This window comes from Anaeromyxobacter terrae (genome assembly GCF_022690685.1).
GTDB lineage: Bacteria > Myxococcota > Myxococcia > Myxococcales > Anaeromyxobacteraceae > Anaeromyxobacter > Anaeromyxobacter terrae.
This window is the reverse complement of the sequence record NZ_JALCYY010000033.1, coordinates 1-55,236: the sequence shown is the minus strand read 5'-3', so window position 1 is coordinate 55,236 and position 55,236 is coordinate 1. Positions and strand designations below refer to the sequence as shown.

General features: G+C 72.9%; 55 protein-coding genes (1 of these 55 only partly in view). 34 read left to right on the top strand and 21 right to left on the bottom strand.

Annotated elements, in window-relative coordinates; translation table 11 throughout:
- On the bottom strand, window positions 1-412 hold the start of the coding sequence (locus MNY62_RS15580; RefSeq protein WP_242345105.1) for a hypothetical protein. It extends 905 nt beyond the left edge of the window; only the first 412 of its 1,317 coding nucleotides appear in the window; it begins with the start codon at window positions 410-412; its stop codon lies beyond the left edge, outside the window.
- A 442-nt stretch (window positions 413-854) separates the two neighbouring features.
- Here MNY62_RS15580 and MNY62_RS15575 point away from each other — a divergent pair, with 442 nt between their 5' ends.
- The 10 genes from MNY62_RS15575 (at window position 855) to MNY62_RS15530 (ending at window position 11,756) form a co-directional block, all read left to right on the top strand.
- Entirely contained in the window at window positions 855-2,465 is a 1,611-nt protein-coding gene (locus MNY62_RS15575) for a methyl-accepting chemotaxis protein (protein ID WP_242345104.1), read from the top strand.
- Window positions 2,466-2,480: 15 nt separating this feature from the next.
- The gene (locus tag MNY62_RS15570; RefSeq protein ID WP_242345103.1) at window positions 2,481-3,356 is read left to right on the top strand and encodes a phosphate/phosphite/phosphonate ABC transporter substrate-binding protein; all 876 of its coding nucleotides are present in this window, start codon (window positions 2,481-2,483) and stop codon (window positions 3,354-3,356) included.
- A 55-nt stretch (window positions 3,357-3,411) separates the two neighbouring features.
- Complete coding sequence (locus MNY62_RS15565; protein ID WP_242345102.1) at window positions 3,412-3,942, top strand: chemotaxis protein CheW; 531 nt, start codon at window positions 3,412-3,414, stop codon at window positions 3,940-3,942.
- A gap of 52 nt (window positions 3,943-3,994) precedes the next feature.
- The gene (locus MNY62_RS15560; protein WP_242345101.1) at window positions 3,995-5,188 is read left to right on the top strand and encodes a methyl-accepting chemotaxis protein; all 1,194 of its coding nucleotides are present in this window, start codon (window positions 3,995-3,997) and stop codon (window positions 5,186-5,188) included.
- The gene (locus MNY62_RS15555) at window positions 5,185-5,553 is read left to right on the top strand and encodes a response regulator (protein WP_242345100.1); all 369 of its coding nucleotides are present in this window, start codon (window positions 5,185-5,187) and stop codon (window positions 5,551-5,553) included. Before MNY62_RS15560 ends, MNY62_RS15555 begins: the two co-directional genes overlap by 4 nt.
- Window positions 5,554-5,564: 11 nt before the next feature.
- A complete protein-coding gene (locus MNY62_RS15550) occupies window positions 5,565-6,065 on the top strand; it encodes a chemotaxis protein CheW (RefSeq protein ID WP_242345099.1) in 501 nt (166 codons plus the stop codon).
- 2 nt (window positions 6,066-6,067) lie between these two features.
- Complete coding sequence (locus MNY62_RS15545) at window positions 6,068-8,521, top strand: hybrid sensor histidine kinase/response regulator (protein WP_242345098.1); 2,454 nt, start codon at window positions 6,068-6,070, stop codon at window positions 8,519-8,521.
- On the top strand, window positions 8,518-9,609 hold the full coding sequence (gene cheB, locus MNY62_RS15540; protein WP_242345097.1) for a chemotaxis-specific protein-glutamate methyltransferase CheB: 1,092 nt from the start codon (window positions 8,518-8,520) through the stop codon (window positions 9,607-9,609). Before MNY62_RS15545 ends, cheB begins: the two co-directional genes overlap by 4 nt.
- A 126-nt stretch (window positions 9,610-9,735) precedes the next feature.
- Complete coding sequence (locus MNY62_RS15535; RefSeq protein WP_242345096.1) at window positions 9,736-10,080, top strand: hypothetical protein; 345 nt, start codon at window positions 9,736-9,738, stop codon at window positions 10,078-10,080.
- Between the two features lie 17 nt (window positions 10,081-10,097).
- Complete coding sequence (locus tag MNY62_RS15530; protein WP_242345095.1) at window positions 10,098-11,756, top strand: hypothetical protein; 1,659 nt, start codon at window positions 10,098-10,100, stop codon at window positions 11,754-11,756.
- Between the two features lie 21 nt (window positions 11,757-11,777).
- Here MNY62_RS15530 and MNY62_RS15525 read toward each other — a convergent pair whose 3' ends face one another.
- The 6 genes from MNY62_RS15525 to MNY62_RS15500 all read right to left on the bottom strand — a co-directional run bounded on the left by MNY62_RS15525 (window position 11,778) and on the right by MNY62_RS15500 (window position 17,242).
- Window positions 11,778-12,365 carry a hypothetical protein gene (locus MNY62_RS15525; RefSeq protein ID WP_242345094.1) on the bottom strand — a complete coding sequence of 196 codons (588 nt, stop codon included), beginning with the start codon at window positions 12,363-12,365 and terminating at the stop codon, window positions 11,778-11,780.
- 117 nt (window positions 12,366-12,482) lie between these two features.
- Entirely contained in the window at window positions 12,483-13,175 is a 693-nt protein-coding gene (locus MNY62_RS15520; RefSeq protein ID WP_242345093.1) for a hypothetical protein, read from the bottom strand.
- 18 nt (window positions 13,176-13,193) lie between these two features.
- Window positions 13,194-14,933 (bottom strand): hypothetical protein, encoded by a 1,740-nt coding sequence (locus MNY62_RS15515; protein WP_242345092.1) that lies wholly within the window; start codon window positions 14,931-14,933, stop codon window positions 13,194-13,196.
- 171 nt (window positions 14,934-15,104) lie between these two features.
- Window positions 15,105-15,539, bottom strand: a complete 435-nt coding sequence (locus MNY62_RS15510; protein WP_242345091.1) for a bactofilin family protein — start codon at window positions 15,537-15,539, stop codon at window positions 15,105-15,107.
- 164 nt (window positions 15,540-15,703) lie between these two features.
- Complete coding sequence (locus tag MNY62_RS15505) at window positions 15,704-16,462, bottom strand: hypothetical protein (RefSeq protein ID WP_242345090.1); 759 nt, start codon at window positions 16,460-16,462, stop codon at window positions 15,704-15,706.
- 159 nt (window positions 16,463-16,621) lie between these two features.
- Window positions 16,622-17,242, bottom strand: a complete 621-nt coding sequence (locus tag MNY62_RS15500; protein ID WP_242345089.1) for a lysophospholipid acyltransferase family protein — start codon at window positions 17,240-17,242, stop codon at window positions 16,622-16,624.
- Window positions 17,243-17,368: 126 nt separating this feature from the next.
- Between MNY62_RS15500 and MNY62_RS15495 the strand changes: the two genes are divergently transcribed.
- The 9 genes from MNY62_RS15495 to MNY62_RS15455 all read left to right on the top strand — a co-directional run bounded on the left by MNY62_RS15495 (window position 17,369) and on the right by MNY62_RS15455 (window position 27,350).
- On the top strand, window positions 17,369-18,331 hold the full coding sequence (locus MNY62_RS15495) for an OmpA family protein (protein ID WP_242345088.1): 963 nt from the start codon (window positions 17,369-17,371) through the stop codon (window positions 18,329-18,331).
- Between the two features lie 188 nt (window positions 18,332-18,519).
- On the top strand, window positions 18,520-18,789 hold the full coding sequence (locus MNY62_RS15490) for a MoaD/ThiS family protein (protein ID WP_242345087.1): 270 nt from the start codon (window positions 18,520-18,522) through the stop codon (window positions 18,787-18,789).
- 7 nt (window positions 18,790-18,796) lie between these two features.
- Entirely contained in the window at window positions 18,797-19,882 is a 1,086-nt protein-coding gene (locus MNY62_RS15485) for a WD40/YVTN/BNR-like repeat-containing protein (protein ID WP_242345086.1), read from the top strand.
- Window positions 19,883-20,256: 374 nt separating this feature from the next.
- Window positions 20,257-21,462 carry an NrfD/PsrC family molybdoenzyme membrane anchor subunit gene (gene nrfD, locus MNY62_RS15480; protein ID WP_242345085.1) on the top strand — a complete coding sequence of 402 codons (1,206 nt, stop codon included), beginning with the start codon at window positions 20,257-20,259 and terminating at the stop codon, window positions 21,460-21,462.
- A gap of 255 nt (window positions 21,463-21,717) precedes the next feature.
- Entirely contained in the window at window positions 21,718-22,827 is a 1,110-nt protein-coding gene (locus MNY62_RS15475) for a hydrogenase small subunit (RefSeq protein WP_242345084.1), read from the top strand.
- Between the two features lie 3 nt (window positions 22,828-22,830).
- Window positions 22,831-23,712, top strand: coding sequence for a hydrogenase 2 operon protein HybA (gene hybA / locus MNY62_RS15470; RefSeq protein ID WP_242345083.1), 882 nt, complete (start codon window positions 22,831-22,833; stop codon window positions 23,710-23,712).
- Window positions 23,709-24,926, top strand: a complete 1,218-nt coding sequence (gene nrfD, locus MNY62_RS15465) for an NrfD/PsrC family molybdoenzyme membrane anchor subunit (protein WP_242345082.1) — start codon at window positions 23,709-23,711, stop codon at window positions 24,924-24,926. The genes hybA and nrfD (MNY62_RS15465) overlap by 4 nt, the downstream gene beginning before the upstream one ends.
- Window positions 24,923-26,626 carry a nickel-dependent hydrogenase large subunit gene (locus MNY62_RS15460; protein ID WP_242345081.1) on the top strand — a complete coding sequence of 568 codons (1,704 nt, stop codon included), beginning with the start codon at window positions 24,923-24,925 and terminating at the stop codon, window positions 26,624-26,626. Before nrfD (MNY62_RS15465) ends, MNY62_RS15460 begins: the two co-directional genes overlap by 4 nt.
- A gap of 121 nt (window positions 26,627-26,747) precedes the next feature.
- The gene (locus MNY62_RS15455) at window positions 26,748-27,350 is read left to right on the top strand and encodes a hemerythrin domain-containing protein (protein ID WP_242345080.1); all 603 of its coding nucleotides are present in this window, start codon (window positions 26,748-26,750) and stop codon (window positions 27,348-27,350) included.
- Here the strand turns inward: MNY62_RS15455 and MNY62_RS15450 are convergent.
- The gene (locus MNY62_RS15450; RefSeq protein WP_242345079.1) at window positions 27,296-27,793 is read right to left on the bottom strand and encodes a nuclear transport factor 2 family protein; all 498 of its coding nucleotides are present in this window, start codon (window positions 27,791-27,793) and stop codon (window positions 27,296-27,298) included. The genes MNY62_RS15455 and MNY62_RS15450 overlap by 55 nt on opposite strands.
- A 336-nt stretch (window positions 27,794-28,129) precedes the next feature.
- Between MNY62_RS15450 and MNY62_RS15445 the strand changes: the two genes are divergently transcribed.
- Entirely contained in the window at window positions 28,130-28,729 is a 600-nt protein-coding gene (locus MNY62_RS15445; protein WP_242345078.1) for an alpha/beta fold hydrolase, read from the top strand.
- 54 nt (window positions 28,730-28,783) lie between these two features.
- Here MNY62_RS15445 and MNY62_RS15440 read toward each other — a convergent pair whose 3' ends face one another.
- Together MNY62_RS15440 and MNY62_RS15435 are read right to left on the bottom strand one after the other, a co-directional pair.
- Entirely contained in the window at window positions 28,784-29,083 is a 300-nt protein-coding gene (locus tag MNY62_RS15440) for a hypothetical protein (RefSeq protein WP_242345077.1), read from the bottom strand.
- Window positions 29,084-29,241: 158 nt separating this feature from the next.
- Complete coding sequence (locus tag MNY62_RS15435; RefSeq protein ID WP_242345076.1) at window positions 29,242-29,469, bottom strand: hypothetical protein; 228 nt, start codon at window positions 29,467-29,469, stop codon at window positions 29,242-29,244.
- Between the two features lie 524 nt (window positions 29,470-29,993).
- On the opposite strand from MNY62_RS15435, the gene MNY62_RS15430 reads away from it, so the two are divergent.
- Together MNY62_RS15430 and MNY62_RS15425 are read left to right on the top strand one after the other, a co-directional pair.
- On the top strand, window positions 29,994-30,689 hold the full coding sequence (locus MNY62_RS15430) for a hypothetical protein (protein ID WP_242345075.1): 696 nt from the start codon (window positions 29,994-29,996) through the stop codon (window positions 30,687-30,689).
- A gap of 27 nt (window positions 30,690-30,716) precedes the next feature.
- On the top strand, window positions 30,717-32,957 hold the full coding sequence (locus MNY62_RS15425; protein WP_242345074.1) for an NACHT domain-containing protein: 2,241 nt from the start codon (window positions 30,717-30,719) through the stop codon (window positions 32,955-32,957).
- 46 nt (window positions 32,958-33,003) lie between these two features.
- On the opposite strand, the gene MNY62_RS15420 is transcribed toward MNY62_RS15425, so the two are convergent.
- A complete protein-coding gene (locus tag MNY62_RS15420; protein ID WP_242345073.1) occupies window positions 33,004-36,189 on the bottom strand; it encodes a DEAD/DEAH box helicase in 3,186 nt (1,061 codons plus the stop codon).
- Between the two features lie 218 nt (window positions 36,190-36,407).
- On the opposite strand from MNY62_RS15420, the gene MNY62_RS15415 reads away from it, so the two are divergent.
- Both MNY62_RS15415 and MNY62_RS15410 read left to right on the top strand, forming a co-directional pair.
- Window positions 36,408-36,773: a hypothetical protein gene (locus MNY62_RS15415; RefSeq protein WP_242345072.1), complete on the top strand. Its 366-nt coding sequence runs from the start codon at window positions 36,408-36,410 to the stop codon at window positions 36,771-36,773.
- Window positions 36,774-36,973: 200 nt separating this feature from the next.
- Window positions 36,974-37,588 carry a CDP-alcohol phosphatidyltransferase family protein gene (locus MNY62_RS15410; protein ID WP_242345071.1) on the top strand — a complete coding sequence of 205 codons (615 nt, stop codon included), beginning with the start codon at window positions 36,974-36,976 and terminating at the stop codon, window positions 37,586-37,588.
- 43 nt (window positions 37,589-37,631) lie between these two features.
- Here the strand turns inward: MNY62_RS15410 and MNY62_RS15405 are convergent, their stop codons facing one another.
- Together MNY62_RS15405 and MNY62_RS15400 are read right to left on the bottom strand one after the other, a co-directional pair.
- Window positions 37,632-38,072, bottom strand: coding sequence for a hypothetical protein (locus tag MNY62_RS15405; RefSeq protein ID WP_242345070.1), 441 nt, complete (start codon window positions 38,070-38,072; stop codon window positions 37,632-37,634).
- Window positions 38,073-38,106: 34 nt separating this feature from the next.
- Window positions 38,107-38,613, bottom strand: coding sequence for an LbetaH domain-containing protein (locus MNY62_RS15400; RefSeq protein WP_242345069.1), 507 nt, complete (start codon window positions 38,611-38,613; stop codon window positions 38,107-38,109).
- 454 nt (window positions 38,614-39,067) lie between these two features.
- On the opposite strand from MNY62_RS15400, the gene MNY62_RS15395 reads away from it, so the two are divergent.
- Complete coding sequence (locus tag MNY62_RS15395) at window positions 39,068-40,741, top strand: HNH endonuclease (RefSeq protein WP_242345068.1); 1,674 nt, start codon at window positions 39,068-39,070, stop codon at window positions 40,739-40,741.
- Between the two features lie 60 nt (window positions 40,742-40,801).
- Here the strand turns inward: MNY62_RS15395 and MNY62_RS15390 are convergent, their stop codons facing one another.
- The 5 genes from MNY62_RS15390 to MNY62_RS15370 form a co-directional block, all read right to left on the bottom strand.
- On the bottom strand, window positions 40,802-41,902 hold the full coding sequence (locus MNY62_RS15390; RefSeq protein WP_242345067.1) for a winged helix DNA-binding domain-containing protein: 1,101 nt from the start codon (window positions 41,900-41,902) through the stop codon (window positions 40,802-40,804).
- A 57-nt stretch (window positions 41,903-41,959) separates the two neighbouring features.
- On the bottom strand, window positions 41,960-42,226 hold the full coding sequence (locus MNY62_RS15385; protein ID WP_242345066.1) for a hypothetical protein: 267 nt from the start codon (window positions 42,224-42,226) through the stop codon (window positions 41,960-41,962).
- A gap of 111 nt (window positions 42,227-42,337) precedes the next feature.
- Window positions 42,338-43,243, bottom strand: a complete 906-nt coding sequence (locus tag MNY62_RS15380) for a glutathione S-transferase (RefSeq protein ID WP_242345065.1) — start codon at window positions 43,241-43,243, stop codon at window positions 42,338-42,340.
- 49 nt (window positions 43,244-43,292) lie between these two features.
- The gene (locus MNY62_RS15375; RefSeq protein ID WP_242345064.1) at window positions 43,293-43,787 is read right to left on the bottom strand and encodes an asparaginase domain-containing protein; all 495 of its coding nucleotides are present in this window, start codon (window positions 43,785-43,787) and stop codon (window positions 43,293-43,295) included.
- Window positions 43,788-43,882: 95 nt separating this feature from the next.
- The gene (locus MNY62_RS15370; protein WP_242345063.1) at window positions 43,883-44,332 is read right to left on the bottom strand and encodes a hypothetical protein; all 450 of its coding nucleotides are present in this window, start codon (window positions 44,330-44,332) and stop codon (window positions 43,883-43,885) included.
- A gap of 162 nt (window positions 44,333-44,494) precedes the next feature.
- Here MNY62_RS15370 and MNY62_RS15365 point away from each other — a divergent pair, with 162 nt between their 5' ends.
- Window positions 44,495-44,953 carry a hypothetical protein gene (locus MNY62_RS15365; protein ID WP_242345062.1) on the top strand — a complete coding sequence of 153 codons (459 nt, stop codon included), beginning with the start codon at window positions 44,495-44,497 and terminating at the stop codon, window positions 44,951-44,953.
- Between the two features lie 23 nt (window positions 44,954-44,976).
- On the opposite strand, the gene MNY62_RS15360 is transcribed toward MNY62_RS15365, so the two are convergent.
- Window positions 44,977-45,159, bottom strand: coding sequence for a hypothetical protein (locus tag MNY62_RS15360; protein ID WP_242345061.1), 183 nt, complete (start codon window positions 45,157-45,159; stop codon window positions 44,977-44,979).
- A 189-nt stretch (window positions 45,160-45,348) separates the two neighbouring features.
- On the bottom strand, window positions 45,349-46,140 hold the full coding sequence (locus MNY62_RS15355; RefSeq protein WP_242345060.1) for a hemerythrin domain-containing protein: 792 nt from the start codon (window positions 46,138-46,140) through the stop codon (window positions 45,349-45,351).
- 133 nt (window positions 46,141-46,273) lie between these two features.
- Between MNY62_RS15355 and MNY62_RS15350 the strand changes: the two genes are divergently transcribed.
- Window positions 46,274-47,182: a hypothetical protein gene (locus tag MNY62_RS15350; RefSeq protein ID WP_242345059.1), complete on the top strand. Its 909-nt coding sequence runs from the start codon at window positions 46,274-46,276 to the stop codon at window positions 47,180-47,182.
- 257 nt (window positions 47,183-47,439) lie between these two features.
- A complete protein-coding gene (locus MNY62_RS15345; RefSeq protein ID WP_242345058.1) occupies window positions 47,440-48,162 on the top strand; it encodes a DUF4253 domain-containing protein in 723 nt (240 codons plus the stop codon).
- 49 nt (window positions 48,163-48,211) lie between these two features.
- Here the strand turns inward: MNY62_RS15345 and MNY62_RS15340 are convergent, their stop codons facing one another.
- Window positions 48,212-49,705 (bottom strand): AMP-binding protein, encoded by a 1,494-nt coding sequence (locus MNY62_RS15340; RefSeq protein WP_242345057.1) that lies wholly within the window; start codon window positions 49,703-49,705, stop codon window positions 48,212-48,214.
- A gap of 145 nt (window positions 49,706-49,850) precedes the next feature.
- Here MNY62_RS15340 and MNY62_RS15335 point away from each other — a divergent pair, with 145 nt between their 5' ends.
- The 6 genes from MNY62_RS15335 to MNY62_RS15310 all read left to right on the top strand — a co-directional run.
- The gene (locus MNY62_RS15335) at window positions 49,851-51,116 is read left to right on the top strand and encodes an amino acid ABC transporter substrate-binding protein (protein WP_242345056.1); all 1,266 of its coding nucleotides are present in this window, start codon (window positions 49,851-49,853) and stop codon (window positions 51,114-51,116) included.
- A 4-nt stretch (window positions 51,117-51,120) separates the two neighbouring features.
- Window positions 51,121-51,996 (top strand): branched-chain amino acid ABC transporter permease, encoded by an 876-nt coding sequence (locus tag MNY62_RS15330; RefSeq protein WP_242345055.1) that lies wholly within the window; start codon window positions 51,121-51,123, stop codon window positions 51,994-51,996.
- Window positions 51,993-52,976 carry a branched-chain amino acid ABC transporter permease gene (locus MNY62_RS15325; protein ID WP_242345054.1) on the top strand — a complete coding sequence of 328 codons (984 nt, stop codon included), beginning with the start codon at window positions 51,993-51,995 and terminating at the stop codon, window positions 52,974-52,976. Before MNY62_RS15330 ends, MNY62_RS15325 begins: the two co-directional genes overlap by 4 nt.
- Window positions 52,977-52,984: 8 nt before the next feature.
- The gene (locus MNY62_RS15320; RefSeq protein ID WP_242345053.1) at window positions 52,985-53,722 is read left to right on the top strand and encodes an ABC transporter ATP-binding protein; all 738 of its coding nucleotides are present in this window, start codon (window positions 52,985-52,987) and stop codon (window positions 53,720-53,722) included.
- Window positions 53,719-54,435 carry an ABC transporter ATP-binding protein gene (locus MNY62_RS15315; RefSeq protein WP_242345052.1) on the top strand — a complete coding sequence of 239 codons (717 nt, stop codon included), beginning with the start codon at window positions 53,719-53,721 and terminating at the stop codon, window positions 54,433-54,435. Before MNY62_RS15320 ends, MNY62_RS15315 begins: the two co-directional genes overlap by 4 nt.
- Window positions 54,436-54,450: 15 nt before the next feature.
- The coding region (locus MNY62_RS15310; RefSeq protein WP_242345051.1) for a GntR family transcriptional regulator at window positions 54,451-55,236 on the top strand (786 nt) is incomplete at its 3' end.

The window sequence follows — 55,236 nt, the reverse complement described above, 5'->3', positions numbered from 1 at the left end:
ACTTGCCGAAGAGGAAGCCCAGGTACTCGTCGAAGCCGGGGCCGAACGGCACGCCCGAGTTGAAGAGGAAGCCCCAGGTCTTGTTGAGCTCGCTGCCCGAGTTGTACGCGGCGTCGAACCCGCCGCCGATCGCGCCCGCTCCGACGGCGGCGACGATGTCGCCCTTGAACTGCGAGGGGACGGCGGGGATGCCGGGCAGCTTCACGAAGTTGACCCGGCCGGCCGGGCCGAGCGTGAGGTCCGTGATGCTCGCAAGCTTCACGCCGTAGTCGTCGGCCGGCGGCCCCATCGCGGCGGCGGTGCTGAAGCTGCGGAAGTAGATGTCCGTCGCGAGCGCGGGCGTCGCCGCGAGCGCGAGGACGCCGGCGAGGAGCGCGGTGCCCGCCGAGCGCAGAGGGTTGCGAGTCTTCATGAGATCCCCTTCGGTTCGTATGGTGAGGCGTTCGGTGATGATTCACACCGAGAGATGATTTGCGGAGCGTACTGCGAAGTGTGGACTCAGTCGATTGGGGGATTCGTGGGACAAATTGCTTTTTGCGCAAACGGCGGGTGTTTGGGCGCGGGTGTCGGAAAGCGACCGACAGTGAGACGGCGGCGCGCACACGGAGCGTCTGGGGTGGAGCCGGAAAGGGGCGCGGGGGATTTGACGCAGGGGCTGTCACGCGATTAGGGTTCGTTCACTCGCTGGAAAATGCTCCGCACCGGCGAGACGGACCGGGGGGCTCCGTGAGCACGAGCGGCGTTCATCAGAGGTGGCGCACATGCAGACAGCGGCGAGCACGTCCGGGCGCGATGCGTCCCCCCGAGTGCTCGAGGCGGCCCGGAGGTCTCGGTTCGGCCTGAGCCTCAAGATCGTGGCGATCGCCGGGGCGTCCACTGCGATCGTGGCGATCATCCTGGCGATCTCCTTCGGGCGCGAGGTGGAGAAGCTGCTCGAGCGGGAGCTCACGAGCCGCGGCCGCCTTGCGGCCCTCACGGTGGCGAACACCTCGGCGACGCTGCTCTTCGCGCAGGACACGGCCGGGCTCGAGGCGCTCACGGCGGCGACGCTGGGCGACGTGCCCGGCGCGGCCTACGTGATCGTGCGCGACGAGCGCGGCCGGTCGCTGGCCGAGGCAGTGAAGGACGACTTCGGCGTCGCCCGCCCGGAGGCGACGAAGCTCGCCGACCTGGATCTCGGGAGCCGGCTCCTCGAGCGCGAGGTGACCGTGGGCGGCCGGCAGGTGCTGCACGTGGTCGCGCTCGTGACCTTCAAGGCCAAGTCCGACGCGCAGTACCTCGATCCCCTCGGGCTCGAGGAGGCGCTCGGCGCCGGGGCAGCCGGAGACGCCGGCGTGAAGGTGCTCGGCTCGGTGGAGATCGGCTTCCCCTACGCAGACCTGAGGAGCCAGATCGCCGACGCGAGCCGCCGCGCGCTGACGCTCGCGTCCGTCGTCTTCATCGCCTGTCTCCTCGCGATGTTCCCCATCGCGCGCTTCACCACGAAGCCCCTCATGGAGCTCTCGCAGGCGGCCCTCGGGATCGCCCAGGGGAATCTGCGCCAGGACGTGCGGCGCTCCGGGAGCGACGAGGTCGCGGATCTCGGGCGCAGCTTCGCGCACATGGTCGCGGAGCTGCAGTCGATGCTCGGCGAGCTCAAGGAGGCCGCGGCGACGCTCGCGCAGGAGTCCGACACCATGCTGGGCGCGGCGACGCGGCAGGCCGCCATGGCCGCGCAGCAGTCCGCCGCGGTCGCCGAGATGAACGCCTCGACCCAGGAGATCGCGCAGACCTCGAGCGCGGCCATCGAGCAGGCGGATCGCGTGATCACCGTGACGCAGACGGCCGAGGAGTCGTCGCGCGCCGGCGAGGGCATCGTGGAGGAGGCGGTCGGCAGCACGACCCACGTCGAGCAGCAGGTCTCCGCCATCGCCACGCGCCTCGGCGCGCTCTCGACGCGCGTGGGCGAGATCGGCGACATCATCGGGAAGGTCAAGGACCTCGCCCTCCGCTCGAACGTGCTCGCCCTCAACGCGGCGATCCAGGCGGCGCGCTCGGCGGAGAGCGGCGCGAGCTTCTCGGTGATCGCGCGCGAGATGCGCGCGCTGGCGGAGCAGTCGAGCGCCACCGCCGGAGAGGTCCCGAAGCTCCTCGGCGAGATCGCCGAGAGCAGCGAGGCCGCCGCGGCCGCCACCCAGCAGGGCAGCGAGAAGGCGCGCTCCACCGCGGCGCTGGCGCGGCGGGCGGGCGCGACCATCGGCAACCTCGCGAACGTCTGCCGCGAGTCGGCGACCGCGGCGCGCCAGATCGCGGAGAGCTCGCGCCAGCAGGCGAGCGGCGTGAACGAGATCGTGGGAGCCCTGGCGCAGCTCGCGCAGGCCGCCGAGGGCAACGTGGCCGGAAGTGAAGAGACGAGGCGCGCGGCGGAGCGGCTCAAGGCCGTCTCCAGCCGGCTCACGCGCCTCGCGGAGCGCTACCGCAGCTGAACGGAGGAGGTACCCATGGTTCGCAAGAAGAGAGCACTGAAGGCCGGGATCGCGGCGCTGCTCGCCGGCGCCCTCACCGCGGCGGCCGGTCCCGCCCGCGCGGAGCAGCCCGTCTACGACTTCGGCGTCCTGCCCCAGGTGGCGACGGCGAAGGTCGCGGAGCAGTGGGTGCCGTTCCTGGACAAGCTGAGCGAGATGTCGGGGGTGAAGCTCCGCTTCGTCACCGCGCCGAACATCTCCGAGTTCGGGGCGCGCGCGAAGGCGGCCGCGTACCCGTTCTACTACCACAACACCCTCGCCTACGTTCAGCAGGACGACCAGTACACCGCCTTCGCGCGCGAGGTCGGCGCGAAGACCGTGGGCGTGCTCGTCGTCGCCAAGGACAGCAAGCTCTCCCGCCTCGCGGACCTCAAGGGCTCGACCGTCGCGATCCCGAGCGCGGGCTCGTTCGGCGCCGCGGTCCTCCCGCTCTTCGCGATCCAGAAGGAGGGCGGGCTCGATCTCCAGAAGGACGTGAAGGTCGTGGTCGCCGGCTCGCACGAGGCGGGCTACCAGGCCGTGCTGCAGGGCAAGGCGGTCGCCTCCGGGGGGCTCACGCGCACCTTCGAGCTCCTCCCCAAGGAGGATCGCGCCCAGCTCCGCATCCTCTACACCACGAAGGCGTACTCGCCGCTCCCGTTCGCCGCGCGCAAGGACGTCCCGGCCGACGTGGTCGCCAAGGTCCAGAAGGCCCTCGTGGCGTTCGCGAAGGATCCCGCCAACAAGGGCATCCTCGAGACGCTCAACATGAAGCAGGGCTTCGAGGCCGCGAAGCCCGCGGACTGGGACGACGTCCGCCATGCCCGCGACGACCTCGTCCGCGTGACGAAGACCCTCGCGAACGGCAAGTGAGCGGCACGCCCGGGCCCGAAGCGTGAGCACCACGAGTCGCACGCCAGGGGCGGGCATGAGGGTGACCGGAGCAGAGCGCCGCGCGCTCGTGGAGGAGCTCCGCGCGATCGAGCGGGAGTATCAGCGCGTTCGCGCGGGGCTCGTGGCGCTCGGGCCGGGGGAGCACCTCCCGGGCCTGTACCTGGTCGCCGGCGTGGCCGGTGGCCGGGTGCTCCTGCCCGCCGCCCGGGCCGCCGAGCTCGCGCGCCGCGTGGCCTTCGACAAGGTCCCCGGCGCGGCGCCGTGGCTGCTCGGGAGCTTCGTCTGGCGCGGACGGCCCGCGCTCGCCGTCGACCTCGGCGTGCGGCTCGGCGGCGCGCCCGCGCAGTCGCTCGACGCGATGATGGTGATCCTCGACGGCGCGCCGACGGTGGCGCTCGTCGTGGAGGAGGTCCACGGCCTCGTCGAGGATCCGCTCCTCGCCGACGGCGCCGCGGGAGCGGGGGAGGCGTCGCGCCTCGTCCTCGGCGCCTGCCGGGTGGAGGACGAGGCCGTCCCCGTCCTCGCCCCCGAGATCGTGGAGCGGGACGCGCTGGAGCGGTCGTGAATCCCTCGTTGCCGGACGCCGGAGTCGCGTCCCCCTGGGTGGAGGTCTTCGAGTGAACCGGACCGAGAGCCCGACCGAGCGCCCCCGACGGCGGCGCGGACGCCTGGCGCTCCCGCTGCGCTGGGGGATCCTCCTCGTCGGCTGGTCGGCGCTCGCCGCGGGCGCCGCCGCGACGCGGCTCCCGAGCGGCACCGGCCTCGCCGCGGCGGGGGTGGCCGCCGCGGCGGTGCTCGCCCTCGCGACGTACCTCGCGCGGCCGGCGGAGCGCCTCGCCGTGGCAGCCCGGGCGGCGGCGCGGGGGGACCTCACGCGCTCGATCGAGCCCGAGGGCGCCGCGGAGGTGATGCGCACCGGACGCGATCTCGACGCCCTGCGCCTCGCGCTGCGCGCGACCCTGGACGAGCTCACGAAGGCCTCGGCCCAGCTCGGCGAGGACTCGAGCGCGCTCGCGGGCGGCGTCTCGCGGCAGTCGGCCCTCGCCGCGCGGCAGTCGGCCGTGGTCGCCGAGACGAGCACCACCGCCGCGGAGATCGCGCAGACCGCGCGGGCGGCCGCCCTCCACGCCGAGGAGGTGGTCGAGGTCGCGCAGCGCTCCGAGGACCTCTCCGCCGAGGGCCAGCAGGTGCTCGAGCGCACCGTCGAGACGATCCGGAGCCTCGCGGGACAGGTCCAGACCCTCTCGCGCGCCATCGCGGATCAGGCGCGGCGCTCGCGCCACATCGGCGAGATCGTCGCCGGCCTGAAGGATCTGGCCGAGCAGACGAGCCTGCTCGCGCTGAACGCCTCGATCGAGGCGGTGAAGGCAGGCGATCGCGGGCGCGGCTTCTCCGTGGTCGCCGTCGAGATGGGGAACCTGGCCGAGCAGTCCACCTCCGCCGCCGGCGACGTGCGCGGCATCCTCGCGGAGATCGAGAAGGGGACGCAGGCCGCGATGCAGGTCGCCGAGGAGGGGACGCGCCGCGCGCACGGCGCGATGGAGCTCGCGGCGGAGGCCGCGAAGGCGATCTCGGGGCTCACCCGCGCCATCCGCGACTCGTCGCTCTCCGCCCGGCAGATCGCCAACAACACGCGGCAGCAGGGCATCGGGGTCGAGCAGATCGTCGCGGCGATCTCGGACCTGTCCTCCGCCTCCGAGGAGGCGGGGGCGGGCACGGAGGCCGTGGAGCGCGCGACCGCGAGCCTCTCCGCCCTCGCCGGCAGGCTCGGCGAGGCGACCGCGCGCTACCGGACGGGGGAGCGCGCATGAAGGTGCTCATCGTCGATGACACCCACACGCTCCGCTCGCTCGTCCAGATCTACCTCATCGCCCAGGGCTGGGAGTTCAGCGAGGCGTGCGACGGCGCGGAGGGGCTCGCGAAGGTGCGCGCGCTTCGCCCGGACGTCGTGATCTCCGACGTGAACATGCCGGTGATGGACGGGTTCGAGCTGTGCGCCGCCATGCGCAGCGATCGCGCGCTCCGGCACATCCCGGTGCTGCTCCTCACGATGCTCGGGGACGAGGCGTCCCGGCAGCGCGGGGTGCTGGTCGGCGCGAGCGCTTTCCTCACGAAGCCGGTCTCGCCCCTCCAGCTCCGGGACGCCGTCCGCAAGGTCACGGCGGTGATCCGGTGAGCGGGTCCGAGGTGACCGCGCGTCCCGCGGCGGAGGCCGACCGCTCCGACGCGATCCTGCGCGAGCGCGCCCGCGAGCTCGCCCAGGCGCGGGAGGAGGAGAGCGCCGACGTCCGCGTGATCCTGCCGTTCGAGGTCGCCGGGGACCGGTACGCCGTGGAGGTGACCCGGATCCACCAGGTCCTCGACTCCCGCCGCGTCCACCCACTGCTCGGAGCGCCGCGCGGGGTGATCGGGGCCATCGTGGCGCGCACGCGCCCGGTGCCGGTCCTCGATCTCCGGCACGTGCTCGGCCTCGAGGGCGGCGGGCTCTCCGATCTGCAGCGGGTCGTCGTGCTCGACGACGAGGGCGACCTCTTCGGCCTCGCCGTCGAGCGCGTGGGCCGGCGCATCGAGATCCCGGTGGCCGACCTGCGACCGCCGGAGACCGGCCCCTTCGCGTGGGTGACGCCCGATCGGCGGGCTGTCCTCGATCCCTCGCGGCTCGGCGTCGCGGAGCGCGACAGGAGCTGATCGTGGCCGACCTCCTCGAACGCGTGTGGCCGGTCTTCGAGGCCGAGACCCGCGAGCAGGTCCAGGCGCTCGCCGCCGGGATCATGGAGCTCGAGGACGCCTCGTCGCCGGGCGCGGTCGTGCCGCTCCGCCGCATCGCCCACACGCTGAAGGGCACCGCCGCGAGCCTCGGGCTGCGCGACATCGAGCTGGCGGCGCACGCGGTGGAGGACGTGCTCGTGCTGGCGGACGGCGGTCAGGGCCTCCCCGCGGGCGCGGTCGAGGCCGTGCTGCGGGCCGCCCGCGCCGTCGAGGAGTCGCTCGCGGCCTCCACGCCGGGGCGGATCGCCGACGTGGACGAGGTGCTCGCGGGGCTGGGGGCCGTCCTGCCGCGCGGGACGACGGCGAAGGACCCGCGCGCTCGCACCATGGCGACGGGCCCCTCGGCCGACGTGGAGGTGCTCGCGGCCGAGCTCGGCGCGGTCTGCACCTCGGACGGCGACGAGCGCTCCGCGCACGCGGCGCGCGCGCGCGCGGGGGCGAGCCGCCTCGCGACGTCGCTGCACGGGCACGCTGCCGAGCTGGCCGCCCGCGTGGAGGCGACGGTGGCCGAGCTGGAAGGCGGCGGCGACGACCTCCCGAGGCTCCTCGCGCGGGCCGCCGCGGAGGTGGTGGAGCTGCGCGCGGCGGTGGAGGCGCCGCCCGAGCCGGCCACGGCACCGCGCCAGCCAGCCCCTCGGGAGCGCGCGCCGGCGGCGCGTGCGAGCAAGGACGAGGAGCGCAGCGTCCGGGTGGACGCGACCCGCCTCGACACGGCCGCCGCGGACGTGGACCAGCTCGTGGTCGGCGTGTCCCGCCGCGAGCGCCGCGGCCGCGACCTCGAGCGGACGGCCCAGGCGCTGCGCGAGGCGCTCCTGCTCGTGCAGCGGGGGCTCGACGAGGCGGGGATCGCGGACGACGCCCGCCCGCGCGCCCTCGAGGAGGGGCTCGAGCGCATCCGCGCGCGCGGCGCCGACCTCGGCCGCACCGCGCGCGAGCTCCGGCGGGAGGCGGAGCGCGAGCGGATCTTCGCCCAGTCGCTGCGCGACACGCTCCAGGGGCTTCGGATGGTCCCCGCCGACGCCGCGCTGCAGGCGCTGCGGCCTGCGGTGAGGGAGGTGGCCGCGCAGCTCGGCAAGAAGGTCTCGCTGCAGCTCGCCGGCGGTGAGGTGCGCCTCGACCGGCGGGTGCTCGACGAGCTGAAGGGGCCGCTCCTGCACCTCGTGCGCAACGCCCTGGACCACGGCATCGAGGCGCCGGAGGACCGCCGCGCGGCGGGCAAGCCCGCGGAGGCGCTCCTCGCGGTCCGCGTCGAGTCGCGGGGCGACCGTGTCCTCTTCACCGTCCGCGACGACGGCGCGGGCCTCTCGCCGGAGCGCCTGCGCGCCGCGGCGGTGCAGCGCGGGATCGTGACCGCCGCGGAGGCCGCTCGGCTCGGCGAGGCCGAGGCGACCCGGCTCGCCTTCCGGGCCGGTCTCTCCACCGCGCAGGAGATCACCGCGCTGTCGGGTCGGGGCGTCGGGCTCGACGTCGTCGCCGAGGCGGTGCGGCGGCTCGGCGGGCGCGTGGACGTCGCGAGCGAGCGCGGCCGCGGCGCGTCCTTCGTCCTCGACGTGCCGCTCACCATCGCCGGGACCACCGGGCTCCTCGTCCGCGCGGGCGGGGGCGTGGCGCTCCTGCCCGCCGACGCCATCGAGCGCGTCCTCCTCGTCGGCGAGGCCGACCTCGGGACCGTGGCGGGGCAGGTGACGGTGTCGGTGGAGGGCGACCAGGTGCCGTTCGCGCCGCTCTCGCGGGTCGTCGGGGCGAGCGGCCAGGCGCCGGCGCGGAGCGAGACCGGGACGACCGTCGCGCTGCTCGTCTCCTCGGCCGGGAGGCGGGCCGCGTTCGCGGTGGACGAGGTGCTCGGGGAGCAGGCCATCGTCGTGAGCGCGCTCGGGCGGCGGATGTCCTCGGCGCCGCACGTCGCGGGCGCGGCCGTGCTGGACGACGGGCGGGTGGTGGCGGTCCTCCAGCCGGCGAACCTCCTCGACGTGGCGCGGCTCCCCGCGGAGGCGAAGGACCCGTCCCGCGCCCGCATCGTCGTCGCCGACGACTCCCTCGGCACCCGCTCCGCGGTGAAGGCGCTCCTCGAGATCGCCGGGTTCCTCGTGCTGCCCGCCGCAGACGGTGAGGAGGCGCTCGCGCTCGCGCAGGAGGCGGGCTGCGACCTCGTCGTGAGCGACGTGCAGATGCCGCGCCTCGACGGCCTGGGCCTCACGCGGCGCCTCAAGGCGGACCCGAAGCTCTCCCACGTCCCGGTCATCCTGGTGACGTCGCTCGACGCCGCCGAGGACCGCGCGGCCGGGCTCGAGGCGGGCGCCGACGGCTACCTCGTGAAGGGCGACGTTCAGCGCGGGAAGCTGCTCGACCTCGTGCGGCAGCTCCTCCCTGCATGATCCGCTGCGTCCTCGTCGACGACGCACGCGCCTTCCGCGCGGTGCTCCGGGAGATCCTCTCCTCCGCCCCCGGCGTCGAGGTGGTGGGCGAGGCGGGCGACGGGCGCGAGGCGGTCTCGCTCGTGCGGGCGCTCCGGCCGGACGTCGTCACGATGGACGTGCGCATGCCGGGCGTCGACGGCCTCGCGGCGCTCGAGGAGATCATGCGCGTCGCGCCGACGCCGGTGGTGGTGGTGAGCGGCGAGGCGGGCGGGGAGGCGCAGCAGGCCTCCTTCCGCGCGCTGCAGCTCGGCGCGATCGAGGTGCTGGCGAAGCCGCGCGACCCCGGGACGGCGCGCTTCGAGCGGCAGGCCGAGGCGATCCGCCAGGCCGTCCGCGCGGTCGCGGGGCTCCTGCTCGTCGGCCGCGGGCGCTCGTCGCGGCCGGCTCCCGCGCCGCGCCGCGAGGAGCCGCGCCGCCCGCCGCCGGAGCGATCGCGACTCGCCGTGCCGCACGCCGGCGCGGCGCCGGAGGTGCTCGCCCTGGCGGCCTCCACCGGCGGTCCGGCGGCGCTCGCCCGCATCCTGGCGCGGCTCCCGCGCGAGCTCCCCATCCCGCTGCTCGTGGTCCAGCACATCGCGGCGGGCTTCGAGGCGGAGCTCGCGCGCTGGCTCGACTCGCTCACCCCCCTCGCCGTGCGGCTCGCGGTGGACGGCGCGCCGCTCGCGCCGGGCACGGTCCACCTCGCCGCCGACGGGCGGCACCTCGGCGTCCGCGGCCGGACCGTGCGGCTCTCCGACGATCCGCCCCTGCACGGCTTCCGGCCCTCCTGCACGCACCTGTTCGCGTCGCTTGCGCGCGAGCTCGGGCCGCGCGGCGCCGGGATCGTCCTGTCGGGGATGGGGCGGGACGGCACCGACGGCCTCGCGCTGCTCAAGGCCGCGGGCGGCTACACCGCCGCGCAGAGTGCCGCCTCCTGCGTGGTCTACGGCATGCCGAAGGCCGCGCTCGAGTCCGGGGCGGCGGCCCGCGAGCTCGATCTCGACGAGATCCCGGAGGAAATCCTGAGGCTCGCCGGGCGCGAGGTACGCCGCGCCGCCCCCGTCTGATCCGGCCCGTCCGCGCCCGGGTGTCGCAGTCGTACCGCCAGTCATTGACTCGAGGTGTGGAATCGCGAAGTATCGCGCCCACACCCGAGGTGCGCGCGGTCCGGAGGGACGGCGCCGGAGGCTCACATGAAGCGGCTACTCCTCGCGGGCGCGCTCGCTGCCGCGCTCGTCTTCGCGGTGGCTGCGCAAGCCCAGACCGCGCCCACACGCTACGTCTTCGTGGCCGTGGACGCGGTGGAGCACAAGGGGAACCTCTTCACGGTGACCGGTGTCCTCGACGGCGAGAGCGATGCCCGGACCATCGCGGTCAGCTTCAACACCTCCGTGTCCGCGTACTACCGAGACGACGTGGCGACCTGCCAGCGCCTGGCGCTCCTCGCGATGACGCGGCCCGGTCAGTTCCGCTTCGAGCTCGTCCCCGGTTCCACGTACTCGTACCCGGCGTGCAAGCTCGCGCGGGCCACGCCGTAACCGCCCGGGCAACCGCCATGCGCGCCGCGCACTGGATCCTCGCCGCGCTCGCGGCCGCCTCCATCCATTGCGGGGGCGACGACGGAGAGGGCGGTGGTCCTGATCCCGCGACCCTCGACGGCGATCGGGATGGCGTCGTCCGGGCGCAGGACTGCGACGACTCGAACCCCGGCGTCTGGAAGCAGGTCACCGCTCATCCCGACGCAGATCGCGACGGGCGAGGCGCGGCGACGGAGGGCGTGGCGTGCGCCGGCGACGCGCTGCCGCCGGGCTGGTCGGCGGACGGGAGCGACTGCGACGACTCGGACCCCGGCCGCTGGCGGATGAGCGAGGCGTACCCCGACGTGGACGGTGACGGCCGGGCGGGCGGCGCGCTCACTCCGGTCTGCCGCGGCGACGCGCTCCCCGCGGGCTGGGCCGACGCGGCGACCGACTGCGCGCCCGACGATCCCGCGCGCTGGGCGGAGCTCGGGTACCTCTACCGCGACGCCGACCGTGACGGCGTCACGACGTACGGCGTGGGCGTCGTCTGCAGCGGCAACGCGCTCCCGCCCGGCTACGCGATGGACCCGGCAGGACAGGACTGCGACGACGAAAACGCCGCGGTGTTCGCCTGGACGGGGGCGTACGTGGACGGGGACCGCGACGGCCACGGCGGTGAGGCCGGGACGGTCTGCGCCGGCGGCTACGCGCTTCCGGGCGGCTGGGCGACGGAGAGCGGCGATTGCGACGACGGCGACGCTCAGCGCTGGCAGTGGCTCTCGTACGCATACGTGGATCGCGACTACGACGGTTACACGGCTCCCGAGAGCGGCAACCTCTGCGGCGGATGGGGGCTTCCGTCGCCGTTCTCGAGCGTGCCCGGCTGGCGCGGAGACCGCGACTGCGACGACGCGGACGTGAGCAAGTACCTCAGCATGTACGGGTACGCGGACGCGGATGAGGACCTCGTCGGCGGAGGCAGCCTCGTCACGCTCTGCACGGACGGACGGCTGCCCCCGGGATACCTCGCGACCGGCGGCGACTGCGCACCCGACGATCCCGACGCCTGGCGCGAGTACGCGTACACGTATCGCGATGCCGATCGCGACGACCACTTCGTGTCCGCGAGAGGGACGGTCTGCTACGGCACGGCGCTGCCGCCCGGCTACGCGACCACCGCCTCGGCGCCCCTCGACTGCGACGACGCGGACCCGTCCGTTCACACCGCGCTCTGGGGCTACGTCGACGAGGACAAGGACGGGTTCGGCGCGGGACAGGGCGTGCTGTACTGCACCGCGGGCACCCTCCCGGCCGACTGGGTCGCCACGGGGACGGACTGCGCGGCGGCGGACGAGACGCGCTGGCAGATGCTCGCCTACGCCGGGCTGGACGAGGACGGCGACGGCTTCACCACCCGGATCGCGGGCAGCCTCTGCGCGGGCGCCGCGCTCCCCGACCCCTACCGGGCGAAGGTGGCGGGGAACGACTGCGACGACTCCGACACGGCGCTCTGGCGGTGGACGGTGCTGTACCCGGATGCGGACGGCGACGGCATCGGCACGCCGCCGCGGGAGATCCTCTGCCTCGGCGAGGCGATCCCCGCCGGCTACTCGCTCGAGGGCTGGGACGCGTACCCCGCCGACCCGGGCGTGCAGGCAGCAGAGGAAGATCCGCTCGCTGCGCCCATGCTGTAGCGGCTGAGCCCGCCCGGCGGGTCAGAACGTCGCGCGGATCGTGACCGGCGCGCCGCCGGCGTCGAGCGCGGGGAGCGTGCCCTCGAGCGTGCCGTGCACGCCGAGGAGCTGCGCGCCGGTGGCGGCCGCCGCCGGGATGGCGGTGAAGCGGGTGGCGAGGGCGCCCGTGCCGGAGCTCGGGTCGAGCGGGTCGAGCGGGGCGAGCGCCTCGTGCGTCTCCGCGTAGGTGCCAGCCTGGACCGAGCCCGTGCCGCGCGTGGCGCTGCCGCTGTCCACCGTGCTCGCGGTCGTGGACCACCCGTACGGCTGGCTCAGCGCCGGCCGGCCCGTGAGGAAGAAGCCGACCTGCGCCGCTGGATCCGGCAGCGCGCCGCCCGCCACCGGCTGCCCCCGGTAGGCGACGAGCAGGAACACCCACTCGTTCGTCGGCATCGTCGGCATCGCCGAGTAGTCGTAGGCGGTCACGATGCACCAGAGGTCCTCTGAGACGGCGCCGCGGACCTCGAGGCTGCAGCCGAACCCGCCGGGCGCCGGCTGCGAGTCGCCGCCGCCGCAGTCGAAGGCGAGGAGCGGGAGCGAGAGCACGGCGAGGAGGAGCGTCTTGCGCATGGGGGACCTCTCCGGAGAGGCCGTGGATCTTATCACGGTCCGTGACGGGCGCGCCCGTGGCTCGACTCCGGGTGGACCTGCGAGGTGGGCGCGCCACGCACCTCGCCCGCGGGAGGTTCAGGACTTCGGCAGCGGCGTCGTCCTGCGGAGCTCGCGGGCCGCGAGGTCGATCTCGCCGACCAGCTCCGCGCCGCCGCGCCGGAAGAAGACGAGCAGCGTGCCGTTGCGCGGCATGGAGTAGCCGTGGATGACCTCCGCGTCCGGGAGGACGACGGTGAGGTCGTCACCGGCGGCGCCGGACACGGCCACGCGGAGGGCGTCCTCCTCGGTGATCTGGCCGTCGCCGTCCGTATCGGCGTCCGCGAGCTCGTAGCGGAGCCAGCGGACCGGACGGGCAGGGGCGCTCTCTTCGCTGCGCCCCTGCGCACCTCCGCCGTCGTGCAGGGGCAGGTACGTGGTGATGGCGGCGCGGTGGTCGGGCCTGAGCCAGCGCGCCCGGCCGGCGGCGCCGTCGAAGAAGAGCAGGTTGCGCGTGGTCGAGCGCTCGCCGCTCGAGTACGCCCCCGAGCCATGATGGGCCACGAGCGGGAGGAGGACGTGCGGCGTCCCCTCGAGCTCCTGGGCGTCGCCGAGGGCGAGCTCCTCCCCGTCCACCTCGGTGACCGTCTCCTCGCGCGCGGCGGGCTTCCCGGCCTCGAGCAGCGTGGACACGAGGCCGGCGGCCGCGCCGACGGCGATCGTCACGAACGCGAGGAGCAGGAGGGCGCCGTTGATGCGCCAGATCGTGCGGAAGAGCCGCTGGGCCTTCACGTGAGCGTAGCCTCCGCCCTACTCCGCCTCGCCGAGGAGCGCGTCCAGCCGCGGCGCCTCCTCCTCGGAGAGCTGGTCGCGGGGGAGCGCCTTTGCCGCCGCGCGGACCTCGGCGCGCGCCGCGTCGCTCGTCGCGAGCCGCGCCCGCGCCTCGAGCGCGAGGAGCTGGAAGTCGAGCGAGAGCCCCTGGACGTCCGCGCTCGCGAGCGCGGCGCGGGCGGCGTCCGCCTCGCCCCTCGCGGAGTGGTAGGCGGCCTTCACGATCGCGAGCTCCGCGGCGGGGGCCCCAGCGGCGCCGTCGAGCCAGCGGGGCGCGGCCGCGACGTCGCCGTCCGCGAGCGGCTCCGCGAGGAGCTGGGTCGCGAGGTGCGCGTGCAGCTCGGCGCGGTTCACGGCGAGGTGCGGGCGCTTCACGCCGCGCAGGTACTCGAAGGCGCGATCGAGCCTCGGCCACGCGGTGGCCTCGTCGCCCTTCACGAGCGCCCCGATGCCCTCGTTGTAGTCGGTGATCGCCGCCTGCTCGCGCGCGACGGCGGCCTCGAGGCGCGCGACCAGCCCGGCGTCCACGGGGGTGCCGTCCAGCTCGCCGCGCAGCTGGTCCGCGTCGGCGAGGTCGCCCGCGTCCATGAGCGCGAGCACGAACTGCATCCGGCGCGCCTCGTCGACGCCGCCCGCGGCCTCGAGCGCGTTCCAGCGGGCGAGCGCGTCGTCGAAGCGGCCCTGCGCCGCGAGGCGGCTCGCCTCGCGGACCGCGCCGTCGTGGCGGAGGTCCCCGGCGGTGAGCGCGAGCAGCCCGCCGGCGATCGCGATCCCGGCGGCGAAGAGGAGCGGGCTCCAGCGCGGGAAGGAGGGGAGGTTTCGCGCCTGGGCACCGGGCGCCGGCGCGAGCGCGAGCGGGACGAGCCCCTTCCTGCCCATGTGACGCGTGAGGCGGCGATCGATGGCGCGCGGGACGACGATGAGCAGGACGAGCACGGCCGCCGCGACGCCCAGGCGCTCGGCCTCGGGGTTCGCGAGCGCGTCGGCGAGGAGCGCGAGGCCCAGGCCGAGCATCGCCATCGAGCCGAGGAACTCGAGCGCGCCGAAGAGGTGGTGGCGCAGGTAGAGGTCACCGAGGCCGGGCACCCAGGTCGAGAGCCGCGCCGCCTTCTCGGGATCGCGGAACGGGATCCGGCAGGTGGGCGACGGGCAGGTCGCCGTCGCGCCGACCGGGCCGGGGGTGACGCCGAGGCAGGCGGGGCAAAGGTGCTGGAGCGACGGCCCCGCGGCCTTGGGGCCGTCCGCGGTCGGGAGGAGCGCCTCGAGCCGCTTGCGGTCAGCCGCCCGGATCGACACGAACTTGAGGCTCGAGCCGTCGGCGAGGCGGATGCGCCAGCCCGACAGGGAGCGGCCCGCGCCGCGGATGGCGGTGAGCGGGACCTGGTTCTTGATGTCGCCGGCCCGTCCGCGCCAGTCGAGCTGGACGAGGAGCAGGCGCCGGTCGGTGAGCACGAGCGCCGTCAGGTTGTGGACGTGCGCCGGGGCTCCGCCGAGCGCGTACTCGAACAGGAAGAAGCGGCAGCCGCGCGCCACGTAGCGGATGGTCTCGCCCGGCGCGAGCGCCGTGCGGAGGACCCCCTCGATCCCGGCGACGAGCTTCGCCCGCTGCGCCTTGGCGCGCCGGCCGAGGAAGCCGTCGGGCTCCGGGTACAGCGATGCGGGATCGACCGGCAGCGCGTCCGTGCCGGGGGCCTGCAGGTGGGTCGCGAGCTCGCGCATGCCGACGTCTCCCCTTCTCACATCGTGAACGCCCCTCCGTACGTGACGGAGCGGGAGCGGTCAATGTGGGAAGGCGTGGGAGGGCGTCAGCGGACGCTTGCGGCCCGGCTCGGCCGCTCGCGGGCGGCAGCGGTGCGGCGCGTACACCGTGGGTGCACGCGCCGGCTTGCGCTACTGCTTCACCGGAGAGGCGGACGCCGTGGGCTTCGCGGGGGCCGGCTTCTCGCTCGAGCCGCCCGGCGTCATCTTCACCGAGCCCTGCAGGAGCGCGCCCTTCTGCACCTCGATGCTGGGCGTCTCGACGTTTCCCCGGACGCGCGCGGCGCGGTGGATCTCGACGCCGGTCTTCGCGTGGATGTCGCCGTTCACCTCACCGAGGACGACGACCGTCCCGCAGGTGATCTCGGCGTCGATCCGCGCGTGCTCGCCCACGACGAGCACGTCGTTCGTCACGATCGATCCCTTGAAGAGCGCGTCGATCCGGACCGTGCCCCGGAACGTCAGCTTCCCCTCGAACTCGGCGCCCGCGCCGAGGAGCAGATCGCTCGAGCCGGTGGGAGCCGTGCTGGGGCCGGTGGCGACGGGGTTCTGCGGGATCATGGACATCAGGTGGGCTCCTCGGGGTTGGTGCTGCGACGCACCACTTACAGCCGGACGCGGACGAGCATTCCCGCGCTCGCCCGATCGACCCACCCGGAGAAAACACGAGGGGCGCAGCGGCGCGGAACCCGCGACCGTGCGCCCTCGCGCTCATCCCCCGCTGGTGTGCGCTACTTCGTGCCGGTGTCGCTCCCTGCCGGCGCCCTCTTCCCCTCGCCCACCCCGGGCATGTCGCCCCAGCCCCCCTCGACCATCGCCTTCACCTTCCAGTCGCCGCCCTTCCGGACGAGGAGCAGGGCGCTGCGGCCGGTGGTCTTCTTCTTGCCCATCGTCATCGTCCAGCTGTCGTCCACCGTCGCGAGCGCGTCGGTGACGAGGAAGATCTTCGGGGAGTGCGTCATCTTCAGGCCCTTCATCGGCTTCCCGTAGACGGGCTCCATCATCTTCCTCCACTGCTCCTCGTTCCACGGGCCTCCGACGCCCTCGCCGGCCTTCGTGTCGGTGAGCATGAGGACCGGGAAGTCGACGAGCGCGACGGCCGCGTCGAGCTCGCCCTTCTGGCTCGCCTGCTCCATCTTCTTGAGCAGGGCCATGATCTGCTGCTGGCCCTGCTTCTCCTGCGCCGGCGTGACCTTCCGCGGCGTCCAGCCGGCCATCGGACCCTGGTCCTTCGCCGCGGCGGACGGCGCGGGCTCGGCGGTGGTGGGCGCCGGAGTGCCGGGCTCGGCGGTCGCGGGCGCGGGAGTGCTGGGCTCGGGAGTGGTGGGCGCCGGAGTGCTGGGCTCGGCGGTCGCGGGCGCGGGAGTGCTGGGCTCGGGAGTGGTGGGCGAGGGCCGGGTCGGGGTCGGAGGGGCGCCCGTCCCCTGGCCGAGCACGGCGATGGGGGCGAGCAGGGAGAGCAGCACGAGGAAGCGAACGGGGCTCATCATGAACGGCTCCTTCCGTGGTGACACGGGTCGTGCACCGCGAGTAACGGGTGGGAGCGCGCGTGGCACCTCCCTCCGGCGGCGTCCCCATCGGTGAGGCCGCTCGGGCGGCGCACGGCCGGCCGCCCGAGGGGAGGCGCCGCGCCGATCGTTCGCGCTACGTCAGCGGGAGCGCGTCGCGCGGAGGCGGATCTCGCCCGCCTGCTCGGGGTGCTTGCCGACCTTGTCCGCATAGGAGGCGCGGATCCGCGCGAGGTCCGCCTCCTCGTCGCCGGTGAGCGTCAGGTACTCGGTGAGGCCGACGGTGCGCGAGCGGTAGTCGATGAAGGCGAGGCCGACGGGGACGCCGGTGGCGAGCGCGATCCGGTAGAACCCGGACTTCCAGTGATCGGTGTACGAGCGGGTGCCCTCGGGCGCGATGGCGAGGAACAGCCGCTCGCGTCGCGCGAGCTCGCCCTCGAGCAGCTCGATGATCCCGGTCGGATCGGCCCGGTTCACGGGGATGCCGCCCATGCGCCGGAGCAGCCCGCCGAACGGCCAGCGGAACAGCGTGTGCTTCCCTACGAAGGTCACCGGGAGCGCAGAGGCGAGCCGGGCGAGGTACCCGACGACGAAGTCCCAGTTGGACGTGTGCGGGTACACGACGATCACGCACCGCGGGACCGGCGGCCAGCGGATGTCGGCGCGCCAGCCGGCGGCGGCGAGCAGCGCGCGCGCGACGCGGATCGCGATGGTGGAGGACGGGGAGTCGGTGCGCGGAGGGGCGGGTCGTGGGTGTCGCAACGAACCGAGCGTGACACGAGGCCACCGCGCCCACAAGTGGTGTGGTAGGCGCGGCCACCCTGGCGCTTGCCCGCCTCCTGACGGTCGGTGGAAGAATCCCGGGTTTCCCGACGAAGGGAGCGCTGCATGCCGAGGTTCGAGGAGGCGGAGCTGCTGGACACCCGCGACGGGGTGGAGCTCGATCCCATCGAGGAGAAGCGCCCGAGCCGCGCCCCGTGGGTGCTGCTCGTCCTCACGCTCCTCGCCGGCACGGCCGTCGCGGGCTGGCTCCTCTACCGGCTCCAGCTCGCGCGCGGCGAGGCGGCGACCGCGGCGCAGAGCCTCCAGGGCGTGCGCGCCGAGCTCGACGAGGTGCGCGCGCAGCGGGCGGATCTCGCCCAGCGGCTCGGGCAGACGGAGGTCGAGAAGCAGGAGCTCGCGAGCGCGAAGGCCGAGCTCTCGCAGGACGTGCAGGCGAAGGACGAGCAGATCGCGGCGCTCCGCGGCGAGTTCGACGAGCTGCAGGAGAAGATGAAGGCGGAGATCGAGAAGGGGAACATCCGCCTCTCGCAGGACCAGGGGCGGATCAAGGTCGACATGGTGGACGAGATCCTCTTCGACGTCGGCGAGGCGTCGATCTCCACGCAGGGCGAGGAGGTGCTCTCGCGCGTCGGCGCGGTGCTCGCTCGCATGGCCGACAAGCGCATCCAGGTGTCGGGCCACACCGACGACCTGCCGATCTCGCCGCGCCTCGCGGATCGCTTCCAGACGAACTGGGAGCTCTCCGCCGCGCGCGCGATCACGGTCGTGCGGTTCCTCGAGGAGCGCGCCCGCGTCCCCGGGCGTCGGCTGGTCGCCGCGGCGCACTCGCAGTTCGATCCGATCTCCGCGAACAAGACCGCGAGCGGGCGGGCGCGCAACCGGCGCATCGAGATCCTGCTCACGCCGGAGATCGATCCCGATCGCAAGGCGGCCATCGCCTCGGCGACGACTGCCGCAGCGGCGCCCCTGCCGAGGAAGGCGGCGGCCGCCACGCCCGCGCCGAAGCACGTCACGGCGGCGCCGGCGCCGGCTCACAAGCGGACGACGGCGAGCCGGACGAGGCGGTGACGGGGCGCACGCACCCGTCGCGCGGACGCTTCCGGCGACGCGGCTCGAAGGGCTGAGCGCGAGCTCCGCGCCGGTATCGTCTTCGAGCGGCAAACGTCCTTTTCTCGGAGACCGACGCCCCAGCGGTGGGTTGCGGCCGGGCCGTTCGAGCGGCAATGCCATGTGCCCGCGACGGAGGCAGGGGCCGCATGCCGGTGGTGACCTTCACGACCACGCTCGAGCGCCACCTCGCCGCTCCCGTCTCCACCGTGCCGGGCGCGACGGTGCGCGAGGCGCTCGACGAGGTGTTCCGCGCGAACCCGCGGCTGCGCGGGTACGTGCTCGACGACCAGGGCCGGGTGCGCAAGCACGTGGTCGTGTTCGTGGACGGCGAGCTCGTCGCGGATCGGATCCGGCTGACGGACCCGGTGCGGCCCTCGAGCGCGGTCTTCGTCATGCAGGCCCTGTCGGGAGGATGAGGCGCCAATGAACGACGCGATCCACGTGGCGACGCGGAAGGGACTCTTCCTCCTGGAGCGCGGCGCGCGCGGCTGGGCCGTCGCGCGCGTCTCGTTCCTCGGGGATCCGGTCTCGATGGTGCTCGACGACCGCCGCGACGGCAGCCTCTACGCCGCGCTCGCGCTCGGCCACTTCGGGGTGAAGCTGCACCGCTCCGACGACCGCGGCCGGAGCTGGGCCGAGGTGCGCGCGCCGGCGTTCCCCGCCGCGCCGGAGGGCGCCGGCGAGGCGCCCACGGTCCACCAGCTCTGGGCGCTCGCCGCGGGCGGCCCGCGCGAGCCCGGGGCGCTCTGGGCGGGCACGATCCCCGCCGCGCTGTTCCGCTCGGCGGACCGCGGCGAGTCGTGGACGCTCGTGCGCTCGCTCTGGGATCGGCCGGAGCGGAAGGACTGGGCGGGCGGTGGCTACGACGAGCCGGGGCTGCACTCGATCTCGGTCGACCCGCGCGACCCGCGGCGCCTCCTGTGCGCCATCTCCTCCGGCGGCGCCTGGGCGAGCGAGGACGGCGGCGAGACCTGGGCGTCCCGCTCGCGCGGCATGTACGCGGAGTACATGCCGCCCGAGCGCCGCGAGGACCCGAACGTCCAGGATCCGCACCGGCTGGTGCAGTGCGCTGCCGCGCCCGAGTTCCTCTACGTGCAGCACCACAACGGCGTCTTCCGCTCCACGGACGGCGCGAGGACGTGGACCGAGATCACCGCCATCCGCCCCTCGAAGTTCGGCTTCGCCGTCGCCGTCCACCCCGCCGACCCCCGCACCGCCTGGTTCGTCCCCGCGGTGAAGGACGAGCGGCGCGTGCCGGTGGACGGGAGGCTCGTCGTGGCGCGCACCCGCGACGGCGGCGAGAGCTTCGAGGTCCTCCGCGAAGGCCTGCCCCAGGAGCACGCCTACGATCTCGTGTACCGGCACGGGCTCGACGTCAGCGACGACGGCGAGCGGCTGGTGATGGGCTCGACCACCGGCGGCCTGTGGATCTCGGAGGACGGCGGGGATCGCTGGCAGCTCCTCCCCGCGCGGCTGCCGCCCATCTACCAGGTGGCCTTCGGCGGCTGAGCTCCGGCCTGCGCGCCGGAGCCGCTCGAAGAGGTGAGCACGCCCTCCGCGCGGGTGTGGATGAATTCGACGGCCGTCGAGGATCGCGACGGCGCTCGCCGAGGGCGAGGACCTCCTCGATACGCCTGGCCTTTCCACGCGACGCCCACGGTCCGGGCCGTTGAGCAAGGCAACAGCCCCGTCGCGACTCCCCTCGTCGGGGCGCTGAGGCGCCTTTCGGAACCGCGCGCCAGTCGCGCGTTCGACGCGGCGCGAGGCGGGGCGCGGGTCCTGGCGCCGGGCTTGCGATGTGTGGGCCCGGGGGCCGGCAGTCGCTCGGGGTCGTCCGCCGCTGCGGGTCCCTCACCGCTCCCTCCGGAGCGGGGAGGTGGAACATGGCCCACGCATCCGTGGCTCCCGTCGGAGGTCCGCTCCTCACCCGCGGCACGAAGCTCGCGCTCTTCATCGCCGCGGTCGCATCGGTGCTCGTGTCGGTCCGGCTGTTCACCGGCCTCGGGCCGATCACCGCGCTGAACGACGGCTTCGCCTGGGGGATCTGGAAGCCGCTCAACGTCGTGACCTTCACCGGCGTCGGGGCGGGCGCGCTCGGGCTCGCGCTCGTCGCCCACGTCGCGAACCGCGGCCGCCATCACCCGCTCGTGCGCTCCGCGGTGCTGACCGGCGCCATCGCCTACACGCTCGCCGGCATCTCCGTGCTCGTGGATCTCGGCCGCTGGTGGAGCGTCTGGGAGCTCGTCGTCCCGACCCGCTGGAACGTCCGCTCGGTGCTGCTCGAGGTCGCGCTCTGCGTCATCGCGTACTGCGCGGTCCTCTGGCTCGAGGTGCTCCCCGCCCTGCTCGAGCGCTGGCGCGACGCGCCGGGTGCACGCGGCCGGCTCGCCGCGCGGGTGCTGCCGCGGATGCAGAGGATGTTCCCCTTCCTCCTGGCGCTCGCGATCGTCCTGCCCTTCATGCACCAGTCGTCCCTCGGCGCGCTCTTCCTCTTCGCGCCGACGAAGCTCCACCCGCTCTGGTACACGGGCTGGCTACCCGCGCTCTTCCTGCTCTCCTGTCTCAGCATGGGGTTCGGCGCGGTGATCGTCGTGGACACGCTCACGCACCTCGCGTGGGGGCGCAGGCGGGACGTCCGGCTGTGCTCCTCGCTCGCGCTCGTGATGGCCGGGCTGTCGTTCGCCTTCGTCGCGCTCCGGGTCGGTGATCTCGCCACGTCCGGCGCGCTGCGGCACGTCACCGGCTGGCGCGGCGTGCTCTTCCTCGTCGAGCTGGGCCTCTTCACCTATCCGGCGGTGCGGGTCCTCCAGCGCTCGTATCGCGAGAACGCCGGCCTCCTCTTCTGGGCGGCGCAGCTCGCCGTCGCCGGCGGGGCGCTGTACCGCTTCGACGTCTACCTCGGCGCGTTCTCGCCGGGCCTGGGGTGGAGCTACTTCCCGTCGCTCGCCGAGCTCGTCTTCTCGCTGGGCCTCGCCGCAGCGGGCGTCGCGCTGTACGTCGTCGCGGTCAAGCGGCTGCCGATCCTGAGCGGCGTCGCCGAGCCCGCCGAGCGGCGACAGGAGGCCGCGCGCCTGCGCGCGCACGCGTGAAGGGCGGCGCGGGCGGTCCGGATCGTCGGCACCGCCCGTATGCGAATAGGCTGGTCCGAAGGAGTCAGCGCTGGCGCCGAGCGGCCGATCCTCGCCGCTCGGCATGTTTTTGCGCGATGACCAACATCTCGGAATCACGAGCGAACGCAAGGCGTGCGCGCGATCTTTGCGTCGCATGACGGAGGTCAAGGTGGGCGTCAGAAAACAGCGCCCATCATCGCACCCGTCCGCGGATGCCCGCGGGAAGGAGGCGCGATGCCGCACCCGACCTCGGTCGCGGGACCCTCTTCGCCGTCACGGCGAGACTTCCTGAAGATCTGCACCACCGCCGCGGCCGCGGTGGGCCTGCCGGCGTGGGCCGGCGAGGCGATGGCGGAGGACATCGCGAAGGGCAAGAAGCCCTCCGTCATCTGGCTCCACTTCCAGGAGTGCACCGGCTGCACCGAGTCGCTCCTGCGCACGAGCCACCCCGACGTCGCGGCGCTCATCCTCGACCTCATCTCGCTCGACTACCACGAGACGCTCCTCGCCGCGGCCGGCGTCCAGGCCGAGGACGCGCTCGCGAAGGCGATGGCGGAGAACGACGGCAAGTACGTGTGCGTCATCGAGGGCGCCATCCCGGTGCGCGAGGGCGGGCGCTACTGCATGATCGGCGGCCGCACGGCGCTCGAGATCGCGCGCACCGTCGCGGGCCGGGCCGGCGCGATCGTGGCGATCGGCTCGTGCGCGTCGTGGGGCGGCGTACCGTCGGCCGCGCCGAACCCGACCGGCGCGACCGGCGCGCCGGAGGTGCTGGAGGGAAGGACCGTCGTGACGCTGCCGGGGTGCCCGGCGAACCCGTACAACCTCCTCGGCACCGTGCTCCAGTTCGCGACCTTCGGCACGCTCCCCGCGCTCGACGGGAAGGGCCGGCCGAAGTTCGCCTACGGCCGCGTCATCCACGAGGACTGCCCGCGCAGGCCGCACTTCGACGCCGGCCGGTTCGCCAAGGCGTTCGGGGACGAGGGGCACCGGAACGGCTGGTGCCTCTACAAGCTCGGCTGCAAGGGGCCCCAGACGCACGCGAACTGCTCGCTGCTCCCGTTCTGCGAGGTGCCCGGCGCCTGGCCCATCGGGATCGGTCACCCGTGCGTCGGCTGCACGGAGCAGGAGATCGCGTTCCGCGTCCCGCTCCACACGACCGTCGAGGTCCAGAAGCCGACCGGGCCGATGGCGTACCCCGGGATCGCGCCGGAGCGCGGCGAGGTGAGCGCCGTCTCCGCGGGCGTGGCGGGGCTCGTCGTCGGCGGTCTCGCCGCGGCGGGCTACGTCTCCTCGCGCAAGCTCGCGCACGACGAGCCCAAGGAACCGCCGAGGGAGGGGTAGGCCATGCCGAACGTCTCCCGCCGCACCGTCCTCAGGACGCTCGGCGGCGCCGCCGCGCTCGCCGCGGCCCCCGCGCCCGCGGAGGCCCGCGCCCCGAGGCCGCCGCACGACGACGACCTCGGGCTCCTCTTCGACTCGACCCGCTGCGTGGGCTGCCGCGCCTGCACCGTGCGCTGCCGCGAGGCGAACTCGCTCCCCGAGGACGTGAAGCTCGTGGACGGCGTCCCCTACGACGCGCCGATCGACCTCAACGACCGGACGCTCACGGTCATCAAGCGCACGAGCGACGGGGCAGACGGCGCGTTCGTGAAGGCGCAGTGCATGCACTGCGCGGATCCCGCCTGCGTCTCGGTGTGCATGCTCGGCGCGCTCCACAAGGGCGAGCGCGGCGTCGTCGCGTACGACGTCAGCCGTTGCGTCGGGTGCCGCTACTGCCAGGTGGCCTGCCCCTTCAACGTGCCGCGCTTCCAGTGGTCGTCGGCCACGCCGCGCATCGTGAAGTGCGAGCTGTGCCGGCACCGCTGGCGCGAGGGCAAGGGCGCGGCCTGCGCCGAGGCCTGCCCGCGCGAGGCGGTGGTGTTCGGGCCCCGCGCCGAGCTGCGGGCCGAGGCGCACCGGCGGCTCGAGGCCGAGCCGGGGCGCTACCAGGGCGGCGTGTACGGCGAGCGCGAGGGCGGCGGCACGGGCGTGCTCGTGCTCTCGGCGGTGCCGTTCACGGCGATGGGCCTCCCGGCGCTCGGGTCGGAGGCGGTGCCCGCGCTCGGCGAGACCATCCAGCACGGCATCTACCAGGGCTTCGTCGCGCCGGTGGTGCTCTTCGGGGCGCTCGCGTGGGTCACCTGGCGCAACCGGCGCGCCGGCGGAGGCGGGGAGGGCGAGCGATGACGACCGAGGCGCGCGCGGTGGGAGGACGGCTCCTCACGCCGACCTTCAAGCTCATGCTGGTCCTGTGGGCGGCGGCGACGGCGGTCGGCGTCGTGCGGTTCACGCAGGGGCTCGGCGCGGTCACCGCGCTGAACGACGGCTATCCGTGGGGGCTCTGGATCGCGTTCGACGTGGTGGTGGGGACGGGGCTCGCGAGCGGCGGGTACGCCATCGCGCTGCTCGTCTACGTCCTGAACCGCGGCCGCTACCACCCGCTCGTCCGGCCCGCGATCCTGACGAGCGCGCTCGGCTACTCCGTCGCGGGCATCGCGGTCATGTTCGACGTCGGCCGCTACTGGGCGCTGTGGAAGGTGCCGGTCATGCCGTGGCGCTGGAACACGAGCTCGATCCTCCTCGAGGTCGCGCTCTGCATCATGGCGTACCTGGCGGTGCTGCTCGTGGAGCTCTCGCCGGCCCTGCTGGAGCGCTGGATCACGGTGGAGCACCCGCGGCGCCAGGCGTTCGCCGCGCGCTGGCTGCCACGGCTCGCGCGCGCGCTGCCGTTCGTGATCGCGCTCGGGCTCGTACTCCCCACGATGCACCAGTCGAGCCTCGGGTCGCTGCTCGTCGTCGCCGGGACGAAGGTGCACCCGCTGTGGCACACGGGGGCGCTGCCGCTCCTGTTCCTCCTCACCGCGTTCGGCATGGGCTACGCCGTCCTGTACTTCGAGACGATCTTCTCGAACGTCGCGTTCCGGCGGCCCCTCGAGACGCGGCTGCTCGGCTCCCTCGGCGTGTTCATCGCCGGCGTGCTCCTCGTGTTCGTCGCGGTGCGGTTCGCCGGGCTCATGGGCGCCGGGCGCCTCGGCCTCACGGTCACCTCCGGCACGCTGTCGTTCTTCTTCTGGGCGGAGACGCTGCTCCTCCTCTCCGCGGCGGGGCTCTTCCTGCAGCAGTGGGTCCACGCGAGCCCGGCCACCCAGCTCCAGGCGGCGCTCCTCGCCCTCGCCGGCGGCGCGCTCTACCGGATCGACGCGTTCCTGGTCGCGTTCCAGCCGGGCCACGGCTGGCGGTACTTCCCTTCGCTGGGAGAGATCCTCATCACCCTCGGCTTCATCGCCACCGAGACGATGGTCTACATCGTCGCGGTGCGGCGGTTCCCGATCCTCGCCGGCGTGAGCCTCACCGAGCCAGAGCGCGCGCCGGCCGGCCTCCAGGAAGGAGCGGCATCATGACGGGCCAGCGCATCACGATCGATCCGGTCACGCGGATCGAGGGGCACCTGCGCATCGACATCGAGGTGGACGGTGGCGCGGTCCGCAAGGCGTGGTCGAGCGGCACGATGTGGCGCGGGATGGAGCTCATCCTGAAGGGCCGCGATCCGCGTGACGCGTGGGTGTTCACGCAGCGCATCTGCGGGGTGTGCACGACGGTCCACGCGATCGCGTCGGTGCGCGCGGTCGAGAACGCGATCGGGCTCCCGATCCCGCTGAACGCGCAGCTCATCCGCAACCTGCTCGTCGCCGCCCACGCGCTGCACGACCACGTGGTGCACTTCTACCAGCTCTCCGCGCTCGACTGGGTGGACGTGACGCGCGCGCTCGAGGCCGATCCCGCGAAGGCCGCGGCGCTCGGCGGGAGCCTGTCGTCCTGGCCGGGGAACTCGCGCGCCGCGCTCGCGGCCGTCAAGGCGAAGCTCGACGGCTTCGTGAAGGCGGGCCAGCTCGGGATCTTCAGGAACGGCTACTGGGGCCACCCGGCGATGCGGCTCTCGCCCGAGGTGAACCTCCTCGCGGTCGCGCACTACCTGCAGGCGCTCGACGTGCAGCGCAAGGCGAACCAGGCGGTCGCGATCCTCGGCGGCAAGACGCCCAACATCCAGAACCTCGCCGTCGGCGGGGTCGCGAACGCGATCAACCTGGACAGCCCCGCCGCCCTCAACATGGAGAAGCTGTACCAGGTGAAGACGCTGCTCGAGGAGGTGCAGGCGTTCGTGCACCAGGCGTACTTCGCCGACGTCTGCGCGGTGGCCGGCATGTACCCCGACTGGCTGCGCCACGGCGCGGGCGTGACGAGCTACCTCTCCGTCCCCGACCTGCCGACGGACGCCGCCGGGACGAAGTTCGACCTGCCCGGCGGGACGATCATGGCCGGGGACCTCTCCTCGGCGCGCGCATTCACCTCGTTCACCGATCCGTACTTCCGCGACAACGTCACGGAGTCGATCGCGCGTTCGTTCTACGAGGGTGACTGGCAGAAGAGCCCGTTCGCGGAGGAGACCGTCCCGAAGGTCCAGGACTGGCAGCCGGAGGGGAAGTACTCGTGGGTGAAGTCGCCGCGCTTCCAGGACAGGGCGATGCAGGTCGGCCCGCTCGCGCAGGTCCTCGTCGGCTACGCGCTCGGCCACCCGCGCATCCGCTTCTGGGCCGACCGCTGCCTCGACGTGGCCGGGACGGTGGCGGGCGCCAAGCTCACCCCGGCCGTGCTCCACTCCACGCTCGGCCGCCACGCCGCCCGCGCCATCCGGACGGCGGTCCTCGCCGAGCTCGCCCTGAAGCACTGGCAGCTCCTCGTCGAGAACATCGGCCGGGGAGACACGGCGGTGTTCAACCCGCCGACCTTCCCCAAGGGTGAGGTGCGCGGGTTCGGGTTCCACGAGGCGCCGCGCGGGGCGCTGTCGCACTGGGTCGTCATCGAGGACGGCGCGATCAAGAACTACCAGGCCGTGGTGCCGTCGACCTGGAACGCCGGGCCCAGGGACGGGAAGGGGCAGGCCGGGCCGTACGAGGCGGCGCTGGTGGGGAATCCGATCGCGGACGCGAAGCTGCCCCTCGAGGCGCTGCGCACCATCCACTCCTTCGATCCGTGCCTCGCGTGCGCGGTCCACGCGGTGGACGCCGAGGGGACGGAGCTGGCGACGGTCAGGGTGGGGTGAGCGGGGGCGTCCGCCGCCCGGGCGGCTCGCCTCTCCCACCTCGGTTCCTTCCTCGGGGTGCGGCAAGGTTCCCGCGCGCGCGTGCGCGTACGGGATTAGCCCTCGGGCGGAGGATCCCGTCATGCGCGATCGCGACCCCGTTCGAGCCCGCCGGCTGCTCTCCTGGACGTCGTCCGCCCTCCTGGTCGCGGCCGCCGCGCTCGCCGCGCCCCCGCGCCCGGCCGCGGCGCAGCACGGGCACGAGGCCGAGGCTGCCCCGCCTCGCGCCTCCGCAGCACCGTTCCAGATCCCGGAGTCCATGCGCGTCGAGCACGCCAAGATCGACGAGGAGCTCGTGCGCGCGACGAAGGAGCCCGGCGCCGTCGGCCAGGCGGCGCGAGCGCTCGCGGAGGTGCTCCACCCGCACTTCGTCCGCGAGGAGGAGATCGCGCTCCCGCCGCTCGCGCTCCTCGAGCCGCTCGCGGCCGGGAAGTACGACGCGAAGATGGCGGAGGTGCTGAAGCTCACCGACGCGCTGCGCGAGGAGCTCCCGAAGATGCTGAAGGAGCACGAGGCCATCGGGGCGGCGGCGAAGAAGCTCGAGGCCACGGCGCGGAAGGCGAAGAACGCGAAGGTCGAGCAGCTCGCGAAGGACCTCCAGCTCCACGCTCGGACCGAGGAGCAGGTGTTCTATCCGGCGGCGCTGCTCGTGGGAGACGCCGTCAGGGCGCGCGCTTCTCGCTGATGGTGTGGGACAGCGGCGGCCTCGGGCGTCGCCCACTCGCGCTCGAGCACGTCCGGCTCGAAGACGTAGTCGCGCGCTCTCGCGATCTTCCCGCGGCGGACGTCGAGCACCGTCACGCCGGAGAGATGGAAGCTCACGTCGTGCCGATCCGCCTCCTCGAGCGCCCACTCGACCTGCACGGTGTTGGTGCCGCCGAGGGCGAGGATGTTCTCGACGCACACGTGCATGACGCGAAAGCGGATCATCGTCCGCTCGGCGAACCAGCGCCGGAAGTGTTCCTCGATGGCGCGCTTGCCCTCGAACCGGCCCGATATGCGCGTCCGCCCCGGGAACTCGAAGACCGCGTCGTCGGCGAACGCGCCGACCACGGCGGCGAGGTCCTTGCGGTTCAACGCGTCGAACCCGCGTCGCGCACGCGACCTCGCGATCAGTGCTCCGATCATGGCCGCCCTCCTGGCTCGGCCTCTGCGCCACGTCGAGCCACGGTGATCGTCGCACGCACCGGGCGACGCGTCGTGAGCGCTTCGGGCGACGCCTCGTCGGGCCAACCCCCCCCGACCCGCCGGCGCGCGACGGGCAGCCGGCTGCTCGGATCCCCGGCGTCGTGTCCGGCGGGCGCCCTGGCGGCGAATTGCCCGGAGGCAGAGTGCGCGCGCGAACGGCCTCGGCTCGGCTCCACGCGGGAGGAGGCAGGCCGTGCGCTCGGAGGACGTCAGCAGGTCCCAGTAGCCACGCCGCTGTAAGACGATCAGCCACCGTCAACAGAGAGGCTCACTGTCATGCCACCCCTCGTCTTCCTGCCCGGCGCTGCTGGAAGCGCGTCCTTCTGGCGGCCCGTGGCCGACCGGCTTGGGGACCTCGGTCCGGTTCAGGTCCTCGGCTACCCCGGGTGGGGGGGGTTCTCCGCCGCTCCCGCGGTTAAGTCGCTCGACGACCTCTACCGCTGGGTCGTCGAGCGCCTCCCCCCAGGATCGAGCCACGTCATCGCGCAGTCCATGGGGGGAATCCTCGCCGCACGTCTGGCGGCGGACCGGCCGGAGCGCGTGGCACGCCTGGTCCTGGTCGCGACCTCCGGCGGCGTGGACGTCCGACGGCTGGGAGCGGCGGAGTGGCGCGAGGAGTACCGCGCGGCGCTGCCGGAGGTTCCGAGCTGGTTCATCGACGACCGCACCGACCTCACCGACCGGCTCTCCGAGATCCGCGCGCCGACGCTCCTCTTGTGGAGCGACCAGGATCCTGTCAGCCCGCCCTCCGTCGCCCGGTTCCTCGCCGAGCGCATCGCGAACGCGCGCATCGTCACGGTGGCGGGCGGGACTCACGCGTTCGCGAACGAGCGCCCGGACGAGGTCGCGGCGATCATCCGGTCCCACTTGACGTAGAGAGCGCGCGGCCACGGCGCCGGATGGTCACCGTGGTCGTTGCCGGCGGCCCACTCAGGCCTCGAACACGGGCGGCAGCGCGAGCATCTCGCGCACGCGTCGATCCTTCCGCTCGTCTCCGAGCGAGAACGTGGCCTTCCGGAGCGAAGGATGACGCACGAATGGCAGCGCAACGTCAGGCGAGAGACCTCTTCGGCCGATGAAGATGAGCTCCGCCAGGCTCGGCGCCTCGCTGACCGAGGTCAGGTCCCGAACGGAGAGCCCCACCACCACGGCACTGCGAAGCCGCTCGAGAGATCGGAACGAGGGCAGCTCGGTGACCCGCTTCAATGAATCGAGTCGCAGGGTCTCCAACCATGGAAGCTCGGACGTCACGGTGACATCGGAGAGCCCGAGCACCCTGAAGATGTCCACGTTGCGCAACCCACCCACGCGCGAGAGGTCGCGAATGTTCCGGGTCCCGCCCAGGCCGAGGGTGAAGGACTCGAGCTCCGAGAGCGGGATGAACGGCCTCAGATCCGGAGGGACACACGCGCTTTCGTGCTCCCGATCCCGAGCTCGACCATGTCCGGCGTCAGGTGCCGGAGCCCATCGAGCGACGTCAGGAGCGGGAGATCGATCCGGATGCGAGGATGCCCGGCGAGGAGCTCCAGGAAGTCGAGATCCCTCGCCGTGTCCGTGCCGAAGATTCGAAACGGCACCTCGGGCGAGCTCTGCAGGAATGCCGCGAGTCGCCTCACGTCGCTTCCCGACATCGCGCCACCGAACTGGACCAGACGGCACTCTGGCGCGAGCGGCGCGAGCTGGGCGTCCGTGAGAGGCGCACGGAGGTTCCGCACGTAATCGGGAGGCACGGGCACCCGGCGAGGAGAGCACCTCTCGCGAGAGCTGTCACCGGGGCGTAATTCAGAGCCCGGACCGATAGTAACCAGCGACGCGAAAGCTGTCGATGCGCAGGTCCGGAACCCGCCCGAGGGTGATCAGCGGGGAGACGCTGGGTGTCCTGCCCCCTGAACACTGGACGGCTCGAAGCGTGAGCCCTCTACTCAACGTGGGGGACGGATGCGGAAGACCGTTACCGAGTCGTGGCCGACGTGGAATGGCGGGTGATGGGCCGCGCCGTGGGCGGTCGGTCCTCGGCACGGTACTCTCGGTCAGGAAGGCCTCGCGCACGCGTTACGCCTCGCGTCTGGCCGGAGAGGGCGCCACCGCGAACTAGAGTTGATCGAAGAGTGAAGTCGAGAGAAAATCCCAGGTTCGAATCATGAACGTCCTGGTCGACTTCGATAATCTTGTCCGCGACTTCCGCCGCCATGACCTGCGATGGGTCGCAGAGACGGTGATCCATTCAGCCGGTCCTTTCGTCCCCGGGACGCGCCGCTCGATCCGGATCCGCCTGTATGGCGGCTGGTACGAACAGAACAAGCCCACGCGCCTGGCCCAAGCGCTGATGGCGGAAATCGATCGCGACTTTCCCGCGCTAGTGCCGGTAGAGCAGCGATCACGTCGCACCGCGGTCGTCTCGGCTGAGCTCGCCTATTCGTTAGAAATCGAACCGCAAAATCACATTTTCCATACTCTGCGGACGCGCAATAATCTCGGGAGCTTGAAGGGCAAGAACGAATTCGACTGCGGGCAAGCGGGCTGCCCGATGAAGACACTTCTTGGGCTGGTTTCGAAGCGCAAATGCACCGTGCCGGGGTGTACGACGCAGCTAAGCGAGGTTCTTCATCGGCAAGAGCAGAAACTTGTCGATTCGATGATGCTGACTGATCTGATACACCTTTCGTCGCAGCCAGAGTCCACAATCTGTGTTGTGTCGTCAGATGACGATTTGTGGCCGGGGATCAGGTTTGCGACCTTGCAGGGCGCGAACGTCCTTCACGCCGTCAACCCTCGTAAGCATTCAGCCAGGTACTTGGCTTCCGAGCCGAACTACAAGCGTTTCGCGTGCGAGTGACGAATGAATATTCAAGAGCTTCGGCAGGTGCTGACAGCGTTCGCGGACAGGCCCGCCGATGTGAATATCGATAAGGGAAAGTTGCTGGCGCAACTGCATGACGAACTCGTTGAGGCGGCTCTCAGCGTCCGTGAGGGAGCGGTATGGGTTGAGGAGGGGGGCCAGACGCTAAGCGCTGAGCGGTGGCTCACGCACCGGGTCGCTCGGTTGCCTCTTCTTGCGGATCGAATCGTTCAGTCGCTGCACCCGGAGCCTTCCTTCGTTACTCCGGGCGCTCAACTGCTGGACGACGTAGAGACCGCGCCTGGCGACGAGTTGCGGACCGTGGATGACGCGGCTCAGGTGGCGCTCAATCTGTTGTCGCGGCGGCCGGCAGGCACTTCGTCCGTTGTCTATCTCACCTCCGACGCTGGGGAAGGCAAGACCACTCTCATCAATGAGATGGCAATTGCTCAAGCGAACGCATTCAAGCGCAAGGAGTCGGACTGGCTGCTTGTCCCGGTAACGCTGGGCGGCCGTCCGTTTATGCGCCTTGATGACGTCATTGTGAGCGGACTGCTGAACAGGTACAGATTCTCGCTGCTGTACTATGACGCGTTTCTTGAGTTGGTGCGCCTTGGAGTTGTTGTCCCGGCGCTTGACGGTTTCGAAGAGATGTTTGTTGAGACCGCGTCGGGCGAGGCAATGTCGGCGCTCGGAAACCTCATCCAACTGCTCAACAGGTCGGGAACGGTGCTCATTGCCGCCCGAAAGGCGTTCTTTGAATATACGAATCCCCGCGCCCAGGCGAAATTGCTTGATGCTCTGGGGTCGGCATCAGTGCTGTTTTCGCGGTTAGCGCTTCTGAGGTGGGATCGCGACAAGTTCACCAGATACGCGACGAAACGCGGCGTGCAGCAGCCGGATCTAATTTACGACGACGTCTCTGCGCGCCTAGGGCCGGATCATCCTCTGTTGACTCGCGCGGTGCTGGTGAAGCGGCTCCTCGATGTCGCTGAAAATGTTGGCGATCGTGATGCGCTCCTGCGCACCCTTGAGCCGCACGCGGAAGACTTCTTTCCGCAATTTGTTGATGCCATCATTAATCGCGAGGCTACCGAAAAGTGGATCACGAATAGTGGTGAGCCTCGAGAGCCTCTGCTCTCCCGCGAAGAGCATCATCAGTTGCTGGCGATGATCGCTCAAGAAATGTGGGAGAATCGCGTTGACGCGCTTTCGGGTCCGGTTCTGGACTCTATCGCCGAGTTGTACGCCGAAGGTCGCGAGAAAGGTCCCGACCTTGCTCGACAGATTGTGGAGAGGGTGCGGCATCACGCGCTAATAGTGCAGAACGGTGATGGGCGGTCGTTCGCTTTCGATCATGAAGAGTTCAGATACTTCTTCCTTGGTGAAGCGATTGGGCACGCCGTGTTGGCTGGGCGTGTGGCTGACATTCGTGCCTCCCTGCGGGTAGGGTCACTGGTTCCGATGGCCGTTGAAGGGGCGGCGGCAATTGTTCGCCGCGACCCGACTGCGGCTCAGCGCGTTCTGGCAACGTTGGGGCAGTGCTGCGAGGCAGAGGGCAGCGCGTCGTTTGCGCGCGAGAACGCTGGTGCTATCGTTTCGCGGTTGTTGCCGATCTGGACAGACGGGGAATGCATCGAGCGTATAACCTTTCCTCCTGACGCACTCAACGTGCCTGAGATACGGCGGGTCACGTTCGAAAGATGCTACTTCCGTCCCACCGTCCTCCCTGCGCGCATGGAGTCGTGCGTGTTCCGGGATTGCGAGTTTGAGCGGGTTACGGTCCACGACGGGGCAGCGTACACTGGTGCAGAGTTCGTGCAGTCCGTCGTTCGGAGCGTCTGCCGAGGCGACGAGGTCGCCTACGACCCTGGGCGGATTATTGCGCTGCTGCAGGACTCCAAAGTGCGAGTCCAGCAGCAAGGCGTCCTCCCTGCAGCTTCTCCCGCTCCGATCAGCGCGGACGGGGATCTCGTGCTTGCGCGACGAATGCTGAAGGCGTTCATGCGCGCGACCGAGCTAAACGAGGGGACGTTGAGGGCGCGGGCCGGGAAAGCGGCTAACGAGTTCGTTGATCGTGTGCTTCCAGCGCTGGTTCGCGCCGGGGCTGTGCGAGAAGTCGATTACGTGGGCTCCGGTCAGCAGCGAAGGTTCCGTTTAGGCATGAAGATGACGGAGCTTCAAGCGCTAGACGAGTCATCGCAAGGTAGCTTTGGCGCATTCCTGGACGCCGTGCGAGGTAGGGTCGGGAGTGCGGGCAAATGATCAGCCGCCGCGCAGTCTGAGATAAATCTCGCTCGCCGATGCCCCGTTACCCCGCCGCCAGCGTCGCCCGCTGGTACAGGTGCCCGGGCATCGGGTGCTCGAGCCGCCAGATGATCTGCATCGGGCGCTCGCCGGAGGCGGACTCGAGCGTCGCGGGGCCGAGGAAGCAGTAGGGCTCGGCGACGCCGTTGGGCTGCTTGCGGTACTCGCGGACGAAGAGCAGCACGGTGCTGGTCTTCTCGAGGTAGCGACGGCCGGCGCCGGAGCCAGGGTGGGCCGTGTTCTGCGTCTCCCAGTGGAAGCGGGTCGGGCTCATCGCGAAGTCGCGGTACATCGTGGACGGGGAGAAGCCGGACTCGCTCTTCTTCAGCGTCACGAAGAGCACGTCGACGTTCTCGACTGGAGCGTGGTAGACGCCACCTTGAAGCTGCGGCAGGAGGCCCTTGGGCGACCGGGCGTCGAGCGCGGCGAGCACTTCGTCCTGTCGATAACGACCGTGGACGTGCAACGGAACGTGTCGGATCCGGGTTCCGTCCTGCCACGGTGACGTCGCGTCTCTCGCCTCGTCTTCCAGGAAGTCGAGCAGCTCGCCGAGTTCCTTCCTGAATGTCGAATGCGCTCTGGCCCGTTCCAGCTCGGCGGTTGCGCTCTCGGGGCGGTTGCAGTCCAGCAGCGCTGCGGCTGTCATGGCCGCCAACCGGGCGTTGCGCGGTTCGGATGCGTCGAGCGGAGCGCCCCCGGCAACGCGACGAAGGAAGCCAAGTCGCTCGTGGTCGTTGAGGTGCATCACGGCGCGCGCGCGTGCGTGGAGTTCGCGCGCAGCATCGTCGAGGACGGGAGTCCCGAACGCCCGCTCCTGGAGCGAAGTGAAGCTCTTCCGGTTGTCCGCATAGAGCTCGTTCAGGGTGACACCGGCGTCGCGCAGGAACTGGCCGAGCGGCGTGCCGATGCCGAGCGCGGCGAGCTCGGACGAGAGCCACTGCACGCCGGTGCCGATGCCGTGCTGGATGTTGTCCAGCACGGCGCGCGTCGCGAGGTGGTCGAGGTGCATCGCGCAGCCGGGAGGCAGGTACGGGAAGCCCTGCTCGATGGCCGCCTTCACCTGGCGAGTCGTGCCGCCGAGGAGCGCCTTGAAGCGGCGGTCGAAGCGGAACTCGCGGCGGGCGTTGCCGATGAAGTCGAGCACGGTGAGGCAGGGCTTTTCGGCGTGGCGCCGAAGCCCGCGGCCGAGCTGCTGCAGGAACACCGTGGCGCTCTCCGTCGGCCGGAGAAAGAGGACGGTGTCCACCGCGGGGATGTCCACGCCCTCGTTGAAGAGGTCCACCGTGAACAGCGTCGTGAGCTCTCCGCGCTCGAGCCGGCGAATGGCGGCCTCCCGCGCTTCGCCGGGCGTGTCGCCGGTCACGGCGACGCTCGGGAGCCCCTTCTCGGTGAACATCCGCGCCATGTACTCGGCGTGCGCGACCGACACGCAGAACCCGAGCGCCCGCATGCGGCCCGGGTCGGCGACGCGGCGGTGCACCTCCTGGAGCACGAGCCGCACGCGCGCGTCGGCGCCGCTCGTCACGTAGCGCCGCGAGAGCTCGTCGCGGTCGTATCCCCAGCCGCGCTTCCAGGCGACGTCCGAGAGGTCCACCGTGTCCTTCACGCCGAAGTACTGGAAGGGCGCGAGGAGCCCCTGCTCGAGCGCGTCCCACAGGCGCAGCTCGAACGCGGTCCGCCCGTCGAACCAGCGGCGCACGTCCTTGCCGTCGTGGCGCTCGGGCGTGGCGGTGAGGCCGAGGAGCACCTTCGGGCGGACGTGCGCGAGGAGCCGGTCGTACGTCGGCGCCTCGGCGTGGTGGAACTCGTCCACGATCACCACGTCGAAGTGGTCGGGCGGCAGGTCGCGCGAGAGGTCCGCGCGCGCGAGCGACTGGATGGTCGCGAACACGTGCGTGCCCGCCGTGGGCTTCGCGTCGCCGGTGAGGAGCTCGCCGAACGAGGCGTCGCGCACGACCGCCGCGAACGCGGCGCGGCTCTGCGTCAGGATCCGCTCGCGGTGCGCGACGAAGAGGAGCCGATCGCGAGGGAGCTCCTTGCGCAGGCGCGCGTAATCGAAGGCGGCGACGAGGGTCTTGCCCGTGCCGGTCGGCGCGACGACGAGGTTCCGGTGGTGGCCGCGCTCGCGCTCGACGCGGAGCGCCTCGAGCATGGGCTCCTGGAACGGGTGGGGGCGGAGGTCGAAGTGGATCGCGGCGAGCCAGGGGGCGCCGTCCGTCGCGCCGTCCCCGTCGGCGCGGGCGGGCGCGCGCTGCGCGGCGAGCGCCGCCCGGATCCGCGCCATGTCGCGGTCCGGGTTCACCGGCACGAACTCGTCCGAGTCCCAGTACGAGTCGAACGCGTGGCGGAACTTCTCGAGCAGCGGCGCGGCGTCGCGCTGGGAGAGGCGCACGTTCCACTCGAGCCCCTCGTGCAGCGCCGCGCGCGAGAGGTTCGACGAGCCGATGTACGCGGTGTGCGTGCCGGACGCGCGGTGGAAGAGCCACGCCTTCGCGTGGAGGCGCGTGCGCTGCGCGTCGTAGGAGATGCGGACCTCGGCGCCCAGCCGGGCGAGCTCCTCGATGGCCCGCGCGTCGCTCGCGCCGATGTAGGTCGTCGTCAACACGCGCAGCGGGCAGGCCTCGCCGCGCCGGCGGCCGCGCGCGACCAGCTCCCGGAGCTCGTCCAGCACGAAGCGCAGCCCGCTCCACTTCACGAACGCGCAGAGGAGGTCCACCCGATCTGCGCTCGCGAGCTCGCGCGCGAGCTCGTGCCCGAGCGACGGCTCGCCGGAGGCATTCACGAGGAGCGCGCTCTCCGAGAGCGGCGTCTCCGGGAGCCGGACCTCGGGGGCGGCGCCGAGCGGGCCGCGCGGCCAGACCGAGCGGAGGTGGCGCGCGGCGGTGACGACCGTCGCGTCGGGATCGAGCGGCAGCTCCCCGCAGTGTTCGCGCGCGGCGTCGGCGAGCGTGGCGAGGAGCCGGTTCAGGATCTCCACCCGTCGCCGCTGCCGCTCGTCGTCCTCGCCCGGCACCTCCTCCAGCACCCGCTCCAGGAGCGGCCGGAAGTGCGCGGCGAGGAAGCTCGGGGTGCGCTCGGGCTCGAGATCGCCGACGTGGACGGCGCGCTGTCCCTCCGCGTCGTGGACGAGCGCGCGGAGCGCCTCGTCGAGCAGGTGGTCGTACACGCCGTCGGCGAGGGGCTTCGGCACCCGCGCAGGTTACTCCACGTGCGGACGGCGCCGCGACCGGGTCAGCGGCGCACCGCCGTTGGCGTCCCTTCGGCTCTGGTGGCGATTCGGTCGCCGCGTGCGAATTCCCGTCAGGCGATCAGCCGCACCTCGTCGTCCTTCCGCCCTTGGGGTGTCGCGGTCGAGGGCGGGCGCTGGAGCCAGGAAACGCCTATGCGACCGCGTGAAAGGAGGGGCTCATGAAGCTCGCTCTATGGACGACGCTCGCGGCGCTCTTCATCTCGGCAGCCTTGCCGAGCCTGGCGGCCGACACGACGACGGCGGGAGAGGGGAAGGGCAAGTATCTCGTGATGGTGAAGCACACGCCGGAGGAGTGCCTCGCGAGGATGGACGAGGTCGCGAAGGACAAGAAGCTGCTCGGCAAGGCGGAGTGGGGCTGCATGTCGGGCGATCACACGATGTACCTGACGACCGAGGCGAAGAGCTCGGAGGACGCGCTCAGCAAGGTGCCGGAGGCCGAGCGGAAGGACGCGAAGGCGGTGAAGCTGACGAAGCTGACCGAGGCGCAGATACGCAAGTTCCACGAGGCGCCCGGAGGGAAGTAGCGGTTCGCGAGCGCGGCCGACCCCACGCGCGCCGCGCTCGCGCCTCGAGTCGGGCGGTGCATCCGCGTCGAGCCGCCCGCGCCGCCGCGTCCCCTCGACGCGGCGCGACTGTCGCGTCGGGTGCGACCGACGCCGACACGCTGCGCGCGTCCACCGAGCGTCGGATCGACACGCTTTCAGGAGCGTGCTCTCCTCGCCGCGTGAGCTCGGTCCACGACCTGAAGGCCCGGTTCCAGGCGCTGCTCCGACCCGTCATGCACGCGCTCGCCCGCGCCGGCGTGACGCCGAACGCGATCACCACCGCCGCGCTCCTCGGCTCGGTCGCGCTCGGCGGCGCGCTCGCGGCGAGCGAGGCGCGCTGGATCCTGGCGGCGCTCCCGGCCTGGCTCCTCGTCCGGATGGCGCTCAACGCGCTCGACGGGATGATGGCGCGCGAGCTCGGGCAGGCGAGCCAGCTCGGCGCGGTGCTGAACGAGGTCGGCGACGTCGTCTCGGACCTCGCGCTCTACCTCCCGTTCGCGCTGCGCGCCCCCGAGGCCGCACTCCCGGTCTTCCTGTTCGCGGCGGCGGCCGTGCTCACCGAGTTCTGCGGCGTGCTGGGCCAGGCGCTCGGCGGGACGCGCCGGTACGACGGACCGATGGGCAAGAGCGATCGCGCCCTCGTCGTGGGAGCGTTCGCGCTCGTGCTCGCGCTCCACGCGCCGGCGGCCGCGGCGGCGGACTGGTTCTTCGACGCCCTCACGGCGCTCGCGCTCGTCACCTGCTGGAACCGGCTCAGCCGGACGCTCACGGAGCTGCGCGAGGAGGCGGCGTGAGCGAGGCGTGATGGACTTCGGCGCGGCGCTGCCTGTCCCGTCGCTACTTCAGCAGGTCCTTCACGAGGTGGGTGCCGAGCGCCCGTAGCCCCTCGTCGAGCAGCGCCTTCCCGCGCGGCGTGGCGAGCGTCGCGCGCATCGCGTCGGCGGCGAGGCCGATCTCGAGATCCAGCCGCACGAGGACCGCCGAGATCGCGGGGGTGGCCGGCGCGGGCTTCGCGCGGGCCCGGCGCGCGAGCACGCCCGCGGAGAGCTTGTCCACGAGCTGGTCCTCGGTCGTCCGCGGACCCTGAAGGGCGCGGAGCGCCTCGGAGAACCCACGGTAGACGTCGTCGAGCGCAGCCGGCACGGCGAGCGCCTGCGCGAGGCGATCCTGGGCCTCCTCCTCGTCCACCCCCCGCGCCGCCGCGTACGTCGGCGCGAGCAGCAGGACGAGATCCTTCTGCGTGACCACGTGCGGCAGGCGGCGAGAAAAGAGCGTCATGCCAAGCTCGTAACACGCCGCCCGCGCTCCGTCCCTACTCCTCCCGGATGCGGATCCGGCAGCTTGCGTCCCGCAGCGCGTCGGACACCGCGCCGGCGACGTGCTGCGCCAGGCTCACCCCGTCGATCTCGGCGTTCACCGAGTGTCTCTCGCCTCGCAGCGCGGCGCCCTCGGCCACGCGCAGCTTGCCTCCCACCGTGGTCGCGTTCCCCTCGACGCGCGCCCCCTGCTCGAGCCGGACGTCGCCGCCCACGGCCGTGACGTCGCCCGCGACGACCGCGCCGCTCTCGACCACGACGCCGCCGCCGAGCGCGACGGCCTCCTCGACGGTCGCGCCGGCCTTGACGCGGACGGTGCCGCCCAGCGCGACGACCTTGCGGGCGTGGTCGCCGGGCCCGACCGCGACGTCGCCGCTCCGGACGAGCTCGTCCTTGCTGGTGATCTCCACGTTGCAGCCACCCTTCGTGTCTTCGGCGGCGCCGAAGGCGGGCGCGGCGAGCACGGCGGCGGCGAGGGGTGCGGCGAGGGCGAGCGTGCGCATGGACGACCTCCGGAGCGACGTACGCGGCTGCTCCTCTGATATTTCGCGGCGGGGGGCGTGGTCTCCCCACAGGGACGCCCGAGTGGCTCGAACGAGACGCTGGACCGCCCGGTACGTCGCCTGGTGCCGGGGTGAGGGGCCGAGGTCTCGAGGTCGACGGGGTCGAGGTCGGGGTCGGGGTCGGGGTCGAGGTCGAGGTCGGGGTCGAGGTCGGGGTCGAGGTCGGGGTCGAGGTCGAGGTCGAGGTCAGGGTCGAGGTCGAGGTCGAGGTCGAGGTTGGGGTCGAGGTTGGGGTCGAGGTTGGGGTCGAGGTTGGGGTCGAGGTTGGGGTCGAGGTTGGGGTCGAGGTTGGGGTCGAGGTCGGGGTCGAGGTCGGAAAGTCACTTCCGGTATTCACCGACAGTAGCGCCATCGTCGTCCTGGACGTCAGACACGGATGGTATGGGTTCACGCGATGGACGACGTGCGCCCGAGCCCTCCCGCACCTCTCGCGACCGCCTCGGCGGCCGCGCTGGACGTGCTCGCGGCCGAGGCCTGGCTGCTCGAGCCGCCGCCGCCGCACGAGCGGAAGGGCGTGCTGCGCGACGAAGCGGCGTTCCTGCTCGACCGGCTCCTCACGGCCGTGGCGCGCGGTCACGGCGCGCTCGAGGTCGCCCTCGGTCGTGGCTTCGCGGCGCTCGCGGAGCGGGACGGCGCGATGCGGCTCGGGTTCTCGGGCATCGGCGACTACGCGCGCGAGCGGCTGGGGATCGCTGCGGGCACCGCCCAGAAGCTGGCCCGGCTCTCGCGGGCGCTGCGCGACCGGCCGCTCCTTGCCGAGGCGGTCCGGCGCGGCGAGGTGAGCGCGCGCAAGGCGGAGACCGTGCTGCCCGTCGCGCGCGGAGAGACGGAGGAGCGCTGGGTCGCGCTCGCGCGGACCGAGACGGTGCGCGCGCTCGCGGCGGCGGTGCGGGCGGAGAGCGCCACGGATGCGGGCGAAGACGAGACGTGGGAGCGTGTCTCGGTCCAGCTCACGCCCGGAGGTCGCGCCAAGCTCGATGAGGCGATGGCGCTTGCGGGCAAGGTCGTTGGCGCGACGGCGCCGCGGTGGCAGCGGCTCGAGGCCATCTGCCAGGAATTCCTCGGCGCGCATCCGGTGGAGGCGTCCTCGGAGGGCGGGGACGACGGCGCGTCTGACAGCGCGCTGCGCGGGCCGGTCGCCGACTGGCTCGAGGCGGCGAAGGCGGGGCTCGAGGAGGAGTACGGGCGCTGGGCGTTCCTCGGCGAGGTCGCTCCGGTCGAGGCGGAGATGAGCGCCGAGCTCGACGGCGGCGTGGACGCGATGTCCGTGGACGCGGAGCTCCGCCGGCTCGCCGCGATGCGCGACCGCTGGGACGAGCTCGTCGGGCACCTCGGGATGCTCGTCCGGATGCTCGGCCTTTGGCGCGACATGGGCTTCGCCTCGTTCGGCCACTACTGCGAGGAGCGGCTCGGGATGGCGACGCGCACGGTCGAGCAGCGGGTCGCGCTCGAGCGGAGGCTCCACGCGCTGCCGGCGCTCAGGCAGGCGATGCGCGACCGGCGCGTCTCCTACGAGCAGGCGCGGCTCGTGGCGGAGGTCGCGGACGATCTCTCCGTCGAGGACTGGATCCGCCGGGCGGAGGGCCGCACCTGCATCGCGCTTCGCCGCGAGCTCGAGGCGGAGCAGGAGGTGCAGATGTGCGCGCGCGCCGAGCTGGACCTGCGCGTGCCCAGGCGGGTCGGAAATCTGCTCGAGGCGGCCATCCGGGCAGCCCGCGCCGCCGCGGACGCCTGGCTCACGTCCGCGGAGTGCCTCGAGCGGGTGGCGGAGCACTTCGTCTCCACCTGGAAAACGGCGCTCGCGGAGCGGAGCACGCCGCAGCGACGGGCCCTCGCGCGCGACGGCGGCCTCTGCCAGGTGCCGGGCTGCAGCCGGGCGGCGGTGCATGCGCACCACGTCGTCTACCGCTCGCGCGGCGGCGGGGACGAGCCGGCGAACCTGGCGTCCCTGTGCGCCGCCCACCACCTGCGGGGCGTCCACGGAGGGTTCGTCGAGATCCGCGGCGCGGCGCCCGACCGGCTCACGTGGCGGCTCGGCGCGCGGGAGCCGATGCGGTCGATGGACTGAAGTCCGTCGAATGAGCGTCCGTCACCAGCGCCACCCGAGCCTGACGCAGCTCACGACCGATCAGCTCCGCCGCGCGCGCGCGGGGGCAGCGTCCTCGTCGTCCACCACGAACCCGACGAGCCGCTCGCCCTCCTCCTCGAGCGCGTCCCGAGTCCGCCGCGGCAGCGGCGCGAACGGCTGGAGCTCGAGCTTCGCGCGCTTTCCGCTGCCGGCGATCCGCCACCTCCCCGCGGCGAACCCATCCACGAGGAACGTCGGCGGGACCTGCAGGTTCTTCGTGACGAGCGCCTTCCGGTGGGCGTCCGCCACGACGCGGCGGCGGTCGGCGTGCGCGAGCAGCAGGTTGTCCCACTCCGGCAGGAAACGCACCGGCGCCGGCGTGTCCTCCGGCGGGAGAGGAGCGCGCGGGAGATCGAGGAGCTCCCGCCCGTCCCCGTCGCGGAAGCTCCGCAGCTTCGGCCGGACGGCCGCGAGCGCGCCGTCGAGCCTCCCGAGGCCGGACCAGGCCTGCACGTCCGCAGCGGTCGCCGGGCCGAATGCCGCGAGGTAGCGGACGATCAGCGCCTCGGGGGAGCGCTCGTCCGGGACCGGCTCGCCGAGCCAGACCTCGGCCAGCGTGAAGCGCCCCGAGCCGTGGAACGCCCAGGCGTCGTCGCTCGGGACCTGCACGAGCGGGAGCTGCGTCCTCACGGCGTAGCCTATCGCGCGCGGGTCGACCCCGGGAAACCGCGCGGCGAGCAGCGGCCTGAGCTCGTCGAAGGTCCGGGGCTCCCCCTCGAAGAGCGCGCGCGCGGCGGCGGTCACCCGCGGGAGCTCCACGCCCGCGAGCCGGTCGGAGACGATGCGGAGCGCGCCGTCCAGGGCCGGCTGGAGCGGCCCGCGGAGGCGCAGGAAGTCCGCCGCGCTGACGAGGTGGAGCGTGGTGCGCATGAGCGGCCCGCGGACGACCGCGCGAGAGGCGACGAGCTTCTTCAGCCCGTCGCGGCGGAACCCGTCGACCCGCGACCAGAGGCCGATGAACGGCGGCCGCGCAAGCTGCGCCTGGAGGCCGGCGACCCGCTCGAGGGCGCGGAGCAGGGGGGTGCGCTCGCGGGCCAGGAGGAGCTGGCGCGCCAGGGTGGCGCGGTTCAGGGCGCGGAGCGAGAGCGGGCGGTCGGGCACGCGAGGAAGATAGCGGCGCGCCCGCGCCGGCGCCGCACCTTCACCGAACGTCGCGCGCTACTTCTTCGCCTTGCCCGCCGGCTTCGCCTCAACGCTGGTCGCGGTCATCCGGTACTCGACCGTCACCTTCTCGCCCTTCTTCACCTCGCCCGTGATCTTCGTGTCGGGCGTGCGGGCGATCTCCCACTTCTCCTTGCCCTTCTGGACGGTGATGCTGTCCTCGGTGACCTCGAGGACCGGACCGGTCACCTGGTAGGTCTTCGTCGCGGCGAGGGCGGGGGTGGCGAGCGAGCCGAGGAGGAGGGCGAGGGCGATCCGCTTCATGGGCAACTCCGGGTTCGGGTGGCCTTCGAGGCGGTGAGTTGGCCGTGAACGTCACTGCGCGGAAAGAGGTCGGATGGGGTCCCTCGCGCGGGTCCGCCCGCCCGGTCCGCCTCAGGCCTTCCGCCGCGGCTTCCGCCCCTTCCGGCTCGCGCGCGCGCGTCCTGACCCTGCGGCGGCGCGCTTGGCGGCAGGAGCGGCGCGGGCGCGCTTCGAGCGGGCGACGGCCTCCTTCGGGGCCGCCCTGCCTCCACGCGCGGTGCGAGCCGGCGCGCCAAGATCGAGCTCGGGGTAGTGCCGGAAGATGCCCCACTCGTTGAACGGGATCCTCCGCTCGGACGCGAGGTAGGCGGCGATCCGCGGCCGCGCCGCGACCGCGTCGTGCAGGGCGACGAGGCGCGGGAAGCGGCGCTCGATGCGGCGCATCGCGTTCGGGAAGGCATAGCGCAGGCCGGCGATGACCTGGAACGTCGACAGATCGACGTAGCTGCAGCCGCGCCCGACGAGCCACCGCCCGCCGCCCTCGGGGTTCGAGTCGAGCGCGCGATCGAGGTAGCGCAGGAAGAGCGGGATGCGCTCGCGCACGAACGCCTCCGCGTTGCGCGCCGCCTCGCGCTTCTGGTCCTCGTAATACAGCGAGGTCGCGATGGGGTGGTGGGTCGCGTGCGTCTCGGCGACGAGGTCGGCGAGGGTGAGCTGGATCTGGTGCGCGCGCAGCCGGCTCGCCTCGTCGTCCGGGACGACGCCGATGCGCGGCGCGAGGTACTGCAGGATCGCGGCGGTCTGCGCGACGAGGACCTCGCCGTGCCGGAGCGCCGGGGGTCCGAGCGGCGTGAGCCACGGGCCGGGCTCCTCGAGCAGCCGCTCGATGGCGGCGGCGCCGCCGCCCGCCGAGTCGGGCATGCGCCCCACGTCGTCGTAGGGGACACCCGCGTCCTCGAATGCCAGCCGGATGAACTCGCCGCGTCCCTGGAGGCCCGGCCAGTAGAGGAGCTCGTACCGAGGTTCGGAGGGAGCCATGCGCCGGACGTTCTCGCACGCGCCCTCGCGGCGCGAGCGCCCGGGCGGGTCACACCTCCTCGAAGATGCCGCTCTCCCGGTTCTTCCGGACGTGGTCGCCCGCGAACACGCGGCCGTTCATCGCGACGTAGACGCCGGGCGGTAGCACCTGCGCGAACGAGATCGCGCTGCCGAGGTTGAAGAGCCCGTCCGAGGAGCCGAACGCGTAGGGGACCATCGCGCCGGTGAGCACGACCGTCTTGCCGAGCCCCGCCGCGAGGAGCGCGCGAGCGGTCTCCGCCATGGTGTCCGTCCCGTGGGTGATGACGAGGCGCTGCTCGGCGGCGCTCCGGCAGTTCTCCACGATCGCGCGGCGATCCGCGTCGGTCATGTCGAGGCTGTCGATCATCATGAGCGTCCGCACGCGCGTCTCGACGCGGCAGCGCGCGAGCCGGAGCATCTCGTGGACGTGCGTGTCCTTGAAGTACAGGCGCCCGGTCAGCTCGTCGTACTCCTTGTCGAAGGTGCCGCCGGTCACGAAGAGTCGGATGGGCTCGGTCGCCATGGCTCCGCAGGATATTGCGGAACGCGGCCGAGCGCATGGGGGGCCCTCGCGTCACGCGCCCGAGGCGCTCCGGCGGGACCGTGGGAGGGCGCGCTTCAGGAGCGGCGGGGTCGCCGCTCTCGCTCGGCGCCGGCGTCGAACCAGGCGCGCGCCGACGGGCGCAGGAGCGCGACGCCGATGGTCCCGAGCGGCATCACCACCACGAGCACGAACGCGAGCAGGGGGAGCGCGGCGGTGCGGGCGGAGAGCAGCGCCGCCATGAGCCCGAGCAGGATCGCGAACACGGCGAGGCAGGCCGCGATCGGCATCGTCCAGCCGACCGCCGTCATGCGGACGTCGGGGTGCTGGAGGAGCGCTCCGCGGATGAACGAGACGATCCCGGCGGCCACGAGGACGCACAGGAAGAGGGTCCCGGCGGAGCGCAGCATCGACTCGCCTTCACCGAGGAGCCGGGCGCACCAGACGCCGACTGCGACGGCCTCGAGCCCCACGACGCCGGCCGAGGCGATCGCCAGGACGACGCTCTGCGGGGGTCGGCGGAGCACGCGGTGACGCTAGCACATCCCCGTCCGCCGGCGCCGGCCGTCCTCCCGCTCGCCCGGGGCACGAGCGCCGGCCGACCTCCCGGGTGGCACACGCCGCGTCGTGCTTACGATCTTCGGGCGAGCCGCTCGCGCTCGGGCGGGCGCTCCAGGGAGGACGACGGAATGGCCCCACCGCACCGGACGACGCCCGGCGCCGCCTTGTTCGGCCTGCTCCTGGCGGTCGAGGCGACGACGTTCTTCATCTTCGCGACGGCGCACCTCGGTCATCCGCTCGCGCTCGGCCCCCTGCGCATCGAGGAGCCGCCCATCGCCACGGCCGCCGTCGTGGAGGGGCTCTGCGGCCTCGTGCTCCTGGGCGCGGCCTACTCGATGCTCGCCGGGTCCTGGAGACGCTGGCGCACGACCTTGCGCGCCCATCTCCTCGCGCTCGCCGGCGTCCTCTCCGGGGTCGGGGCGCTTGCGCTCGACCTCGCGCCGCGCACCCGCCTGAACGAGGCGTATCTCCGCGGGATGCTCGCGCTCCTCGCGGCTGGCCTCGTCCTTTCGCTCGCGCAGCGCTTGCGTGCGCACGCGCGGAGGCGGTCGGCGGCCTCGCTCCGCTGGCGCGGCGCGACGAGCTGAGCCGCCGCGTTCGCGGAGGTGAGCTACCGGTCGTGCCCCTTGCCCTTGGCGTGGCAGCGGCCGTCGCTCCACCGGTGGCCGGGAGGACAGTTCTTCGCCGGCGCGGCGACGGCGGCGCTGCTGGACCGCCGGTATCCCGGCGTGTGGATGACGCAGCCGGTCCCGAGGATCGCGACGGCCATGACGGATGCGACGAGCGTCTTCATGCGGGCCTCCGGAGCCGTTCCCGGTGAGGGAAGGGGGTCGCGGCCGCGCCGGGGAAACGGGCAGCCGGGCCGGGAACCTCGCACGACCGGTGGAGGAGCCACAAGGGCGCGCGAGTGCGCCGACGCGCGGCCGGGTAGGGCGCGGTCGGACCACGGGCAACGGGCTCGCGCTCCTGACGGGCTTCGAGCTCACTGCGCCGGCTGCAGCTCGCGTCCGAGCTCCTCGACGCCCTCGCCGACCCGCTGCTGCGCACGGCGGGCCGCGCGCACGCCGCGGCGCATCCGCCGCTCGACGGCCTCGGGCTGCACCTCGGCGCGCGCCTCCTCGATCCGGCGCGCGAGGCGGCCACGCGCCCGGCGCACCGCGTCCTCGCCCCGGCGGAGCGCCGAGTCCACGAGCTGCCGGCCGACGTCGGCCGCCATCTCGACGAGCTGGGCGAGGCCGTCGCGGCTCCGGTCGAAGGCGCCCGCCGCGAGCCCGGCGAACATGGCGCCGGGCGGCTCGTCCGGCGCGAACGGGTGCGGCCGCGTCGGCGCGATCCGCTTCGCGCGCTCGAGCGCGGCCCCGAGCTCCTGCAGCTCCTCCGGCGTGTACGCCCGCTCCATCGCGGGCAGGAGGTCGCGCTCCTCCTCCTCCACGTGGTGCCGGACGTTCGCGATGAGCACGCGGACCTTCGCCTCGAAGCGGGAGTCGGTCGCCCGGAGGGTCGCGATCTCGGAGAGCGCGAGCTTCGCGACGTGGTGCTCCTCGAGCGCGACGAGGACCGCCGGCTCCTTCGACGCGCCGTCGACCACTACCCGCGCGCGCGGGTAGACGAGCTGCTCCTCGATGGAGGCGTGGATCGAGAGCTCCCGGACGATCCGCGCGACGAGGTCCTCCCGGTGCGCGGCGCTCCGGGAACGCTCGAACGCCTGGAAGAGCTCCTCGATCTCGCGGTGATCGTCCTCGAGGACGGCTACTGCGTCGCGCGGCGTGGGCATGGCGCGAATCTCCGCACCCCGCCCCCCGGATGCAACGCGTCATCGCGTGCCGCCCGCGGCGCCAGAACCCGGACGGCGTCCGCAGATCCTTTCGCCCGCTCGTCCGTTCACCTCGCGAGAGAGAGGAGCCTCCATGCGTCTCCACGTGCTCGCCGTCGCCGTCGCCCTGCTGTCCTCCGCCGTTCCAGCCACCCGCGTCGCCGCCCGTCCGCCGGAGCGGCCGGCGCAGGCCGGGCCGTACTCAGTCCAGCTCATCGGCGAGGAAGGAGACGAGCTGCCGACCTTCTCGCACCGCGGCCGCACCTACGTCCTCGGCTCGCTGGGGGAGCGGTACCTCGTGCGCGTGCGGAACCACTCCGGCCGCCGCGTAGAGGTCGTCGTGTCGGTGGACGGCCGCGACGTCCTCGACGGACGCCCGGCGACCTTCACGAAGCGCGGCTACCTCGTGGACGCGTGGTCCGAGGTGGCGATCGACGGCTTCCGGACGAGCCGCGCGTCCGTCGCGGCGTTCCGCTTCTCCAGCGTGCCGCGCTCGTATGCGGCGCTCACGGGCGACGCGCGCGACGTCGGCGTCGTGGGGGTGGCGATCTTCCAGGAGCGCGAGCTCCGCCCCGTCGCGCCGCTCCGCCGCGCCGAGCCGCTCGCCGACGAACGCCGCGCCGGGGCTCCCGCCGAGCCCGGCCGCTCCGCACCGGCTGGAGAGGCGCGCGCGGACGCTGCCCCGGCGCCGCAGGCCTCGGGGGCGCGCGCGGCCGCGCCGGAGCGGTCCGCAGGAGCGCCCGAGGCCGAACGGCCCGGGCTCGGCACGGAGTTCGCGGAGGAGCACGAGTCGCGCGTGCGCACGGTCCGCTTCGAGCGCGCGAGCGCGCGGCCCGAGGCCGTGCTCGCGCTGCGCTACGACGATCGCGAGGGGCTCGCCGCGCTCGGGATCGACGTCGACGGTCGTCTCGCGGCACGGCGCGAAGCCTGGCTCCGCGACAGCGCCGAGCCGTTCCGCGAGAGCGGGTACGCCGAGCCGCCTCGCGGCTGGCGCGGACGGTAGCCGGCCAACGACGCCGAGGCCGTCCCCGAGAGTTACGTCATGGATCTCGTGACGTTCGGGAAGGGCGCGAAGAGCGACCTCGGCGTCACGCGCAAGTGAGCCGCAGGTAGGCCGGAGGCCTCCGGGTCCGTCCGGGGGCCCCGGCGCGGCTGTGGGACACGGTGCGCGGACGACGCAAAGTCGATCATGCCGATCGGGGCGTGTAGATTGCGGCTCTCTGTCGCACGGCCGTTCGCGTGCGGCAAAAGGGAGCCGCCATGACGGAATCGACCCGCTGCCTCGACCGCGTCCGCACGAACGCCCCCGCCTGCAGCGCCTTCGCGGCCGCCGCGCTCCTCGCGCTGGTCCCGCTCGGCGCCGGAGCGGAGCCGTCGACGGCCAAGGCGGCTCCCGCGGCGTCGTCCGCCGAGGCGGAGCCCATCGTGCTCCCCGCGCCCAAGGGCTTCGCGGCCGCGGTGAAGCTCGTCGAGGACGCCGTGGGCGTGAAGGGCGGCCAGATGGACAGCGAGGTCGCGCCCATCCCGCTCGCCGAGGGCCGTGCCTTCGCGGTCGACACCCGCACCGCGGAGCGGCTCCTCGCCGGCAGCCACTCGACGTTCCGCAAGGCAGGGGTCTACCTGTTCCGCTACGAGCGCAGCTTCGGCCTCGCCGGCGAGAAGGATCTCGTGGGCCTCCTCGCGACCGCCGACCCGCACGCCGTGATCCGCCGCATCGGCACGGCCGGGCCGAAGCGCCACGTGACGAGCGAGCAGATCGTGGCGTGGCTCTCCGCCCTCGAGCGTGACGAGGCGTTCGAGCTCTACGAGATCGGGGCGGACTACGTGGCCGGGCGGTTCCAGCGGGAGCCGAAGGACCCGGAGGCCATCGCGCGCCGCGCCGTCGAGATCGCGCCCGACCTCGTCGCGGGGCACACGAACCCCATCGCCGGGCTCGCGGATCTCATCGGCAAGCACCGCATGCTGTACCTGATCTGGGAGTGACGCGCGGTCTGGCGCCGCGCATCCGGCGTCGTGCGCGCGCGCAGCGCCGTCAGACGAGCGCGGCGAGCTCCTTCTTCAGCACCTTCCCCATGGCGTTCCGCGGCAGGCTCTCGACGAGCCGCACCGCGCGCGGGCGCTTGTGCGGCGCGAGGAGCCGGGCGACGTGCTCGGAGAGCTCCTCGGGCCGCGGCGCCGCGCCGGGGGCCGGGACGACGAACGCGACGATCCGCTCGCCGAGGTCCTCGTCGGGCACCCCGATCACGGCCGCCTCGCGCACCGCGGCGTGCTCGAGGAGCGCCGCCTCCACCTCCCCCGCGCCGACCTTGTAGCCGCCGGTCTTGATGAGGTCGGTGGCCCGCCGGCCGACGATGCGCACCTCGCCGCCCGGCCCGATCGCCGCGATGTCGCCGGTGTAGAAGAAGCCCTCCGCGTCCATCGCCGCGGCCGTCGCGTCCGGCCGGTTGAGGTAGCCGGCGAACACCGTCGGACCCTTCACCGCCACCTCGCCGAGGACGTCCGGGCCGGGCTCGAGCGGGCGCCGCGCGTCGTCCACGAGGCGGAGCGTGAGCCCGGGCAGCGGCGGTCCGACGACGCCGGGCGTGCGCGGGCCGTCGTGGTGCGCGGCCGTGATGATGAGCGTCTCCGTCAGGCCGTACCGCTCGACGACGCGCTGCCCGAACAGCCGGAAGAGCCGGTCGTTCTCGCGGACGGGCAGCGCCGCGGACCCGGAGACGAGGAGCCGTGCGCGCGCGAGCCGCCGGGCGTCCTCGGACGTCGCCTCGCAGTGCTCTGCGAGCCGGTGGTACATCGTCGGGACGGCGAAGAGCATCGTGCCGCCGCCCTCCATCGCCGCGCAGACGCCCTCCGGCGTGAAGCGGGGGAGGAGGAGGATCGACGCCCCGACGCGCAGCGCCCCGAGCACGCCGAGGACGAGGCCGTGGACGTGGAAGAGCGGCAGCGCGTGCACGAGCACGTCGCGCTCGGTCCACCCCCACGCGCCGGCCAGCGCGTCGAGGTCGAACGCGGCGTTTCGGTGCGTGATGACGGCGCCCTTCGGCTTGCCGGTGGTGCCCGACGTGTAGAGCACGAGGAGCGGGTCGTCCGGGCGCGGCGGCGGCGGCGAGGCGGGCGAGCCGTCGAGCGTGACCCCGCGGACCCCCGGCGTGCGCGCGCGGAACGGGGCGGGATCGGCCGCGAGGACGAGACGCGGCGCGGCATCGCCGAGCACGTGGGCGAGCTCGCCCTCGCCGAGCGCCGGGTTGAGCGGCACCGTGGCCACGCCGGCGAGGGCGTTCCCGACGACGGCGGCGATCGTCGTGAGCTCTGGGGTCGCCCAGAGCGCGACGCGATCGCCCGCGCGGACGCCGTCGGCGAGGAGGCGCGCCGCGTGGGCGCGCGCGGCGCGATCGAGGTCGGCGTACGACACGTCGCCGCGACGCGGCGCGGCGGCGCCGGGGTCCCTCGCGGCGCCGGCGCCGGAATCGATGACGCGCAGCGCCACGCGGCCGCCGCGCGCGGAGAGATCGGGGAGGAGCGGGTGCATGTCCCGGGAGTCTAAAGCCCGCCGCGGCGCGCCCGGGTCTCCGATGGGGCGCCGATGGATCTTCGCGTTGCGGATGGGCCATCCTGCCGCGAAGCCGTAATCCATAATTACGGAGACGCGGCTCCCCTCGCCCCTGGAGGCGCCCATGAGCATCCGGAACAACCGCCGGCCGTACGCCCCGCTGCTCCTCGCGATCGCCGCCCTCGCCGTGGCGGCCGCCCTGCCCGGCGCGGCGGCCGCCGCCGACAAGGACAAGATCCTGATCGGCGCGACGCTGCCACTCACCGGCGCCGAGGCCCGCGTCGGCGGGTTCTTCAAGGAGGGCTACGACCTCGCCTTCGAGCAGGTGAACAAGGCCGGCGGCCTCGAGGTCGGTGGCAAGAAGCTGCCGGTGCAGTTCCTCCTCCTCGACGACACGAGCACCCAGGCGTCGGCGGTGAGCCTCGCCGACCGGCTCGTGAACAGCGACCGGGTGGACTTCCTCCTCGGCACCTACGCGAGCCACCTCGTGGAGGCGCAGAGCACGGTCGCCGAGCAGAACCGGGTGCCGTACGTGAACGGCGGCGGCGGCGCGACCAAGATCTACAAGCGCAAGTTCAAGTACCTCTTCGGCCTCATCTCTCCCGTCGAGCTGCTCGGCGGGACGCTGATGCAGTGGATCGACGAGCAGCAGAAGGCCGGGAAGCTGCCGAAGCCCGCGAAGATCGCGCTCGTGTGGGAGAACACCGCGCACGGCAAGGACTTCCGCAAGGGCATCTCCGACTTCTCCCAGAAGAGCGGCGGCGCGTACCCGATCCTGGTCGACGAGTCGTTCGAGCTCAACGCGCGCGACTTCGGCGCGCTCCTCGGGAAGGTGAAGGCCGCGGGCGTGGACCTGTTCCTCGTGGACGCGCACCTGCCCGACTACATCACCATGCACCGTCAGTACGTGGCGAACGGGATGTGCCACAAGGTCGTGAGCTACGGCGCGCGCGGCGGCGAGAAGGACGCGGTGCAGGCGCTCGGGCAGGAGAACGTGAACTGCGTCCTCTCCGGCGTGTGGTGGAGCGCGCAGCTCGGGACGAGGCCCGGCCCGTCGCAGGAGTTCGTGAAGGCGTTCAAGGCGAAGTACGGCGGGCGCGAGCCGGAGTGGTTCCAGGCGCTCGCGTACGAGAGCGCGCGCGTCCTGTTCACCGCCATCCAGCAGGCGGGCAAGGTCGACCGCGAGGCGGTGCGCGCCAAGCTCGCGGCGATGAAGGTGCCGTCGCTCCTGCCCGGCGGGACGGTCGAGTTCAAGGCCGAGTTCGGCCAGCAGGCGCAGAACTCGTTCGTCCTGCAGCAGAACCAGCCGGACGGCGCCTCGCCAATCATCTTCCCGAAGGACGTCGCGAGCGCCGCCGGCGTCGCCCCGAACCCGCGCTGCGCCAAGTGATCCCGTGGACCGCTTCGTCGACCTCGTTGTCTCCGCGGTGCTGCTCGCCGGGCTCTACGCCACCATGGCGTACGGGCTCGGCCTCATCTACGGCGTCCTGCGCGTCGTGAACCTCGCCCACGGCGGGGTGATCATGGTGGGCGCCTACATGGGCTGGATCCTCCACGGCTGGCTGGGGCTCGACCCCTACCTCGCGATCCCGCTCGTCGTGGGCGCGACGTTCCTGCTCGGCGTCGTCACGTACCGGGTGCTCGTGCGCCACCTGCCGCGCGGCGCCGCCGGCGGCCCCGCGTCGCTGCTGCTCCTCTTCGGCGTGTGGCTCGTCCTCCGCAACGCGGCGTACCTGCTCTTCAGCGGGAACGATCAGACGATCCGGACGGCGTACTCGACGCGGGCGATCCCGCTCCTCGGCTCGTACGTCTCGGTGAACCGCCTCGCCGTGCTCGCGATCGCGGTCGTCACCCCGGTCGCCCTGCACCTCCTGCTCAAGCGGACGTACCTCGGTCGCGCCATCCGCGCGGTGGCGCAGAACGCCGATAGCTGCACGCTCGTGGGGATCGACGTGGAGCGCATCTACACGATCACCTTCGGCCTCGGCACGGCCCTGGCCGGCCTCGCGGGGCTCCTCTCCGCGACGATCTTCTCGTTCAACCCGGGGTTCGGGTCGGGCGAGCTCCTCAAGTCGTTCGTCGTGGTGGTGCTCGGCGGGCTCGGCAGCGTGTTCGGGACCGGGATCGCCGCCCTGGTCCTGGCGGTCGTCGAGGTGTTCGCGATCCTGGTGCTCCCCTCCTACCTCACGGCGGCGGTCGGGTTCGTCATGCTCGTGCTCGTCCTCGTGTTCCGGCCGGGCGGGCTCTTCGGCCAGCGGGTGCTCGGATGACGTTCTCCTGGCCTCCCCTCGTGCCCCGCTGGGCGGTGGCGGCGTTCGTCCTCGTCGTCGCCGCGCTCGCCGTCGCGCCCGCGGCGCTCGACCTCTCCATCTACTCGAGGAACCTCGTCACGCTCGCGTTCCTCATGATCTCGGGCGCGCTCGCCTGGAACTGGATGGGCGGCTTCGTGGGGCAGGTGAGCTTCGGCCACGCCGCGCTGTTCGGCGTGGGCGGGTTCGTCGCGGCGCGCCTCATGCTCATGGAGCCGCCGGCGCCGGCGCCGCTCGCGTGGCTCGTGGGTGGCCTCGCCGCCGGCGTCTTCTCGCTCGGCGCGCACCCGATGCTGCGGCTGCGCGGCCCGTACTTCTCGATCGCCACCATCGGCGTGGGCGAGGCGGCCCGGCTCCTCTTCACGTACTGGGAGGACTTCACCGGCGGCTCCTCGGGCCTCTCGCTGCCGATCGACATGGAGATGAAGGACCGGCTCTACTTCTGGGGGCTCGGGCTCGCCGCCCTCGTGGTGGCGGCGTCGTTCCTCATCCGCCGCTCGACGCTCGGGCTGCAGCTCCTCGCCATCAAGGCCGACGTGGACGCCGCGGCCGACGTGGGCGTCAACGCGACCTTCAACCAGGACCTCGTCTTCGCGCTGTCCGCGGTGGTGGTGGGCATCACCGGCGGCCTGTACGCCGCGTACTTCAGCTTCATCGAGCCGGGCGACATGTTCGGCTTCGACCGCTCGATCGCGTTCGTCCTCATGTCGGTGATCGGCGGCGTGGGGACCGTCCTCGGGCCGGTGCTCGGCGCGATCGTGTTCGTGCTCCTGCGGCAGTTCCTGCTCGCCTCCTATCCGCAGCTCTACCTCGGGCTCTACGGGCTCCTCCTCGTCTTCATCATCCTCTTCGAGCCGCTCGGGCTCACCGGGCTCGCCCTGCGCCTCGCCGGCGCCGTGCGGAAGCGCACCCGCCGCGCGCCGCGCGAGTCGCTCGCCTGACCGCCGCCATGGCACCGCTCCTCTCCTGCCACGCGGTCTCGAAGAGCTTCGGCGGCCTGAAGGCGGTCGACGGGGTCACGCTCGAGCTCCACGAGGGCGAGATCCTCGGCGTCATCGGCCCGAACGGCGCCGGGAAGACCACGCTCTTCAGCCTCATCGCGGGCTCGCTGCGGCCCACCTCGGGCGAGGTCCGGCTCCAGGGCTGGCGCGTCTCCGGCTACGCCGCGCACCGCGTGGTGCGCGCCGGGATCGTCCGCACGCACCAGATCGTGCGGCCGTTCCCGAACCTCACCGTCGCCGAGAACGTCGCCGTCGGCGCGATCCACGGCAGCTGGCGCGCGGAGGGCACGCCGAAGAAGCGCGCCGCCGAGATCGTCGAGTTCGTCGGGCTCGCGGACCGGGCCGGCCAGCTCCCTGGCGCGCTCACGCTCGCCGGCCGCAAGCGGCTCGAGCTCGCGCGCGCCCTCGCGACCGCGCCGCGGGTGCTCATGCTCGACGAGGTCATCGCCGGCGTGAACCCCGCCGAGGCGATGAAGCTCGCCGCGCTCATCCGGCGCATCCGCGACGAGCGGAAGGTCTCGGTGATCATGATCGAGCACGTCATGCCGGCGGTGATGTCGCTCTCGGACCGGGTGGCGGTGCTCGACCACGGCAAGAAGATCTCGGAGGGCCTGCCGGGCGAGGTGGTCCGCGATCCGCTCGTCATCGAGGCCTACCTCGGCAAGGGCCACGAGGTGACCGCGTGAGCGAGCCCCTCCTGCGCCTCGACGCGATCGACGTGTTCTACGGGGACATCCAGGTCCTCTACGGCCTCAGCCTCGAGGTGCGCGAGGGCGAGATCGTGACGCTCCTCGGCTCGAACGGCGCGGGCAAGACCACCACGCTCCGGGCGATCTCGGGGATCCGCCCTCCGCGCGCGGGCGACATCCACTTCCGCGGGAAGTCGCTCGTGGGCCTGCCGGCCGCCGCCCGCGCGGAGCTCGGGATCGCCCTCGTCCCGGAGGGGCGCGACCTCTGGGGCCAGCTCACCGTCCGGGAGAACCTCGACCTCGGCGCCTACCACCCGCGCGTGCGCGCGAACGCCGCGCGCAACCTCGAGCGCGTGTTCACGATGTTCCCGCGCCTCTCCGAGCGGAGCGGCCAGCTCGCGGGCAGCCTCTCCGGCGGCGAGCAGCAGATGTGCGCCATCGGGCGGGCGCTCATGACCGAGCCCACGCTCCTCATGCTGGACGAGCCGAGCCTCGGCCTCGCCCCGATCCTGGTCGACCAGGTGATGCGGACCGTGTCCGACCTGCATGCCGAGGGCATCACCGTCCTGCTCGTCGAGCAGAACCTGCGCAAGGCGCTCGAGGTCGCCGAGCGCGGCACCGTGATCGAGACTGGGCGCGTGCGGCTCGAGGGGACGAGCGCGGAGCTCTCCGCGAACCCGGAGATCCGCACGGCGTACCTCGGCATCTGAGGCGGAGCGACCCCGATGACCCGCATCGCCCACCGCGCGCTGTACGAGGAGGTCGCCGACCGCCTGCGGCAGCTCATCTACGCCGGCGAGCTCGCGCCGGGGACGTGGATCGACGAGCGCGCCCTGGTCGAGCGCTTCGGCATCAGCCGCACGCCGCTGCGCGAGGCGCTGAAGGTGCTCCACGCGGAGGGGCTCGTGCGCCTCACGCCGCGGCGCGGCTCCTTCGTCTCGGGCGAGCTCACGCCGCAGGACCTCGATGAGATCTTCCCGCTCATGGCGCTGCTCGAGGGGCTGTGCGCGCGCGAGGCGGTCCGCAAGGCCGGGCCCGACGACGTCCGCCGGCTCGAGGCGCTCCACGAGCGGCTCGAGCGCTGCGCCGCCGCGGGCGACGTGGGCAAGTACTACGAGCTCAACTACCTCTTCCACCAGGCGGTGCAGGATCTCGCGGCGAACCCGTGGCTGTCGCGGATGGTGTCCGAGCTGCGCCAGTTCCTGCGGCTCCTGCGCGGCCGCCAGCTCCGCGTGCCGGGCCGGCTCGAGGCGTCCCTCTCCGAGCACCGCAAGCTCATGCGCGCGCTCCGCCGCGGCGACGCCGAGGAGGCCGAGCGCCTGATGCGCGCGCACCTCATGGCGCAGCGCGCCGCGCTCGCGGTGCAGGACGCGGGCGGGACCTCGCGTGGCGCGGCGGGAGCGGCCGCGCGGAGGGCACCGCGCGAGAGCGGGACCTCTCCGCGCGCGAGCACGGGCGCGAGCGACGCGCCGGTGGAGCGGCCTCGGCGCGCGGGCGGGCGGGCGCGGCGG

Bases quoted from the DNA above. Each gene is read 5' to 3' on its own strand.
- MNY62_RS15570 (WP_242345103.1), top strand. From the start codon at position 2,481: ATGGTTCGCAAGAAGAGAGCACTGAAGGCCGGGATCGCGGCGCTGCTC.
- MNY62_RS15565 (WP_242345102.1), top strand. From the start codon at position 3,412: ATGAGGGTGACCGGAGCAGAGCGCCGCGCGCTCGTGGAGGAGCTCCGC.
- MNY62_RS15555 (WP_242345100.1), top strand. From the start codon at position 5,185: ATGAAGGTGCTCATCGTCGATGACACCCACACGCTCCGCTCGCTCGTC.
- cheB (WP_242345097.1), top strand. From the start codon at position 8,518: ATGATCCGCTGCGTCCTCGTCGACGACGCACGCGCCTTCCGCGCGGTG.
- MNY62_RS15535 (WP_242345096.1), top strand. From the start codon at position 9,736: ATGAAGCGGCTACTCCTCGCGGGCGCGCTCGCTGCCGCGCTCGTCTTC.
- MNY62_RS15530 (WP_242345095.1), top strand. From the start codon at position 10,098: ATGCGCGCCGCGCACTGGATCCTCGCCGCGCTCGCGGCCGCCTCCATC.
- MNY62_RS15525 (WP_242345094.1), bottom strand. From the start codon at position 12,365: ATGCGCAAGACGCTCCTCCTCGCCGTGCTCTCGCTCCCGCTCCTCGCC.
- MNY62_RS15515 (WP_242345092.1), bottom strand. From the start codon at position 14,933: ATGCGCGAGCTCGCGACCCACCTGCAGGCCCCCGGCACGGACGCGCTG.
- MNY62_RS15510 (WP_242345091.1), bottom strand. From the start codon at position 15,539: ATGTCCATGATCCCGCAGAACCCCGTCGCCACCGGCCCCAGCACGGCT.
- MNY62_RS15505 (WP_242345090.1), bottom strand. From the start codon at position 16,462: ATGATGAGCCCCGTTCGCTTCCTCGTGCTGCTCTCCCTGCTCGCCCCC.
- MNY62_RS15495 (WP_242345088.1), top strand. From the start codon at position 17,369: ATGCCGAGGTTCGAGGAGGCGGAGCTGCTGGACACCCGCGACGGGGTG.
- MNY62_RS15490 (WP_242345087.1), top strand. From the start codon at position 18,520: ATGCCGGTGGTGACCTTCACGACCACGCTCGAGCGCCACCTCGCCGCT.
- MNY62_RS15485 (WP_242345086.1), top strand. From the start codon at position 18,797: ATGAACGACGCGATCCACGTGGCGACGCGGAAGGGACTCTTCCTCCTG.
- nrfD (WP_242345085.1), top strand. From the start codon at position 20,257: ATGGCCCACGCATCCGTGGCTCCCGTCGGAGGTCCGCTCCTCACCCGC.
- MNY62_RS15475 (WP_242345084.1), top strand. From the start codon at position 21,718: ATGCCGCACCCGACCTCGGTCGCGGGACCCTCTTCGCCGTCACGGCGA.
- hybA (WP_242345083.1), top strand. From the start codon at position 22,831: ATGCCGAACGTCTCCCGCCGCACCGTCCTCAGGACGCTCGGCGGCGCC.
- nrfD (WP_242345082.1), top strand. From the start codon at position 23,709: ATGACGACCGAGGCGCGCGCGGTGGGAGGACGGCTCCTCACGCCGACC.
- MNY62_RS15460 (WP_242345081.1), top strand. From the start codon at position 24,923: ATGACGGGCCAGCGCATCACGATCGATCCGGTCACGCGGATCGAGGGG.
- MNY62_RS15455 (WP_242345080.1), top strand. From the start codon at position 26,748: ATGCGCGATCGCGACCCCGTTCGAGCCCGCCGGCTGCTCTCCTGGACG.
- MNY62_RS15450 (WP_242345079.1), bottom strand. From the start codon at position 27,793: ATGATCGGAGCACTGATCGCGAGGTCGCGTGCGCGACGCGGGTTCGAC.
- MNY62_RS15445 (WP_242345078.1), top strand. From the start codon at position 28,130: ATGCCACCCCTCGTCTTCCTGCCCGGCGCTGCTGGAAGCGCGTCCTTC.
- MNY62_RS15430 (WP_242345075.1), top strand. From the start codon at position 29,994: ATGAACGTCCTGGTCGACTTCGATAATCTTGTCCGCGACTTCCGCCGC.
- MNY62_RS15415 (WP_242345072.1), top strand. From the start codon at position 36,408: ATGAAGCTCGCTCTATGGACGACGCTCGCGGCGCTCTTCATCTCGGCA.
- MNY62_RS15405 (WP_242345070.1), bottom strand. From the start codon at position 38,072: ATGACGCTCTTTTCTCGCCGCCTGCCGCACGTGGTCACGCAGAAGGAT.
- MNY62_RS15400 (WP_242345069.1), bottom strand. From the start codon at position 38,613: ATGCGCACGCTCGCCCTCGCCGCACCCCTCGCCGCCGCCGTGCTCGCC.
- MNY62_RS15395 (WP_242345068.1), top strand. From the start codon at position 39,068: ATGGACGACGTGCGCCCGAGCCCTCCCGCACCTCTCGCGACCGCCTCG.
- MNY62_RS15385 (WP_242345066.1), bottom strand. From the start codon at position 42,226: ATGAAGCGGATCGCCCTCGCCCTCCTCCTCGGCTCGCTCGCCACCCCC.
- MNY62_RS15380 (WP_242345065.1), bottom strand. From the start codon at position 43,243: ATGGCTCCCTCCGAACCTCGGTACGAGCTCCTCTACTGGCCGGGCCTC.
- MNY62_RS15375 (WP_242345064.1), bottom strand. From the start codon at position 43,787: ATGGCGACCGAGCCCATCCGACTCTTCGTGACCGGCGGCACCTTCGAC.
- MNY62_RS15365 (WP_242345062.1), top strand. From the start codon at position 44,495: ATGGCCCCACCGCACCGGACGACGCCCGGCGCCGCCTTGTTCGGCCTG.
- MNY62_RS15360 (WP_242345061.1), bottom strand. From the start codon at position 45,159: ATGAAGACGCTCGTCGCATCCGTCATGGCCGTCGCGATCCTCGGGACC.
- MNY62_RS15355 (WP_242345060.1), bottom strand. From the start codon at position 46,140: ATGCCCACGCCGCGCGACGCAGTAGCCGTCCTCGAGGACGATCACCGC.
- MNY62_RS15350 (WP_242345059.1), top strand. From the start codon at position 46,274: ATGCGTCTCCACGTGCTCGCCGTCGCCGTCGCCCTGCTGTCCTCCGCC.
- MNY62_RS15345 (WP_242345058.1), top strand. From the start codon at position 47,440: ATGACGGAATCGACCCGCTGCCTCGACCGCGTCCGCACGAACGCCCCC.
- MNY62_RS15340 (WP_242345057.1), bottom strand. From the start codon at position 49,705: ATGCACCCGCTCCTCCCCGATCTCTCCGCGCGCGGCGGCCGCGTGGCG.
- MNY62_RS15335 (WP_242345056.1), top strand. From the start codon at position 49,851: ATGAGCATCCGGAACAACCGCCGGCCGTACGCCCCGCTGCTCCTCGCG.
- MNY62_RS15325 (WP_242345054.1), top strand. From the start codon at position 51,993: ATGACGTTCTCCTGGCCTCCCCTCGTGCCCCGCTGGGCGGTGGCGGCG.
- MNY62_RS15320 (WP_242345053.1), top strand. From the start codon at position 52,985: ATGGCACCGCTCCTCTCCTGCCACGCGGTCTCGAAGAGCTTCGGCGGC.